This window comes from Streptomyces malaysiensis subsp. samsunensis, assembly GCF_024519315.1.
Classification (GTDB): Bacteria; Actinomycetota; Actinomycetes; order Streptomycetales; family Streptomycetaceae; genus Streptomyces; species Streptomyces malaysiensis.
The window spans coordinates 1-55,889 of the sequence record NZ_JANIIC010000063.1 but is presented as its reverse complement, the minus strand read 5'-3'; the positions used below and the strand labels follow the sequence as shown (position 1 = coordinate 55,889).

At 71.0% G+C, this 55,889-nt stretch carries 52 protein-coding genes and 2 pseudogenes (1 of these 54 running past the window's edge); 23 read left to right on the top strand and 31 right to left on the bottom strand.

From position 1 onward, the window contains the following. Positions 1-625, top strand: the 3' portion of a protein-coding gene (locus NQU54_RS38650) for an ABC transporter ATP-binding protein (RefSeq protein ID WP_257635064.1). It extends 503 nt beyond the left edge of the window; only the last 625 of its 1,128 coding nucleotides appear in the window; the start codon falls outside the window, past its left edge; it ends in the stop codon at positions 623-625. 55 nt (positions 626-680) lie between these two features. Here the strand turns inward: NQU54_RS38650 and NQU54_RS38645 are convergent, their stop codons facing one another. After that, positions 681-1,463, bottom strand: coding sequence for a GNAT family N-acetyltransferase (locus NQU54_RS38645; RefSeq protein WP_257635063.1), 783 nt, complete (start codon positions 1,461-1,463; stop codon positions 681-683). A 180-nt stretch (positions 1,464-1,643) separates the two neighbouring features. Between NQU54_RS38645 and NQU54_RS38640 the strand changes: the two genes are divergently transcribed. Beyond that, positions 1,644-1,973: a hypothetical protein gene (locus tag NQU54_RS38640; protein WP_257635062.1), complete on the top strand. Its 330-nt coding sequence runs from the start codon at positions 1,644-1,646 to the stop codon at positions 1,971-1,973. Here the strand turns inward: NQU54_RS38640 and NQU54_RS38635 are convergent. Continuing rightward, on the bottom strand, positions 1,948-2,145 hold the full coding sequence (locus NQU54_RS38635; protein ID WP_257635061.1) for a hypothetical protein: 198 nt from the start codon (positions 2,143-2,145) through the stop codon (positions 1,948-1,950). The genes NQU54_RS38640 and NQU54_RS38635 overlap by 26 nt on opposite strands. Positions 2,146-2,244: 99 nt before the next feature. After that, a complete protein-coding gene (locus tag NQU54_RS38630) occupies positions 2,245-3,369 on the bottom strand; it encodes an epoxide hydrolase family protein (RefSeq protein ID WP_257635060.1) in 1,125 nt (374 codons plus the stop codon). 540 nt (positions 3,370-3,909) lie between these two features. Here NQU54_RS38630 and NQU54_RS38625 point away from each other — a divergent pair. The 5 genes from NQU54_RS38625 to NQU54_RS38605 all read left to right on the top strand — a co-directional run bounded on the left by NQU54_RS38625 (position 3,910) and on the right by NQU54_RS38605 (position 9,844). Continuing rightward, positions 3,910-5,511, top strand: a complete 1,602-nt coding sequence (locus NQU54_RS38625) for a peptide ABC transporter substrate-binding protein (protein WP_372506237.1) — start codon at positions 3,910-3,912, stop codon at positions 5,509-5,511. A 3-nt stretch (positions 5,512-5,514) separates the two neighbouring features. Next, on the top strand, positions 5,515-6,438 hold the full coding sequence (locus NQU54_RS38620; RefSeq protein ID WP_069864373.1) for an ABC transporter permease: 924 nt from the start codon (positions 5,515-5,517) through the stop codon (positions 6,436-6,438). Then, positions 6,431-7,462: an ABC transporter permease gene (locus NQU54_RS38615; RefSeq protein WP_099014879.1), complete on the top strand. Its 1,032-nt coding sequence runs from the start codon at positions 6,431-6,433 to the stop codon at positions 7,460-7,462. The genes NQU54_RS38620 and NQU54_RS38615 overlap by 8 nt, the downstream gene beginning before the upstream one ends. A 203-nt stretch (positions 7,463-7,665) precedes the next feature. Next, entirely contained in the window at positions 7,666-8,802 is a 1,137-nt protein-coding gene (locus NQU54_RS38610) for an ABC transporter ATP-binding protein (RefSeq protein WP_257635059.1), read from the top strand. Further along, complete coding sequence (locus NQU54_RS38605) at positions 8,795-9,844, top strand: ABC transporter ATP-binding protein (protein ID WP_306279489.1); 1,050 nt, start codon at positions 8,795-8,797, stop codon at positions 9,842-9,844. The genes NQU54_RS38610 and NQU54_RS38605 overlap by 8 nt, the downstream gene beginning before the upstream one ends. 3 nt (positions 9,845-9,847) lie before the next feature. Here NQU54_RS38605 and NQU54_RS38600 read toward each other — a convergent pair whose 3' ends face one another. The 3 genes from NQU54_RS38600 to NQU54_RS38590 all read right to left on the bottom strand — a co-directional run bounded on the left by NQU54_RS38600 (position 9,848) and on the right by NQU54_RS38590 (position 11,746). Next, positions 9,848-10,369, bottom strand: coding sequence for a hypothetical protein (locus NQU54_RS38600; protein WP_257635058.1), 522 nt, complete (start codon positions 10,367-10,369; stop codon positions 9,848-9,850). A 273-nt stretch (positions 10,370-10,642) separates the two neighbouring features. Continuing rightward, entirely contained in the window at positions 10,643-10,843 is a 201-nt protein-coding gene (locus NQU54_RS38595) for a DUF397 domain-containing protein (RefSeq protein ID WP_257635057.1), read from the bottom strand. A 12-nt stretch (positions 10,844-10,855) separates the two neighbouring features. Beyond that, a complete protein-coding gene (locus tag NQU54_RS38590; protein ID WP_257635056.1) occupies positions 10,856-11,746 on the bottom strand; it encodes a helix-turn-helix domain-containing protein in 891 nt (296 codons plus the stop codon). Positions 11,747-11,902: 156 nt separating this feature from the next. On the opposite strand from NQU54_RS38590, the gene NQU54_RS38585 reads away from it, so the two are divergent. Then, positions 11,903-12,328 (top strand): ATP-binding protein, encoded by a 426-nt coding sequence (locus NQU54_RS38585; RefSeq protein WP_257635055.1) that lies wholly within the window; start codon positions 11,903-11,905, stop codon positions 12,326-12,328. Between the two features lie 78 nt (positions 12,329-12,406). On the opposite strand, the gene NQU54_RS38580 is transcribed toward NQU54_RS38585, so the two are convergent. From NQU54_RS38580 to NQU54_RS38550, 7 genes are all read right to left on the bottom strand, one after another. After that, the gene (locus NQU54_RS38580; protein WP_257635054.1) at positions 12,407-13,564 is read right to left on the bottom strand and encodes an ABC transporter ATP-binding protein; all 1,158 of its coding nucleotides are present in this window, start codon (positions 13,562-13,564) and stop codon (positions 12,407-12,409) included. Then, positions 13,557-14,615 (bottom strand): ABC transporter ATP-binding protein, encoded by a 1,059-nt coding sequence (locus tag NQU54_RS38575; protein ID WP_257635053.1) that lies wholly within the window; start codon positions 14,613-14,615, stop codon positions 13,557-13,559. The genes NQU54_RS38580 and NQU54_RS38575 overlap by 8 nt, the downstream gene beginning before the upstream one ends. An 11-nt stretch (positions 14,616-14,626) precedes the next feature. Next, positions 14,627-15,607 carry an ABC transporter permease gene (locus NQU54_RS38570; protein ID WP_257635052.1) on the bottom strand — a complete coding sequence of 327 codons (981 nt, stop codon included), beginning with the start codon at positions 15,605-15,607 and terminating at the stop codon, positions 14,627-14,629. After that, entirely contained in the window at positions 15,600-16,526 is a 927-nt protein-coding gene (locus NQU54_RS38565) for an ABC transporter permease (RefSeq protein WP_069864399.1), read from the bottom strand. Before NQU54_RS38565 ends, NQU54_RS38570 begins: the two co-directional genes overlap by 8 nt. A 149-nt stretch (positions 16,527-16,675) precedes the next feature. Next, a complete protein-coding gene (locus NQU54_RS38560; RefSeq protein ID WP_257635051.1) occupies positions 16,676-18,319 on the bottom strand; it encodes a peptide ABC transporter substrate-binding protein in 1,644 nt (547 codons plus the stop codon). Positions 18,320-18,860: 541 nt separating this feature from the next. Next, a complete protein-coding gene (typA, locus tag NQU54_RS38555; RefSeq protein ID WP_257635050.1) occupies positions 18,861-20,756 on the bottom strand; it encodes a translational GTPase TypA in 1,896 nt (631 codons plus the stop codon). 883 nt (positions 20,757-21,639) lie between these two features. Beyond that, a complete protein-coding gene (locus NQU54_RS38550) occupies positions 21,640-23,775 on the bottom strand; it encodes an ABC transporter family substrate-binding protein (protein ID WP_257635049.1) in 2,136 nt (711 codons plus the stop codon). A gap of 307 nt (positions 23,776-24,082) precedes the next feature. Between NQU54_RS38550 and NQU54_RS38545 the strand changes: the two genes are divergently transcribed. The 4 genes from NQU54_RS38545 to NQU54_RS38530 all read left to right on the top strand — a co-directional run bounded on the left by NQU54_RS38545 (position 24,083) and on the right by NQU54_RS38530 (position 28,033). Beyond that, a complete protein-coding gene (locus NQU54_RS38545; RefSeq protein WP_069864407.1) occupies positions 24,083-24,367 on the top strand; it encodes an Rv0250c family protein in 285 nt (94 codons plus the stop codon). Positions 24,368-24,443: 76 nt separating this feature from the next. Next, positions 24,444-25,295 (top strand): succinate dehydrogenase subunit SdhC, encoded by an 852-nt coding sequence (sdhC, locus tag NQU54_RS38540; RefSeq protein WP_069864409.1) that lies wholly within the window; start codon positions 24,444-24,446, stop codon positions 25,293-25,295. A 15-nt stretch (positions 25,296-25,310) separates the two neighbouring features. Further along, positions 25,311-27,266, top strand: a complete 1,956-nt coding sequence (locus tag NQU54_RS38535) for a fumarate reductase/succinate dehydrogenase flavoprotein subunit (protein ID WP_257635048.1) — start codon at positions 25,311-25,313, stop codon at positions 27,264-27,266. After that, positions 27,263-28,033 (top strand): succinate dehydrogenase/fumarate reductase iron-sulfur subunit, encoded by a 771-nt coding sequence (locus NQU54_RS38530; protein WP_257635047.1) that lies wholly within the window; start codon positions 27,263-27,265, stop codon positions 28,031-28,033. The genes NQU54_RS38535 and NQU54_RS38530 overlap by 4 nt, the downstream gene beginning before the upstream one ends. Positions 28,034-28,285: 252 nt before the next feature. On the opposite strand, the gene NQU54_RS38525 is transcribed toward NQU54_RS38530, so the two are convergent. From NQU54_RS38525 to NQU54_RS38500, 6 genes are all read right to left on the bottom strand, one after another. Beyond that, the gene (locus NQU54_RS38525; protein ID WP_257635046.1) at positions 28,286-30,895 is read right to left on the bottom strand and encodes a SpoIIE family protein phosphatase; all 2,610 of its coding nucleotides are present in this window, start codon (positions 30,893-30,895) and stop codon (positions 28,286-28,288) included. A gap of 336 nt (positions 30,896-31,231) precedes the next feature. Continuing rightward, complete coding sequence (locus NQU54_RS38520; RefSeq protein WP_257635045.1) at positions 31,232-31,666, bottom strand: (deoxy)nucleoside triphosphate pyrophosphohydrolase; 435 nt, start codon at positions 31,664-31,666, stop codon at positions 31,232-31,234. Between the two features lie 94 nt (positions 31,667-31,760). Next, positions 31,761-31,946, bottom strand: a complete 186-nt coding sequence (locus NQU54_RS38515; protein WP_069864418.1) for an SPOR domain-containing protein — start codon at positions 31,944-31,946, stop codon at positions 31,761-31,763. A gap of 167 nt (positions 31,947-32,113) precedes the next feature. After that, entirely contained in the window at positions 32,114-33,835 is a 1,722-nt protein-coding gene (locus NQU54_RS38510; RefSeq protein WP_257635044.1) for a purine-cytosine permease family protein, read from the bottom strand. Between the two features lie 176 nt (positions 33,836-34,011). Beyond that, positions 34,012-34,764 carry a GntR family transcriptional regulator gene (locus tag NQU54_RS38505; protein WP_069864422.1) on the bottom strand — a complete coding sequence of 251 codons (753 nt, stop codon included), beginning with the start codon at positions 34,762-34,764 and terminating at the stop codon, positions 34,012-34,014. Between the two features lie 132 nt (positions 34,765-34,896). Then, positions 34,897-35,925, bottom strand: a complete 1,029-nt coding sequence (locus NQU54_RS38500; protein WP_257635043.1) for a phosphotransferase — start codon at positions 35,923-35,925, stop codon at positions 34,897-34,899. Between the two features lie 204 nt (positions 35,926-36,129). On the opposite strand from NQU54_RS38500, the gene NQU54_RS38495 reads away from it, so the two are divergent. The 3 genes from NQU54_RS38495 (at position 36,130) to NQU54_RS38485 (ending at position 38,400) form a co-directional block, all read left to right on the top strand. Then, on the top strand, positions 36,130-36,246 hold the full coding sequence (locus NQU54_RS38495; protein WP_306279488.1) for a DUF6087 family protein: 117 nt from the start codon (positions 36,130-36,132) through the stop codon (positions 36,244-36,246). After that, complete coding sequence (locus NQU54_RS38490) at positions 36,243-37,673, top strand: M1 family metallopeptidase (RefSeq protein ID WP_257635042.1); 1,431 nt, start codon at positions 36,243-36,245, stop codon at positions 37,671-37,673. The genes NQU54_RS38495 and NQU54_RS38490 overlap by 4 nt, the downstream gene beginning before the upstream one ends. A 145-nt stretch (positions 37,674-37,818) precedes the next feature. Then, a complete protein-coding gene (locus NQU54_RS38485; protein ID WP_257635041.1) occupies positions 37,819-38,400 on the top strand; it encodes a Uma2 family endonuclease in 582 nt (193 codons plus the stop codon). Between the two features lie 33 nt (positions 38,401-38,433). Here NQU54_RS38485 and NQU54_RS38480 read toward each other — a convergent pair whose 3' ends face one another. The 5 genes from NQU54_RS38480 to NQU54_RS38460 all read right to left on the bottom strand — a co-directional run bounded on the left by NQU54_RS38480 (position 38,434) and on the right by NQU54_RS38460 (position 44,348). Further along, the gene (locus tag NQU54_RS38480; RefSeq protein ID WP_257635040.1) at positions 38,434-39,756 is read right to left on the bottom strand and encodes an MFS transporter; all 1,323 of its coding nucleotides are present in this window, start codon (positions 39,754-39,756) and stop codon (positions 38,434-38,436) included. 95 nt (positions 39,757-39,851) lie between these two features. Continuing rightward, positions 39,852-40,943 (bottom strand): ROK family protein, encoded by a 1,092-nt coding sequence (locus NQU54_RS38475; protein WP_306279487.1) that lies wholly within the window; start codon positions 40,941-40,943, stop codon positions 39,852-39,854. A 413-nt stretch (positions 40,944-41,356) separates the two neighbouring features. After that, complete coding sequence (locus NQU54_RS38470) at positions 41,357-42,214, bottom strand: glycosyltransferase family 2 protein (protein WP_257635039.1); 858 nt, start codon at positions 42,212-42,214, stop codon at positions 41,357-41,359. Positions 42,215-42,480: 266 nt separating this feature from the next. Further along, positions 42,481-43,215 (bottom strand): HAD hydrolase-like protein, encoded by a 735-nt coding sequence (locus NQU54_RS38465; RefSeq protein ID WP_257635038.1) that lies wholly within the window; start codon positions 43,213-43,215, stop codon positions 42,481-42,483. Between the two features lie 293 nt (positions 43,216-43,508). Then, positions 43,509-44,348: a PfkB family carbohydrate kinase gene (locus NQU54_RS38460; RefSeq protein ID WP_257635037.1), complete on the bottom strand. Its 840-nt coding sequence runs from the start codon at positions 44,346-44,348 to the stop codon at positions 43,509-43,511. A gap of 270 nt (positions 44,349-44,618) precedes the next feature. Here NQU54_RS38460 and NQU54_RS38455 point away from each other — a divergent pair, with 270 nt between their 5' ends. From NQU54_RS38455 to NQU54_RS38445, 3 genes are read left to right on the top strand one after another with little or no spacing between them, the layout of a single operon-like run. Beyond that, positions 44,619-44,846, top strand: a complete 228-nt coding sequence (locus NQU54_RS38455; RefSeq protein WP_257635036.1) for an HAD family hydrolase — start codon at positions 44,619-44,621, stop codon at positions 44,844-44,846. Further along, entirely contained in the window at positions 44,843-45,541 is a 699-nt protein-coding gene (locus NQU54_RS38450; protein ID WP_257635035.1) for an inositol monophosphatase family protein, read from the top strand. The genes NQU54_RS38455 and NQU54_RS38450 overlap by 4 nt, the downstream gene beginning before the upstream one ends. A gap of 35 nt (positions 45,542-45,576) precedes the next feature. Next, the gene (locus NQU54_RS38445) at positions 45,577-46,929 is read left to right on the top strand and encodes an aminoglycoside phosphotransferase family protein (protein ID WP_257635034.1); all 1,353 of its coding nucleotides are present in this window, start codon (positions 45,577-45,579) and stop codon (positions 46,927-46,929) included. A 64-nt stretch (positions 46,930-46,993) separates the two neighbouring features. On the opposite strand, the gene NQU54_RS38440 is transcribed toward NQU54_RS38445, so the two are convergent. Together NQU54_RS38440 and NQU54_RS38435 are read right to left on the bottom strand one after the other, a co-directional pair. Further along, a complete protein-coding gene (locus NQU54_RS38440) occupies positions 46,994-47,182 on the bottom strand; it encodes a hypothetical protein (protein ID WP_257635033.1) in 189 nt (62 codons plus the stop codon). Next, positions 47,124-47,795, bottom strand: coding sequence for a sugar nucleotide-binding protein (locus tag NQU54_RS38435; RefSeq protein ID WP_257635032.1), 672 nt, complete (start codon positions 47,793-47,795; stop codon positions 47,124-47,126). The genes NQU54_RS38440 and NQU54_RS38435 overlap by 59 nt, the downstream gene beginning before the upstream one ends. 214 nt (positions 47,796-48,009) lie before the next feature. On the opposite strand from NQU54_RS38435, the gene NQU54_RS38430 reads away from it, so the two are divergent. Together NQU54_RS38430 and NQU54_RS38425 are read left to right on the top strand one after the other, a co-directional pair. Beyond that, the gene (locus NQU54_RS38430) at positions 48,010-49,104 is read left to right on the top strand and encodes a zinc-dependent alcohol dehydrogenase (RefSeq protein WP_257635031.1); all 1,095 of its coding nucleotides are present in this window, start codon (positions 48,010-48,012) and stop codon (positions 49,102-49,104) included. Further along, on the top strand, positions 49,101-49,763 hold the full coding sequence (locus NQU54_RS38425; RefSeq protein WP_257635030.1) for an HAD family hydrolase: 663 nt from the start codon (positions 49,101-49,103) through the stop codon (positions 49,761-49,763). Before NQU54_RS38430 ends, NQU54_RS38425 begins: the two co-directional genes overlap by 4 nt. Positions 49,764-49,830: 67 nt before the next feature. On the opposite strand, the gene NQU54_RS38420 is transcribed toward NQU54_RS38425, so the two are convergent. The 4 genes from NQU54_RS38420 to NQU54_RS38405 form a co-directional block, all read right to left on the bottom strand. Further along, the gene (locus tag NQU54_RS38420; RefSeq protein WP_306279485.1) at positions 49,831-49,962 is read right to left on the bottom strand and encodes a hypothetical protein; all 132 of its coding nucleotides are present in this window, start codon (positions 49,960-49,962) and stop codon (positions 49,831-49,833) included. Positions 49,963-50,218: 256 nt separating this feature from the next. After that, positions 50,219-50,473 carry a Txe/YoeB family addiction module toxin gene (locus NQU54_RS38415; protein ID WP_257635029.1) on the bottom strand — a complete coding sequence of 85 codons (255 nt, stop codon included), beginning with the start codon at positions 50,471-50,473 and terminating at the stop codon, positions 50,219-50,221. After that, positions 50,470-50,754: a type II toxin-antitoxin system Phd/YefM family antitoxin gene (locus NQU54_RS38410; RefSeq protein ID WP_257635028.1), complete on the bottom strand. Its 285-nt coding sequence runs from the start codon at positions 50,752-50,754 to the stop codon at positions 50,470-50,472. Before NQU54_RS38410 ends, NQU54_RS38415 begins: the two co-directional genes overlap by 4 nt. A 233-nt stretch (positions 50,755-50,987) precedes the next feature. Then, positions 50,988-51,773: a hypothetical protein gene (locus NQU54_RS38405; protein ID WP_257635027.1), complete on the bottom strand. Its 786-nt coding sequence runs from the start codon at positions 51,771-51,773 to the stop codon at positions 50,988-50,990. A gap of 348 nt (positions 51,774-52,121) precedes the next feature. Between NQU54_RS38405 and NQU54_RS38400 the strand changes: the two genes are divergently transcribed. Together NQU54_RS38400 and NQU54_RS49515 are read left to right on the top strand one after the other, a co-directional pair. Beyond that, on the top strand, positions 52,122-53,465 hold the full coding sequence (locus NQU54_RS38400) for an endonuclease domain-containing protein (RefSeq protein ID WP_257635026.1): 1,344 nt from the start codon (positions 52,122-52,124) through the stop codon (positions 53,463-53,465). Between the two features lie 88 nt (positions 53,466-53,553). After that, positions 53,554-54,207, top strand: coding sequence for a winged helix-turn-helix domain-containing protein (locus tag NQU54_RS49515; protein WP_306279484.1), 654 nt, complete (start codon positions 53,554-53,556; stop codon positions 54,205-54,207). Here the strand turns inward: NQU54_RS49515 and NQU54_RS38390 are convergent. Beyond that, positions 54,143-54,508: pseudogene (locus tag NQU54_RS38390) on the bottom strand (ATP-binding cassette domain-containing protein); the annotation flags it as partial. The gene NQU54_RS49515 and the pseudogene NQU54_RS38390 sit on opposite strands and share 65 nt — an antisense overlap. A gap of 2 nt (positions 54,509-54,510) precedes the next feature. On the opposite strand from NQU54_RS38390, the pseudogene NQU54_RS38385 reads away from it, so the two are divergent. Continuing rightward, positions 54,511-55,167, top strand: a pseudogene (locus NQU54_RS38385) (ABC transporter permease); the annotation flags it as partial. Positions 55,168-55,889: the final 722 nt, after the last annotated feature.

Here is a 55,889-nt window from a genome sequence, read left to right as displayed (position 1 = left end):
CCAGCGCATCGGCGTGGCCCGCGCGCTCGCCCTCGAACCCAAGCTGATCGTCGCCGACGAGCCGGTCTCGGCGCTGGACGTCTCCATCCAGGCGCAGGTCGTCAACCTGCTCCAGAAACTCCAGCGGGAGCTGGGCATCGCCTTCCTCTTCATCGCCCATGACCTCGCCGTCGTACGCCACTTCTCGCAGCGCGTGGCCGTGATGTACCTGGGCAAGGTCGTCGAGGTGGGCGACCGCGACGCCATCTACCGCCGCCCCCGCCACCCGTACACCCACGCCCTGCTGTCCGCCGTGCCGGACGCGGCGGTGGTGATGGCCGAGGACACCGAGGACGACCCGGACTCCCTCCGCCGCGAACGCATCCGGCTCGCCGGGGACGTCCCCTCCCCCATCAACCCGCCCTCCGGCTGCCGCTTCCGCACCCGCTGCTGGAAGGCCCAGGACAAGTGCGCGCGGGAGGAGCCGCCGCTGATCCGCCTGGACGGCAACGGCGAGGGCCACCTCGCCGCCTGCCACTTCCCCGAGGACCCGACCCTCGAGGCCCGCGAGGAGGACGTCGTCCTGGACCCGGCGCTGATCGCGGCGGAGTCGGGTACGGAGGCGCCTCCGCGCAAGGAGCCGTAAGGGGCCGTAACGGACCGGGCCGGGGCCTCAGAACTCGGAGCCCAGAACCCAGAACTCAGAACCGCGAGAAGGAATGCGCACGCCCGACGGCGGTGAACCCGCGGCGGCCGTACCAGCGCAGCGGCCAGTCGTCCTGGTCGGCGACGAGGAACCGCAGCGCGCACCCCGCGGCGGCCGCGCGGCGCAGCGCGGCGGTCAGGGCCGCGTCGGCGTAGCCGCGGCGCAGATACGGCTCGGCGGTCGCCACCTCCTCGATCTGGGCGATCCCGGCGGCGGGCTCCAGATACAGATCGGCCCAGGAGGCGATCTCGCCGCTGTCGTCGTGGGCGGCGAGGAAGAGCACCTCCTCGGCCCCGGCCCGCCGGGCCGTGCGCCGCTCCACGAGGTCGTGCACGGTCCGCTCGTCCGCGTCCGGCATCCACCGCCGCTGCTGCGCCGTCAGAGCCCGCCGCAGCGGCCCGTACGGATCCGGCCCCAGGTCCCGCTCCACCACATCGGCCGCGGCGGCCTCCGGCACCGGCCCGGTGTGGACCATCAGCACCTCGGTGACATGGCTGTACCCGGCCCGTTCGAGCGCGGGCGCACAGAGCGGCCCCAGGGTCTCGTCGTGGACCGTGATCCGACGGTGCGGCAGGAAGGCCATGGCCTCATCGGCGAGCGCGGGCAGCCCCTCGGGGTCGGCGGGCCCGACGATATGCAGCTGATTGTGCTCATGCGACCGCGCGTACTCCCGGTGCAGCACCAGAAATCCCCCCGGCACCTCCCGCACCTCACCGGCCTGCCGCCGGGCGAAGGAGAGCCGGAAGTCCCGGGCACGCTGAAGGTCGTTCCGCGGCATTTCGCGATCATAAGCGAACCCACACCGCCGCCGTCGAGGCGGCCCCGCGGGCCTGGGCGGCCTCGGCGGCCGGGGTTCGCGCGCGCCAGTGGGCCACCCACAATCTGTCCATCCCCACGTTCGGATGAACCACCCTCAGAGGGCAGCTGGAACGGGCAGTGCGCCTGCATGATCGCCGTTATGAGCCTCGAACGTGTCACGATCACGATCCCGGGTGAGACCCCCCTGAGCGCCGCCGAGGAAGCGGCGAATCGCGAGGGCATGAGCGTCTCGGCCTGGCTCTCGCGCGCGGCAGAGCGCGCTGCCAAGATCGAGGCAGGGCTGATCGCGGCGGAAGAGGTGCTGACGGAGACCGGTCCGCCCACCGCCGAGGCGCGGGCGTGGGTGGACGCGTTCATGGACACGGTCACGAGGCCGGTCGAGGACGACGGCCGCGGCACCGGCGATCACGTGGCGGGTCCGGGCCCGGCGTCGACCCCCCTCACTACCCTCCCCACACCATGTTGCTGAAGGCCACGAACAGTACGAGGCCCATCCCCACACCCTGCACGGTCTTGCCCCAGCCGGGCATGGACTCGCCCCTCTTGGACGCGGAGCGCTGCGCGGAGAAGGCGAACGCGAAGGCGATGAGGGCGAGGGGGCCGAACACGATGGACAGCCAGTCGACTTGCACAGGGGTCATGGCGGAACTTCCTTGCTTTCACCTCGGCTACGGGCGGCCCATCATGCGCCGTACCGTCCGGGACCCCTCCCGGCGAGGGCTCGCCGGTACCGGCCCCGGTCAGCGCAGGTCGCGGAAGAACGTCCGTACGTCGTCCACCAGCAGATCCGGGACTTCCATCGCCGCGAAGTGGCCGCCCGTCTCGAACTCCGACCAGTGGGTGATCGCATGCCAGGGTTCGGCGAGGCGGCGGATCGCGGTGTCGCCCCGGAAGACCGCGACGCCGGTGGGGACGCCGGAGCGCTCGGGGGGTGTGCCCCAGACCGAGGCGGCCTCCTTGTAGAGGCGGGCGGAGGTGCCCGCCGTATTGGTGAACCAGTACAGGGAGACGTTGGTCAGGACCGCGTCGCGGTCGAGGGCCCCGGGTTTGTCGCCGTGGGCGGCGAACCAGTCCACGTTCCAGGCCAGTTGGCCCACGGGCGAGTCGGCGAGGCCGTAGGAGAGGGTCTGCGGGCGGGTGCCCTGGATGACGGCGTAGCCGGACAGCTCGCGGTGCCAGCGTTGGCTCCCGGCCAGCCGGGAGCGCTCCGCCGGGGTCAGGTCCGCCGGCCCGGCCGGGTCGGCCGAGCCGACGGTCACCAGCGCGTTGACGTGCACGCCGACGACCCGGGACGGTGCCACCCGGGCCACCTCGGGGGAGATCAGCGAGCCGAAGTCGCCGCCCTGTGTGCCGTAGCGCTCGTATCCCAGGCGCCGCATCAGCTCCGTCCACGCGGTGGCGATACGGCTGATGCCCCAGCCGGGCTCGCGGGGCGGGGCGGAGAAGGCGAAGCCGGGGAGGGACGGGATGACGACGTGGAAGGCGTCGGCCGGGTCGCCGCCGTGGCCGCGCGGATCGGTCAGCGGTCCGATGACCTCGGTGAACTCCGCGAACGAACCGGGCCAGCCATGGGTGATCAGCAGCGGCAGGGCAGCCGGCTCGGGCGAGCGGACATGGAGGAAGTGCGTCCGCTGCCCGTCGATCTCCGTCGTGAACTGGGGAAACGCGTTCAGCCGCGCCTCCCGCGCCCGCCAGTCGAACCCGGTGGCCCAGTACGCGGCCAGCTCGCGGACGTGATCGAGCGATGCCCCGTCGGACCAGCCGGCGCCCGGGAGCCGCTCCGGCCAGCGGGTGCGTTCCAGGCGTTGCCGCAGATCGTCGAGGTCGGGCTGGGGGACGTCGATACGGAAGGGATGGATCTCCATGGCCCGCACGGTAGGGGAGGTCGCGGACGGGGAGCGTCCGCGACCCGCGGCGACCGCGTGGCGCGCCGCGTGGCACTCCTCGTGGCGCGCCGCGTGGCACTCCTCGTGGCGCGCCACGCGGGAAACGCCCTGCGTGCCCTTGTGCGGCGGGTGGCCCCGGAGGCTGGTGTGAATGGATTGAATACTCGGTAACGGGGGCTTGAATCAGGTCTGTTGATACGGGAGAGTGCTCCAGAAAGCGCTTGCCGAGCGAGGGACGCACCGCTCGGCTCGCGCTTCACCAACCTCCCTCGCCTCCGGCCCCGCCGCCACGGACAGCGGCCATCGACGTGCGCCGCCGCCCCGGCGGATGTCAGATGGGCCTTAGGCGGATCTTGAACCGGATCCTCGGGAGGCGCCGTGCGTCGCGAAGCCCCGTATCCCCAGCGTGCCCGGCGCACGCCCTCCCCCGTCGCCCTGCCCAGGACGGCCCCGACCAGGACCGCCCTGGCCGGAACGGCCTTGACCAGGACGGTCTTGACCAGGGCGGCCCTGAGAGCCGTGACAGCCGCGACAGCCCTCGTGGCCGTGACGGCCTTGACGGCCTGCGGCGGCGGGGACGGCGGTGCCGACGCCGGTGTCATCCGCTCCTCCTGGGGCGACCCGCCCAACCCGCTGGAGCCTGCCAACACCAACGACGTCCAGGGCGGCAAGGTCCTCGACATGATCTTCCGCGGGCTCAAGCGCTACGACCCGAAGACCGGCGAGGCCAAGAACGCGCTTGCGGAGCGGATCGAAAGCCCCGATCAGCGGAACTACACCGTCACCCTCAAGAAGGGCTGGCGGTTCGCCAACGGGGAGAAGGTCACCGCGGCGTCCTTCGTGAACGCCTGGAACTACGGCGCCCGGATCGACCACCAGCAGCGCAACGCCTACTTCTTCGAGTACATCGAGGGCTACGACAAGGTCCACCCCGCCACCGGCGGCGCCCCCACCGCCAAAACCCTCTCCGGGCTGCGGGTCAAGGACGATCGGACCTTCACCGTCCGGCTCACCCAGAAGTTCTCCACCTGGCCCAAGACCCTCGGCTACAACGCCTATGTGCCGCTGCCCCGGGCATTCTTCGAGGACCACGCCGGCTGGCTGCGCAAGCCCATCGGCAACGGCCCGTACCAGGTGCGGTCGTACACCAGGGGCTCGGTGATGAAGCTGCGCGCCTGGGGCGGCTACCCGGGCCCGGACAAGGCCCGTAACAAGGGCGTCGATCTGCGCGTCTACACCGACAGCAACACCGCCTACACCGATCTCCAGGCGGGCAATCTCGATCTGGTCGACGATGTCCCGGCGCAGCAGCTGAAGTTCGTCCGCTCCGACCTCGGCGACCGCTACATCAACCAGCCCGCCGGGATCATCCAGACCCTCACCTTCCCGATGTACGACCGCGCCTGGAGCGGCCCGGCCAAGGCCAGACTCCGCCGGGGCATCTCGATGGCGATCAACCGTGCGCAGATCACCGAGCGGATCTTCCACGGCACCCGCACCCCCGCGACCGACTGGACCTCCCCGGTCCTGCGCCACCAGGGCGGCTATCAGCAGGGGCTCTGCGGGGACGCCTGCCGCTACGACCCGGTCCGGGCCCGCAAGCTGATCAAGGCGGGCGGCGGGCTGCCCGGCGGCCGGATGACGATCACGTACAACGCGGACACCGGCTCCCACAAGGAGTGGGTGGACGCGGTCTGCAACAGCGTCAACACCGTGCTGCGCAACGACCGGGCCTGTGTCGGCAAACCGGTCGGCACCTTCGCCGACTACCGCAACAAGGTGGCGGGCAAGAAGATGACCGGGCCGTTCCGGGCCGGCTGGCAGATGGACTATCCGCTGATCCAGAACTTCCTCCAGCCGATGTACTACACCGGCGCCTCCTCCAACGACGGCCACTTCAGCGACACCGGCTTCGACCGGCTGGTGAATCAGGCCAACGCCGCCTCCGCCGACGGCCGGGCCATCGCCGGTTTCCGGGACGCGGAGAAGATCCTCGCCCAGCAGATGCCCGCCATTCCGCTGTGGTATCAGAACGGCAGCGCGGGCTATTCACAGCGGCTCAGCGAGGTGGCGCTCAATCAGTTCAGCGTGCCGGTCTACGCACGGATCAGGGTCGGCTGAGCCATGGGCCGCTACGCACTGCGACGCCTCGCGCAGATGATCCCGGTGTTCATCGGCTCCACCTTCCTGATCTTCTTCATGGTGTACGCGCTCGGCGACCCGGTCGCCGCGCTCTTCGGCGACAAGGCCCCCGACCCCGCCACCGCCGCCCGCATCCGCAAGGAGCTCTACCTGGATGAGCCGCTGTGGCGGCAGTACCTGCACTACATGGGGCAGATCTTCAGCGGGCACTTCGGTACGGCCTTCAACGGGCAGCCGGTGACCGAGCTCATGGCGAGCGCGTTCCCCGTGACCCTCCGGCTGACCGTGGTGGCGGTCGTCTTCGAGATGGCGCTGGGCATCACCCTGGGCGTCCTCAGCGGGCTGCGCCGCGGCCGCGGACTGGACACCTCGGTGCTGCTGCTCACCCTGGTCGTGGTCTCCGTCCCGACGTTCGTCAGCGGCACGGTGCTCCAGTATCTGTTCGGGGTGAGCTGGGGCTGGGCCAGACCTTCGGTCTCCCCGGAGGCGCCGCTGAACGAACTGCTGCTGCCCGGGGTGGTGCTGGGGCTGGTGTCGCTCGCGTTCACCACCCGCCTCACCCGTACCTCCATCGTGGAGAACGCCCGCGCCGACTACGTCCGCACCGCCGTCGCCAAGGGGCTGCCACGGCACCGGATCGTCACCCGCCATCTGCTGCGCAACTCGCTGATCCCGGTGGTGACGTTCATCGGCACGGACATCGGGGCGCTCATGGGCGGGGCGATCGTCACCGAGCGGATCTTCAACATCCATGGCGTGGGCTACCAGCTCTACCAGGGCATCCTGCGCCAGAACTCGCCGACCGTCGTCGGCTTCGTGACCATCCTGGTGATCGTCTTCCTGCTCGCCAATCTGCTCGTCGACCTCCTCTACGCCGTGCTCGACCCGAGGATCCGGTATGCCTGAGCCCTTTGACACGCGCTACGACATGACCGAGGCGATCGCACCGGCCGGCGGAGGTGGTGGCGGCGGTGCGGTGGACCCCGCCGCCTCCGGCCCGCAGGGCCTGAAGGACAGGCCACGGCGCCTCACCCTCCCCTGGCGCAAGGAGCCCGGCCGCCGCCTCGGCGGACCGGCCGCGCCCACCGGGCGGGGGCTGTGGTCGGACGCCTGGCACGACCTGCGCCGCAACCCCGTCTTCATCGTCTCCGCGCTGATCATTCTCTTCCTCGTCGTCATCGCGATCTGGCCACAGCTGATCGCGAGCGGCAACCCGTACCACGGCGATCTCGCCAGGGCGCAGGACGGCCCGGCCCCCGGCCACCCCTTCGGCTACGACCTCCAGGGCCGCGATGTCTACACCCGTACGGTCTACGGCGCCCGCGCCTCCATCACCGTCGGCATCTGCGCCACCCTCGGCGCGGCGCTGCTCGGCAGTGCGCTGGGCGGGCTCGCCGGGTACTTCGGCGGCTGGTGGGACGCGCTGCTCTCGCGGATCGCCGATGTCTTCTTCGGCATCCCGATCCTGCTGGGCGGGCTGGTCTTCCTGTCGGTGGTCACCAGCGGTTCGGTCTGGCCGGTGGTGGGCTTCATCGTGCTGCTTGGCTGGCCGCAGATCTCCCGGATCGCCCGCGGCTCGGTGGTGACCGTCAAGGAGCACGACTATGTGCAGGCGGCGCGGGCGCTCGGCGCGAGCAGCGGCCGGACGCTGCTGCGCCATATCGCGCCCAACGCGGTGGCCCCCGTGATCGTCGTCGCCACCATCGCGCTGGGCACCTACATCTCGCTGGAGGCCACGCTGTCGTTCCTGGGCGTGGGGCTCAAACCGCCCACCGTCTCCTGGGGGATCGACATCTCGTCCGCCGCCACCCAGATCCGCAACGCCCCGCACATGCTGCTGTGGCCCGCGGGGGCGCTGTCCATCACGGTGCTCGCGTTCATCATGCTCGGGGACGCGGTGCGGGACGCGCTCGACCCCAAGCTGCGATGACCCGGCCCGGAGCTGGGATGACCCGGCCCGGAGCTGGGATGACCCGGCCCGGAGCTGGGATGACCCGGCCCCGAGCCGCGATGGCTTGCCGCCGAGCCGCGATGACTCGGTCCCGAGCCGCGATGGCTGGACCCCCGGCCGCGAGGACTCGACCCCAAGCCGCGATGGCTCGACCCCAAGCCGCTATGAGGAGCTGACCTGCCGTGACGCGCCTGCTGGAGGTACGCGACCTGCGCGTGCAATTCCGCACCCGGGACGGGATCGCCGAGGCCGTCGGCGGGGTGAGCTACGGCGTGGACGCGGGCCGCACCCTCGCCGTACTGGGCGAGTCGGGGTCCGGCAAGTCGGTGACCGCGCAGGCGGTCATGGGCATCCTCGACTCCCCGCCCGGCCGGATCACCGGCGGTGAGGTGCTGTTCCGGGGGCGGGACCTGCTGACGATGCGTGCGGAGCAGCGCCGCCGGATCCGGGGCGCCGCGATGGCGATGATCTTCCAGGACGCGCTCTCCGCCCTCAACCCGGTGATCACCGTGGGCGCTCAGCTCGCCGAGATGTACGAGGTGCACCGGGGGATGTCGCGCGGGGACGCCCAGCGGCGGGCGGTCGAGCTGATGGACCGGGTCCGCATCCCGGCGGCGGGGCAGCGGGCCGGGGACTATCCGCACCAGTTCTCCGGCGGGATGCGTCAGCGCATCATGATCGCCATGGCGATGGCGCTGGAGCCGGACCTGATCATCGCCGACGAGCCGACCACGGCCCTGGACGTCACGGTCCAGGCGCAGGTCATGGACCTGCTCGCGGAGTTGCGCAGGGAGTACGCGATGGGGCTCGTCCTGATCACCCATGACCTGGGCGTGGTCGCGGACGTGGCCGACACCATCGCCGTGATGTACGCGGGCCGGATCGTGGAGACCGCGCCGGTGCGCGACCTCTACCGCCGACCCGCCCACCCCTACACCCGCGGGCTGCTGGACTCCGTACCGCGCGTGGACCACGGGGGCGGGCAAGCCCGCCGGGGTCACGCGGATCATGGGCGTCACGGGGGTCACGAGAGTCACGGGGTCCACGGAGCTCACCGTGGCGGGAAGCTCTACGCGATCAGGGGAGCGCCGCCCAGCCCCCTCACCATGCCCTCCGGCTGCCCCTTCCACCCTCGCTGCCCGCGCGCCCAGGAGGTCTGCCGCGTCGAACGGCCGCCGCTGTACGAGGTGACGACGGATGCCGGGACGGACGCCGTGGCGAACACCGGAGCGGATACCGAGTCGGGCATCGGGTCGGGCATCGGGTCCGACGGGCGGACCAGCGCCTGCCACTTCTGGAAGGAGGAGCTGCATGCCTGACCGCATGCCCGACCCCGACGGGCCGGTCCTGGAGGTGCGCGACCTGGCCAAGCTCTACCCCCTGACGCAGGGCGTGGTGTTCAAGCGCCGGACCGGCGCGGTCCGGGCGGTCGACACGGTCTCCTTCGCCCTGCGGCGCGGGGAGACGCTCGGCATCGTCGGCGAGTCCGGCTGCGGCAAGTCCACGGTCGCCAGACTGCTGGTCAGCCTGGAGCGGCCGACCGCCGGGACGATCCACTACCGGGGCGAGGACATCACCCGGCTGTCGGGCCGGGCACTGCGCGCGGTCCGCCGCAACATCCAGATGGTGTTCCAGGACCCGTACACCTCGCTCAACCCCCGTATGACCGTGGGCGACATCGTCGCCGAACCCTTCGAGATCCACCCGGAGGCGACCCCGAATGGCAACCGGCGACGGGCGGTCCAGGACCTCCTGGACGTCGTGGGCCTCAACCCCGAGCACATCAACCGCTACCCCCACCAGTTCTCCGGCGGCCAGCGCCAGCGCATCGGCATCGCCCGCGGCCTGGCGCTGCGGCCGGAGGTCATCGTCGCGGACGAACCGGTTTCGGCGCTGGACGTCTCGGTCCAGGCACAGGTCATCAACCTGATGGAGAGCCTTCAGGACGAGTTCAACCTGTCCTACATCTTCATCGCCCACGACCTGTCGGTGGTGCGGCACATCTCCAACCGGGTGGCGGTGATGTACCTGGGCCGTATCGCCGAAACGGGCACCGGCCCCGAGATCTACGACCACCCGACGCACCCCTACACCCAGGCGCTGCTGTCGGCCGTCCCGGTCCCGGACCCGGATCCGGAGCCGGAGTCGCGCGAGCCCCGCACACGCATCCTGCTCACCGGCGACGTCCCCTCCCCGGCCAACCCGCCCTCGGGCTGCCGCTTCCGCACCCGCTGCTGGAAGGCCCAGGACCGCTGCGCGGTGGAGGTGCCGGTGCTGGCGGTGCCGACGGGCCTGGCGGGCCCGGGTGCTCATGCGTCCGCATGCCACTTCGCGGAGGAGCGCGCGGAGGTCAGGGAATGACGTTCAGGGCAAGATGTCGAAAATGCTCCCGCCGGAGTCGTTCCCCAGCCTCGTGCCCGGCCCCTGGGGCACCACCTTGTGCACCGGGTGGACACGCAACTGGACTTGGGGCGCGAACGCCTGCATGGCGGTGGCGAGCAGGGCGTGATCCACCTTCCACAAGGCGATGAACCGGCTGTTCCTGACCACCTCGTGCTCGATATGCGGTGCGATACCCGCGCTGAGCTGCGGGGTGAGCCCATGGTTGGGGCCGGGAGGGTCCGGCACGCCCTGCCGCAGCTTCAGACCTATCCGCCGTATCGGCCTCTCCATGGTCTTTTTCGTGGACCACAGAACGACGGCTTCGATGTCCCGCCACGGCACGACGGCCGTGAACCGCCGGTAGCGCGTCACGGGGCCGCCCAGGGTGACGCCCGACTCATCGGCCCGGAAGGCCACCAGCCGCTTCCAGCCGACGCCCGAGAAGAGCTGCCAAGGCATACGGGTGTAGTACGCCTGATAGACCGGTGAGTAAGGGGCAGTCATACCACGACCCTACGAGGTACGGCGCGGCGCCGTCTCGCGCCTTCGGCGCATTTGAGCATGGGTCGGGGGGGTGGGGGCGGAGCGCCGTCGCCGGGCGCCGGGCCGCCGGAAGTGGGCGCCGGTGGCGGCGCCCGTGCTCGGGGCCAAGACCGTTGCCGGACTGCCGGATCGCCTCCGGATTGCCGGGGGGTGGGGTACCCCTCTGGAAAACGTTTGACAAATTAGTTGCGTGAGATCAAGCACTTTCGGAAGGGGTACCGGGAGGGGCGCGGCTCACTCTTCGAGCCGGTCGAACTCCCCCACCTTCGCGGCCCGCAGGAACGCGCGGAGCGCGGCGGGGGCCGGGGATATGACGACCTCCGGGTCGTCGCTCTCGCGGAGGTGGGGGGTGCCGACGGAGTCGGCGGCGAGTTCGACGCAGTTGGGGGCGTCGCCCGTGCTGAAGCTGGACTTCCGCCACGGAAGCGAGGACATACAGCTCTCTCCTTAGAGAAGCGGGTAGAGGATGTGCTGGATGAGCCCGAGGGAATCCTTCGCTGTACGAGCCTCCGGCGCAGACTCAGCATCGACCGGAGGCAGGGCCAGTTCACTCAACCGCTCGAACGACTCCCCATACTCGGCCAGCGTTTGGCGCTCGTCGAGGAACTGCGCCTTGCCCACCTGGTCGACGAGCACCGTGCCCAATTCCACCACGCCTGGGTCAATCACCATGAACGGGTGACTGAAGGCCGCGCTTCCCTCGTTGTCAATGGGCACGATCTGGATGGTGACGTTCGGCAGTCGTGACACCTCGATCAACCGCAAGAGCTGATCGCGCATCACCGCACGCCCTCCGTAGAGAACGCGCAACGCGGCCTCGTGGATGATCGCGTGGAAACGAACAGGCCGATCGCCCGACAGGACCTTCTGACGCCGCATCCTGAATTCCACAGCCGAGTCGCGCACTTCGCTTACGGTCGGCGAAAAACCACCGCTGTGCACAGCGGTCGCGTAGTCGCAGGTCTGGAGCAGCCCCGGAATGAACAGCAACTCGTAGTTGCGCAGGGCAACGGCTCCGGCCTCCAGCTCTGCCAAGTCGAGGTGAGTTACACCGAGGGTCGTGCGGTAGTCGCTCCACCATCCCTTCCCGGATTCCCGCCCCAGGGCCTGCAAGGCGTCAACAGGGTAGGTATATGTACCGCTGAGCTCCTGAGTGAGCTTCTGGAGGCGTTCGGCCGACAGGCCCGTGCGCCCCGCTTCGACGTTGCTGAAGTGCGGCTGACGCATACCCACCACCTCAGCCGCCTCACCGACCGTCAGCCCCGCCGCCTCCCGCACCCTACGCACCTCGATACCGAATCGGCGCTGCCGATACGTGGGATCGCCCCTGAGCCCCATGCGGTTCCCCTCTCTCGTGCGGCGAGTGTTGCGCGGCGCACGCGCACGCGTCCACTCCGTAACCTCACCACGCCCAACGGGTTGAATATATACGCGCCACATCGCTACCTTACGTATGGCGCCAGTCACAATAGGCACTCAACCGGAGGCTGCCCCATGCGCACGCCCGAAGAGCCCTGGTCCTACGGCCTGTTCATCCCCCACGACCCACGCGCCGTGGGCGTCGTACGGGCCACCGTCCGTCACATCCTCAGGGCGGCGCGGCTCGACTGCATCGTGGACACGGCCGAACTGCTCGTGTCGGAGTTGGTCACCAACGCGTACCGGAACACCACCACCGATGCGTACGTCAGCATGGACTGGGAGCCGAAGCCACCCGACTTCCGGGTCACCGTGTGGGACTCGGGCTGCGGGCTGCCGCAACCGGTGACAGCGAACGTCGAGGACGAGAGCGGGCGCGGGCTCACGCTCATCGAGTCGTGCTCCGACACCTGGGGGGTGCACGACTACACCGACAAGGACGCGGGCGTCACCGGCAAGGCCGTATGGTTCACGCTGAACCCGCCGCCCGCCGCCTCCTGAACGACGACGAGGGCCGCCCGGCCGTGGTGATCACGGCCGGGCGGCCCTCGTCGTTCGGCTGCGGCTCGCGCGGGAGTGTCAGGCGTGGACCACGTCCTTTTCCTCCGCGAAGTGACACGCCGACTCATGCGCCGCAGGCGAGTCCGTGCCGGCGAAGCGCTGTGGGATGGCCAGGAGGGGGACCTCCTTGGCGCATTTGTCCTCGGCCTTCCAGCAGCGGGTGCGGAAGCGGCAGCCGGAGGGCGGGTTGGCCGGGGAGGGGACGTCGCCGGTGAGGATGATGCGTTCGCGGCCCTCGCGCGACTCCGGGTCCGGGACCGGGACGGCCGACAGCAGCGCCTGGGTGTAGGGGTGCGTCGGGTGGTCGTAGATCTCGGTGTCGGAGCCGATCTCGGCCATCTTGCCCAGGTACATCACGCCGACCCGGTCGGAGATGTGCCGGACGATGGACAGGTCGTGGGCGATGAAGATGTAGGACAGGTTGAACTCGTCCTGGAGGCCCTCCATCAGATTGATGACCTGAGCCTGGACGGAGACGTCGAGCGCGGAGACCGGCTCGTCGCAGATGATGATCTCCGGGTTGAGGGCGAGGCCGCGGGCGATGCCGATGCGCTGGCGCTGACCGCCGGAGAACTGGTGGGGGTAGCGGTTGATGTACTCGGGGTTGAGGCCCACCACGTCCAGGAGGTCCTGGACCTTGCGGCGGCGGTCGCCCTTCGGGGCCACCTCGGGGTGGATCTCGAAGGGCTCCCCGATGATGTCGCCCACGGTCATACGGGGGTTGAGCGAGGTGTAGGGATCCTGGAACACCATCTGGATGTTGCGGCGGACGGCCCGCAGCGCGCGGCCCGACAGCCGGGTGATGTCCTGGCCCTTGTAGAAGACCTCGCCCGCGGTGGCGGTCTCCAGGGTCATCAGCAGCTTGGCGACGGTGGACTTGCCACAGCCGGACTCGCCGACGATGCCGAGCGTCTCGCCCTGGTAGAGGTCGAAGGAGATGCCGTCGACCGCCTTGACCGCGCCGATCTGCCGCTTGAAGAGGATGCCCTGGGTCAGCGGGAAGTGCTTGACCAGGTTGCGCACCTGGAGGATCGGCTCGCCCCGGTCGACCTTCGCCTCGATCGCGGCGACGGCCTCGTCCTCGGTGGCCGCTTCGACCGTCTCCACCTCCGTGACGTTGGGGGTGGTGTCCGCGGCCGGTTCCATGGCCTTGTCGTTCTTCTCGGTGTCAGCCATGGATGGTCTCCTTCCAGAAGTGGCAGGCGCTGCCGCGGCCCGGCAGCTCCGTGCCGTCCTGCTCGGTGACCGGCACCAGGGCGGGGACCTCCGTACGGCAGATGTCCTCGGCCCTGGGGCAGCGCGGGTTGAAGGCGCAGCCCGTGGGGATCTTGAGCAGATTGGGCGGCAGCCCCTTGATCGCGTAGAGCTCCTGCCCCTTGCGGTCCAGGCGCGGGATGGACTCCAGCAGACCCTGGGTGTAGGGGTGGGCCGGGCGCTTGTAGAGCTCGTGCACGGGGGCGGTCTCGACGATCCGGCCCGCGTACATCACGGCGATCTTGTCGGCGACGTCCGCCACCACACCCAGGTCATGGGTGATCAGGATCAGACCCATGTGGTACTCGCGCTGGAGCTCCGCGAGCAGGTCCATCACCTGGGCCTGGACGGTCACGTCAAGGGCCGTGGTGGGCTCGTCGGCGATGATCAGGTCCGGCTCCAGCGCCATCGCCATGGCGATCATGATGCGCTGGCGCATACCGCCGGAGAACTGGTGCGGGTAGTCGCTCACCCGCTCCTTGGCCGCCGGGATGCGGACCCGGTCCATCAGCTCGATGGCCTTGGCCTTGGCGTCCTTCTTGGACAGGCCCTGGTGGACCCGGAACATCTCGCCGAGCTGATAGCCCACGGAGAGCACCGGGTTCAGCGCCGAGAGCGCGTCCTGGAAGATCATGGCGATCTTCCGGCCGCGGATCTTCCGGCGGTCCTCGGCCGACATGGTGAGCATGTCCTCGCCCCGGAACAGGATCTGCCCCTGGGGGATCCTCCCGGGCGGCATGTCCAGGATGCCCATGATCGCCTGGGCGGTCACCGACTTGCCGGAGCCGGACTCGCCGAGGACGGCGAGCGTCTCACCGGCGTGGACGTTGTAGTTGACGCCGTTGACGGCCTTGGCGACACCGTCCCGGGTGTGGAACTCCACATGCAGATCACGGACTTCCAGCAGCGGGGTGCCGCCGTCGCCCGCGCCCTCGCGGACGGCGTCGTCCGCGGTCTTCTCGATGGTGGTCACGTACGCCCTCCTCAGCGCAGCTTGGGGTCGAGGGCGTCGCGCACCGCGTCGCCGAGCGTGATGAATGCGAACACGGTGAGGCTCAGCATTCCGGCCGGGAACAACATCACATGCGGGTTGTCCCGGATGGCGTCCTTGGCGTCGGAGATGTCGATGCCCCACGAGATGGTGGGGTCGGCGAGGCCGAGGCCGAGGAAGGACAGCGTGGCCTCGGCGGAGATGTACGCGCCGAGGGAGATGGTGGCCACCACGATGGTGGGTGCCAGAGCGTTCGGCAGGACGTGCCGGAAGAGGATCCGGCCGGTGCCCGCGCCGAGCGCACGCGCCGCGGTGACGTAGTCCGCCTGCTTGGCGGTGATCACCGAACTGCGCATCACCCGGGCGATGGTAGTCCAGCCGAGGAAGGCGAGCGCCGCGATCACGACGTACACCTTGCGCTCGGTGAAGGCGTTCAGGACGACCATCGAGCCGAGCAGGAACGGCAGGCCGAAGAAGATGTCGACGAGCCGGGAGATGATCGAGTCGATCCAGCCGCCGAAGTACCCGGCCACCATGCCCAGCAGACCGCCGACGAGGGTCACCACCGCGGTCACGCCGACGCCGACCATGATCGAGGCGCGGGTGCCGTAGATGACCCGGGCGTAGATGGAGCGGCCCTGGCCGTCGTAGCCGAACCAGTCGGCCTGGAAGAAGTGGGTCAGCTCGGGCTTGGTCAGGAAGTGGTTGGTCAGATCGCCGTTGCGCGGCTCGGCGCTGGTGAACAGGCCGGGGAACGCCGCGATGGCCAGCAGCAGCACCAGCAGCACCGCCGAGATCCAGAACAGCGGACGGTGGCGCAGCTCGAACCAGGCGTCGCCCCACAGCGAGCGCGGCTTGCCCTGGGGGGCGGGGCCGGCGGCGGGAGCGGCGGTGGTGGCGGCGTCCGCCTCGACTGGCGGGGCCACGGCGTCGACCGCCGCGCCGCCGGACTGGGATTTGGTCACGTCAGGCATACCGGATCCTCGGGTCCAGGACCGCGTACAGCAGGTCGACGAGCAGATTGATCAGCAGGATGACGAGGACGAAGATCGTCACGACACCGACGATGGTGGTGCCCTCCCGCTGTCCCAGCGCCTTGAAGAGCAGATTGCCGACGCCCTGGACGTTGAAGATGCCCTCGGTGACCACCGCGCCGCCGACCAGCGCGCCGACGTCGGTGCCGAGGAAGGTCACCACGGGGATGAGCGAGTTGCGCAGCAGGTGGACGCCGACGATCCGGCGGCGCGGCAGCCCCTTGGCGAGCGCGGTGCGCATGTAGTCCGCGCGCAGGTTCTCCGCGAAGGTGGTGCGGGTCAGCCGGGCCACATACGCCATGGAGAGCATCGCGAGAACGAAGCCGGGCAGCAGCAGCTGCTGGACGTCCATCGAGTCCTGCACGTTCGGTGGCAGCCAGCCGAGCTCGTCGGCGAAGATGAACCGGGCCAGGTAGCCGAGGACGAAGACCGGCATCGAGATGACGATCAGGGTGAAGATCAGCACGCCGGTGTCGACGGCACGGCCCGCCTTGAGGCCGGCCCAGGCGCCGAGCCCGATGCCGACGATGATTTCGATGGTGAGGGCCACCGCCGCGAGGCGGAGGGTCACCGGGAAGGCCATCCCCATTTCCTCGGAGACCGGCCGGCCGCCGAAGGTCTGGCCGAAGTCGCCCTTGAAGAGGTCGACCATGTAGTCGATGTACTGCTTCCACAGGGGCTGGTCGAGCCCGAACTCATGGCGGAGCGACGCGACCTGCGCGGGGTCCGCGGCCTTGTCGCCCCACATCGCCCGGATGGGGTCGCCGGGAAGGACGTGGACCATGAGGAAAATAATCAGTGTGGTCCCGATGAAGACCGGGATCATCTGGAGCAGTCGCCTGGCGACGTAGCGCCCCATTATGCCTCCATGCCGTTGGGGGGCGGCGGAGGCCACGTCTCGTCTGCGCCACGCGGGTGGGGGGATGAGCTGCGGGCCTCACGCCTGCGGGCCGGTGCCGCCGCTCCCCGGTGGGGAGAAGCGGCGGCACCGGCCGGCGGTCCCGATGATTACTTCTTCTTCACCTGGACGTTGGTGAAGATGGGGTCGCCGTCCTGGCCGTAGGGGATCTTCCCGAGGACCTTGCTGGACTGGCCGCTGTTGACCTTGTAGAACCACAGCGGGATCGCCGGCATGTCCTTCGCGAGGATCTGCTCCGCCTGCTGGTAGAGCTTCACGGTCTCGTCGAGGGTGGGGGCCTTGTCGGCCTTGTTGGCGAGCGCGTCGAACTCCTTGTTGGCGTAACCGCTGGTGTTACCGGCCGCCTTGGAGCCGTACAGGTCCCTCATGAAGTTCGAGTTGACCGGGTAGTCGAGCACCCAGCCACCGCGGTACATGGACTTGACCTGGTGCTTGTCACGCGCGTTCAGGTCGGCCTGGAAGTCGGGCTTGGAGTCGCCGGTGCAGTCGACGCCGGTGGCCTTGCGGATGCTGTTGCAGACCGCGTCCACCCAGGGCTTGTGGTCCTGGTCGGCGTTGTACTGGATCGAGATCTTGTTGCCCGGGACCCCGCCGCCCTCCTTGATGAGGGCCTTGGCCTTGGCCGGGTCGTAGGTGACCTGCTCCTTGAGCGCGCCGGCCTTGTAGCCGATCACGCCGCGGGCGACATAGCTGTCGGCCGGGGTGCGGGAGCCGTGCAGCACGGTCTTGGTGATCGTGTCACGGTCGATCGCCATGGACAGACCCTGGATGACCTTGGGGTCGATGTCCTTGAACTGGTCGGTGTAGAAGGCCGGGACGACCGACTGGACCGCCGAGTACTCCTCGTCGATCGCGCGCTTGCCGAGGTCCGACTTGTAGTTGGTCAGCGCGGTGGTCGGGACCTGCTCGATCCAGTCGAGGTTGTTGGAGCGCAGGTCCGAGTAGGCGGCGTCGGCGGTGGTGTAGTTCTTGAAGTCGATGCCGCCGTTCTTGGCCTTGTTCGGGCCCTGGTAGTCCGCGTACTTACGGACCTTGATCATCTTCTTGTGGTCCCAGGAGACGAACTTGTAGGGACCGTTCCCGACCGGCTTCTCACCGTAGCCCTTGGGGTCCTTGAAGAAGCCGCTGGGCAGCGGGGTCCACACGTCGTAGCCCAGCTTGTAGGCGAAGTACGAGACCGAGCTGTTGAGCTCGATCTTGAACTCGTTGTCGTTGACGACCTTCAGGCCGGACATCTTGTCGGCCTTGGGCTTGCCCTTCTCCGGGTGGACGTCCTCGTAGCCCTTGATGTCCTGGAACCAGCTGGAGTTGGTCTGGTTGTTCGCGACGTTGGCGGACCAGTTCCAGGAGTCCACATAGGACTTGGCGGTCACGGCCTCGCCGTTGTGGAACTTCCAGCCCGGCTTGAGCTTGACGGTCCAGACGGAGGAGTCCTTGTTGGGGGTGACGGACTCGGCGTTGACGTACACCAGCTTGCCGGTGCCAGGCTCGTAGTCCACCAGGCCCGCGAAGATCGTGCGGAGCACCCGGCTGCCCTGGCTCTCCTTGGCGTTCGCCGGCTGCAGCGGGTTCTGCGGCTCGCTCAGCTGGGCGGTGAGTATCCCGTTCGGGTCCGCCGTGCCCTTGTTCATGTCATTGCTGCCGCTGTCGCTGTCGTTGCCACCACAGGCGGTCGCGGCGAGTGCCACAACTGCTGCCAACGCGACCCACTTGGCGCTCTGCGCACCGCGCATGGGTTTGCCTCCTCAGGAGTCCACTGTCACTACGAGAGGGGGCGCCCGGAGACACGCTGACACCCCTGACAGCGAAAGGGACCGGAACCCCCCAGATGCGCTCGTAGGTCCGCGCTCCCCACAGCGTGTGACCCATTGACCCGAGCTCAATGGACCCCATGATTGAGCACGTCCGGCCCTTAAACCACACCTTATGGGTCTCGCTTTGGTCACAGCATCTACGCGCGGAGCTTTGAAATCCGGACAAAACTGTCCCAGACAGACACACGCGAAACGGACTGTTAACACATCATGCGGAGCCCGGACGCCGATATCCGGACGCCCGGATCCGGATAACCGCTTGACTGGCACGTTGCTGACATGGCAAGAGCCCGGACCCCCGCCGTGGAAGCGGTGGGTCCGGGCCATGGACGGCTCACCGAGGCGCGGTGGGGCGCCTACGCTCCGTGATCGGCGCCGGTGTGCGCGGCGGCGCCGGGCGCGAGCCTCGGCGCGTCGTACCCAGGCGCGAGCGTCGGCGCTTGGCGCCCGGGGGCGAGCGTCAGCGCTTGGCGCGGGCGGCCGAGCGGGCGCGCTCCTTCTGGTCCAGCACCACCTTGCGGATCCGCACCGTCTCCGGCGTCACCTCGACGCATTCGTCGTCGCGGCAGAACTCCAGGGACTGCTCGAGCGAGAGCATCCGCGGCGGGACCAGGGACTCGGTCACATCCGCGGTGGAGGACCGCATGTTGGTGAGCTTCTTCTCCTTGGTGATGTTGACGTCCATGTCGTCGGAGCGGGAGTTCTCGCCGACGATCATGCCCTCATACACCTCGGTGCCCGGCGAGACGAACAGCACACCGCGCTCCTGGAGGTTGGTCATCGCGAAGGCGGTCACCGCGCCCGAGCGGTCGGCCACCAGTGAGCCGTTGTTACGCGTCTTCAGCTCGCCGAACCACGGCTCGTGGCCCTCGTGGATGGAGTGGGCGATACCGGTGCCGCGCGTCGCGGTCAGGAACTCGGTACGGAAGCCGATCAGACCGCGGGAGGGAACGATGAACTCCATGCGGACCCAGCCGGAGCCGTGGTTGGACATGTTGTCCATCCGGCCCTTGCGGGTGCCCATGAGCTGGGTGACCGCGCCCATGTGCTCCTCGGGCACATCGATGGTGATGCGCTCGATCGGCTCGTGGACCTTGCCCTCGATCTCCCGGGTGACCACCTGCGGCTTGCCGACGGTCAGCTCGAAGCCCTCCCGGCGCATGGTCTCCACCAGGATCGCCAGCGCCAACTCGCCCCGGCCCTGCACCTCCCAGGCGTCCGGGCGGTCGGTGGGCAGCACGCGCAGCGAGACGTTACCGATCAGCTCGCGCTCGAGCCGGTCCTTGACCAGCCGCGCGGTGACCTTGCGGTCCTTCACGGCCGACTTGTCGGCGCCCTTGCCGCCGGGGCCGCGGCCGACCAGCGGGGAGGTGTTGGTGCCGATGGTCATCGAGATCGCGGGCTCGTCGACGGTGATCAGCGGCAGCGCGACCGGGTTCTCCGGGTCGGCCAGGGTCTCGCCGATCATGATGTCCGGGATGCCGGCTACGGCGCAGATGTCACCGGGGCCCGCCACCTCGGCGGGCTTGCGGGTGAGCGCCTCGGTCATCATCAGCTCGGTGATCCGGACGTTGGAGATGGTGCCGTCGCGCTTGATCCACGCGACCGTCTGCCCCTTCTTCAGCTCGCCCTGCTCGACCCGGAGCAGCGCGATACGGCCGAGGAAGTTGTCCGCGTCCAGGTTGGTGACATGGGCCTGGAGCGGCGCGGCCGCGTCGTACTCCGGCGCCGGGACGGTGTCCAGGAGGGCGGAGAAGAACGGCTGGAGGCTGTCGCTGTCGGCCGGGACGGTGCCGTCCTCCGGCTTGGTCAGCGAGGCCACACCGTCGCGGGCGCAGGCGTAGACGATCGGGAATTCGATCTGCTCCTCGGTCGCGTCCAGGTCCAGGAAGAGGTCGTACGCCTCGTTGACGACCTCGTCGATCCGGGAGTCCGGTCGGTCGGTCTTGTTGATGCACAGGATCACCGGCAGCTTGGCCTGGAGCGCCTTGCGCAGTACGAAGCGGGTCTGCGGCAGCGGCCCCTCGGAGGCGTCCACCAGCAGGACCACCGCGTCGACCATGGACAGCCCGCGCTCGACCTCACCGCCGAAGTCGGCGTGGCCGGGGGTGTCGATGATGTTGATGGTGACGGGGTCGCCGCCGTCCGCCGGGTGGTACTTCACGGCGGTGTTCTTCGCGAGAATGGTGATGCCCTTCTCGCGCTCCAGGTCGTTGGAGTCCATGACCCGGTCGTCCACCTGCTGGTGGGCGGCGAACGCGCCCGCCTGCTTGAGCATGGCGTCGACGAGGGTCGTCTTGCCGTGGTCGACGTGGGCGACGATGGCAACGTTACGAATGTCGTGGCGCGTGGGCATGAAAGCGCGCTTCTCCCGGTTGTTGGGTGGCGGCGCGCTCCTGGTGCGGCGCGCCTTCCGCCGGGCTGATCACGCCTCGGCCTCACCCCCATGGTACGGGGACGGCGCGGGGACGGATGCCGCAGCCCGCCCCCGCGCCGGTCGCCTCACCCGTGGACTCCGCCGGTGGCCGGTGCGGCCGCGGTGTGTCCGGCGGGTCCCGGCGGGTCTTTCCCCTCCCCGCCCCTCCCACTACCAGGGGCTCCGCCCCTGGACCCCGGCGTCCGGGCCGGCCCCCGACCAGGCGGCGGAGCCGCAAATCGATGCCGCGGGAAGGGGCTGCTGGAAGGGCCGAGAGCCCCGGACCGGAGGCAGAGGCAGAACCCCGGCCCGGGGTCTGGGGGCTCGGAACCCCGGTTCCAGGGTCTGGGGGCTCGGAACCCCGGTCCGGGGTCTGGGGGCTCGGAACCCCGGTCCGGGGTCTGGGGGCTCGGAACCCCGGTCCGGGGTCTGGGGGCTGGGTCGAAGCCCCGCAACGCGGCGGAGCCGCATGCCGATGCTTTCCCCTACCCGCCCCTTCCCGCTACCAAGGGCTCCGCCCCTGGACCCCGAGGCCCGGGGGCGAAGCCCGACCACGCGGCGCAGCTGCAAATCGACGCCACGGGAAGGGCCAGAACCCCGGCCAGGAGGCCGAGGCGGAGCCCCGCCACACGGTGGAGCCGCATACCGATGCTGCGGCAAGGGGGCGAGAGCCCCGGACCGAAAGGCTAAGGCGAGAACCCCGGTCCGGGGTCTCGGGCGGAGCCCCGGTTGTGGGGCCTGGGGCGAAGCCCCGGTTGCGGGGGCTGGGGCGAAGCCCCGGTTGCGGGGAGGGGCGGGGAGGGGAAAGGTCCGCCGGGTACCCCTAGCGGCGGAAGCCGATGTCCTGGTAGCGGGGCGTGGCGAAGCCGAAGGCGCCCGCGTTGACCAGGCCCTTACGCATCGCGATCAGCTGGGGGCGCTGATAGAGCGGAATCGATCCGGCCGCCGCCCAGATCCGGGCGTCCGCACGGCTGACCAGGGAGCGGGAGGCCCCGCCGTCCAGCTCGGAGAGCGCCTGGTCGAAGAGCTGGTCGATCTGGTCGGTGCCCACCCGGGTGTAGTTCTGCTCGACGACCAGGGAACCGTCGGCGGCGGGCCGCGGCTTGGCGTAGATGGGGCGGGCGTCGGTGGCCGGGTAGGCGGACGCGGGCCAGGAGTAGAGGGCCAGGTCGTAGTCGCCGGTGGCGATGTGGTCCCGGAAGTAGCTCTCACCCGAGACCTTGGTGATCTCGGTCCGGACGCCGATCTTCTCCAGCATCCGCGCGATGCGCCGGCCGACCGTGCTCAGCTGGGCGCCGGCCTGGTCGTCGGGGAGGACGAAGCGCAGCACCAGCGGCCGTCCCTTCTTCCGTACGACGGCCGCCTCGCCGAGCCGCCCGGAGCGCCCGGCGTCACCGGCCGCGGGGGCGGCGCCGGCGGACCGCTCGGAGGACGCGGTGCCGGACGCGGCGCCGGCGGACCGCTCCGAGGACGCGGTGCCGGAGGCGCTCCGGGACGCGGGCTCGGAGGCGCCCTCGGACGCCGTTCCGGAGGCGCCCTCGGTGGCGGTGTCCGTGGCGTTGTCCGTGGCGGTGTCCGTTTCCGTGGCCGTCGGGGCGCTGTGCGGTCGGCCCCGGTCATCCGTCTTGCCGTCGAGCGCCTTCTGCCGGCTCCCGGTGCCCCCCGCCCGCCAGCCCGCGTCGGCGAGCAGCGACTGCGCGGCGTTCTTGTCCGGGTCGCCGAGGGCGCCGCTGTGGTCCTTGTAGCCCGGCTGGCCCACCATCAGCAGATGGTTGCCGAGCGGCTCGGACGGCAGCCCCATCGGCTTCAGCACCGCCTTGGCCAGGGCCTTCCGGTCGACCGCGCGGGCCACCGCGCGGCGCACCCGCTCATCGGCGAGCGGGCCCTTGGTGCCGTTGAGGGCGAGTTGGGTGTAGGCGGGGTCCAGGGCCTTGCGCAGGGTGAACCTGCTCAGCGCCCGGGTCCGCGACCGGTTCTTGTCGGTGTCGCCCGTCGCCCCGCCCTGGGCCCCCGCCGTCTGGCGGCCGCCGGTGGACGGCTCCGGCGCGCCCGCCTTGCCCGGTGCCGAGGAGCCCTGGTCGGCGCCCGCGGCCTGTTTGCCCGGGGCGGTGGCCCGGATGCGCCGGGCGGTGGCCGGGTCCACCTCGGCCAGGTCCAGCTGCCCGGCGATCAGGGCCTGGGCCCGCTTTTCGGCCGGCACCGCCTGGAAGACCATCCGGCTCAGCCGCGCCCGGTCGCCCCACCAGCGCGGGTTGCGGACGAGGGTGACGGAGTTGTCCGAGACCTGGCGGACCATGAAGGGCCCGGCGCCGACCGCGAGTCCCTTACTCGCCGCCGCGGAGAACACCGCCGGGTTGCCCATCACGCTCTTCGGATAGAGCGGGGTGAACAGCGAGCGCCAGTCGGTGTACGGCTTGGCGAAGGTGACCTTCACCTCGTGCGCCTTGTCCCCGGGTTCGACCTTGGCGATCCGGTCGTAGCCGGCGTTGCGCGCCGTCCCGTACTTGTCGTCGGTGCCGCGCAGCGCCCTCCACTGGGCCTGGAAGTCCTCCACGCCGAGCGGGCGCCCGTCGCTCCACACCGCCTTGGGGTTGAGCTTGTAGACCACGACCTGCTTGGGGTCGCTCGAGGTGACGTCGGCGGAGGCCAGATAGTCGCCGTTGCGCTGGGGGCGGCCCCGGGCGTCCAGGGTGTAGAGGGAGGGCAGCACGGCGCCCGCGATTCGCTCGGTGCCCGTGTCCGCCGTCTTCGAGAAGGCGTTGAGAGTGGTGGGCGTCGCGTCCACGGCCCAGCGCAGGGTGCCGGTGCCGGTGGTCCCGGCGCGGGGCGCGGCGGCGATGTCCCAGGCCGCGGGCGGCGGCGGACCGTCGTCGTCCGAGCTGCATCCGGTCAGTACGGGCAGCGGCAGCATCACCCCCGCGGCGAGCAGCATGGCGCGGCGGCCTTTGGTGATGGGCATGGCTCGTACCTCCGCAGGGTGACGGATATATGCGCATTTGGCATAGTGTGACGCTGATCGCATATACTCCTCACTCAAAGCGACGGTTCATGGGACAGCACGCCGAGAGGGCCACGGAGACGGCCATGAGGGGAAAGGATCACCCGACCGGATCAGCGCGGCGGGCGCGCACTCCGGCGCGCGGCGGCGGAATCCCGCCGGTGGCTCCGCCAATCACGACAGATCCCTTCACAACCACGACCGCGGCGCGTAACACTCGCTGTCGCATGAGCGTCGCCAACCGCAACCGCGGAAGTGAGGGCAAGTCATGTCCTTGAACGACGACTTGACGGCCGTCCAACGCTGTCTCGATGACCTGGTGCGTTCGGTCTCCCGACTGGAGCAGCGAGTGGGCGCCGGCGGGTTGGAGATACGCAGAGTCCGCACCGACGCGGACCACTTGCGGGAGAGCCTCGCCCTCCTGCGCGAGACGGCTCCCGAGGAGCGACCACGCCCCGAGATGGTTCCGGTCCCCGACGCCCCGTACAACAGTGCGCTGTGGTCGGACGTCGACGACGAGGGCCTCGGCGCGCGAGATCGCCACGCGCCCTAGGGATGCCCGCGCGCCTTCCGTCATCGGGGCGCGCACCACCGTCGTCCCCCGATACCACTCCACCGCGGAGTTCCTCTTGGCCACAGGCACCGACCCCCAAGCCACCACCCCCGCGCCCGCAGGCCGCGGGACGGCCCCGCACGGCGTGAACGGCGCCTCGCGCGCCGCCATCCCCGCCCGCCATCTGCGCAGCGACCGCTGGTGGCTCTCCCCCGCGATCACCGCGGCCGGGCTGTTCGCGTTCGTCGTCTACTCCACCTGGCGGGCCTTCGCCGGGGACGACTACTACGCCGAGCCGTATGTCTCCCCCTTCTACTCGCCCTGCGTCGCCCAGAACTGCGTGCCGATGAAGGGCGGCGCCAACTGGGAGATCTTCGGCGCGTGGTGGGGCCTGTCCCCCGCGCTGCTGATCCTGATCTTCCCGCTGGGGTTCCGGCTCACCTGCTACTACTACCGCAAGGCGTATTACCGGGGCTTCTGGGCCTCACCGCCCGCCTGCGCGGTCGCCGAACCGCGCGCCAAGTACACCGGCGAGACGCGCTTCCCGCTGATCCTCCAGAACATCCACCGCTACTTCTTCTACTTCGCGGTGATCGTCGCGGGGATCCTCACCTATGACACCGTGCTCGCCTTCCGGGACGAGCACGGCCGCTGGGGCCATATGGGCCTGGGCACCCTGGTGCTGCTCGCCAACATCGCGCTGATCTGGGCGTACACCCTCTCCTGCCACTCCTGCCGCCATATCGTCGGCGGCCGGCTGAAGCACTTCTCCCAGCACCCGGTGCGCTATCGGTTCTGGGGCTGGGTGAGCGGGCTCAACGCACGCCATATGCAGCTGGCCTGGGCCTCTCTCATCAGCGTCGCCGTCGCGGACTTCTACGTCTATCTGGTGGCGAGCGGTGCCTTCGACGATCCCCGCTTTTTCTAGGAGAGGTGCTCATCGATGACGCAAGTCGAGCGGCAGGCGTGGGACGTGGTCGTGATCGGCGCGGGCGGCGCCGGGCTGCGTGCCGCGATCGAGGCCCGCGAGCAGGGCATGCGCTGCGCCGTCATCTGCAAGTCACTGTTCGGCAAGGCCCATACGGTGATGGCCGAGGGCGGCATCGCCGCCAGCATGGGCAATGTCAACGAGCGCGACAACTGGCAGGTGCACTTCCGCGACACCATGCGCGGGGGCAAATTCCTCAACCACTGGCGGATGGCCGAGCTGCACGCCCAGGAGGCCCCGGACCGGGTCTGGGAGCTGGAGACCTGGGGCGCGCTCTTCGACCGCACCCCCGAGGGCAAGATCTCCCAGCGGAACTTCGGCGGCCATGAGTACCCCCGCCTCGCCCATGTCGGGGACCGCACCGGCCTGGAGTTGATCCGCACCCTCCAGCAGAAGATCGTCTCCCTTCAGCAGGAGGACAAGGCCGAGACCGGGGACTACGAGTCCCGGCTGAAGGTCTTCCAGGAGTGCACGGTCACCCGCATCGTCAAGGACGGCGACCGGGTCGCCGGCGTCTTCGGCTACGAGCGCGAGTCCGGCCGTTTCTTCGCGCTGGAGGCCCCGGCCGTGGTGCTGGCCACCGGCGGCATCGGCAAGTCCTTCAAGGTGACCTCCAACTCCTGGGAGTACACCGGCGACGGCCACTCGCTCGCGCTGCTCGCGGGCGCCCCGCTGATCAACATGGAGTTCGTGCAGTTCCATCCGACCGGTATGGTCTGGCCGCCCTCGGTGAAGGGGATCCTGGTCACCGAGTCGGTGCGCGGCGACGGCGGGGTGCTGCGCAACAGCGAGGGCAAGCGGTTCATGTTCGACTACATCCCGGACGTCTTCAAGGAGAAGTACGCCCAGTCCGAGGACGAGGCCGACCGCTGGTACGAGGACCCGGACCACAACCGCCGCCCGCCCGAGCTGCTCCCCCGCGACGAGGTGGCCCGCGCCATCAACGCCGAGGTGAAGGCGGGCCGGGGCTCCACGCACGGCGGGGTCTTCCTCGATGTGTCCACCCGGATGTCCCCCGAGGTCATCAAGCGGCGGCTGCCCTCCATGCACCACCAGTTCAAGGAGCTCGCGGACGTCGACATCACCGCCGAGCCCATGGAGGTGGGCCCGACCTGTCACTACGTGATGGGCGGGGTGGACGTCGATCCGGACACCGCGGCCGCCGCCGGAGTTCCCGGGCTGTTCGCCGCGGGCGAGGTCGCGGGCGGGATGCACGGCTCCAACCGGCTCGGCGGCAACTCCCTCTCCGATCTGCTGGTCTTCGGGCGCCGCGCCGGGCTGTACGCGGCCCGCTACGCCCAGGAGATCGCGGACTCGGGCACCCGTCCGGTGCCGGACGAGGCACAGCTGGACCTGGCGGCGGCCGAGGCGCTGCGCCCGTTCAGCGCCGAGGCCGGGGAGCCGGACGAGACCGCGGGCCCGGCCGGGCCGCCGGAGAACCCGTACACCCTCCACCAGGAGCTCCAGCAGTCGATGAACGACCTGGTGGGGATCATCCGGAAGGCCGAGGAGATGGAGGAGGCGCTGCACCGGCTGGCCAGTCTGCGGGTGCGGGCGCGCCGCGCCGGGGTCGAGGGCCACCGGCAGTTCAACCCCGGCTGGCACCTGGCCATCGATCTGCGCAACATGCTGCTGGTCAGCGAGTGCGTGGCCCGTGCCGCGCTGGAGCGGACCGAGAGCCGCGGCGGGCACACCCGCGACGACTGCCCGGAGATGGACCGTCAGTGGCGGCGGATCAATCTGGTCTGCCGGCTCTCCGACCCCTCGGGCGGTCTGGCGGCACCCGACACCGGACACGGCCAGATCCGGCTCGAGCGGCGTGAGATGCCGCCCATCCGGCCCGATCTGCTGAATCTGTTCGAGAAGGACGAGCTGGTGAAGTACCTGACGGACGAGGAGCTGACCCAGTGAGTGCGTACGAGGCCCACTTCCGGGTGTGGCGGGGCGACCAGGACGGCGGCGGTCTGAAGGACTTCCACGTCGAGGTCAACGAGGGCGAGGTCGTCCTCGACATCGTCCACCGGCTCCAGGCGACCCAGGCCCCCGATCTGGCGGTCCGCTGGAACTGCAAGGCGGGCAAATGCGGTTCGTGCAGCGCGGAGGTCAACGGACGGCCCCGGCTGCTGTGCATGACCCGGATGTCGGTGTTCGACCAGGACGAGACGATCACCATCACCCCGCTGCGGGCCTTCCCCGTGGTACGGGACCTGGTGACCGATGTGTCGTTCAACTACACCAAGGCCCGTGAGGTGCCGTCCTTCGTGCCCCCGGAGGGGCTGGGGCCCGGCGAGTACCGGATGTGGCAGGAGGACGTGGGGCGCTCGCAGGAGTTCCGCAAGTGCATCGAATGCTTCCTGTGCCAGGACACCTGCCATGTGGTGCGGGACTTCGAGGAGAACAAGGAGGCGTTCGCGGGGCCGCGCTTCCTGATGCGGGTCGCGGAGCTGGACATGCATCCGCTGGACGCGGCGGGCGACACCGGCCTCGACCGCAAGCGCACCGCCCAGGAGGAGCACGGACTGGGCTACTGCAACATCACCAAGTGCTGTACGGAGGTCTGCCCCGAGCAGATCAAGATCACCGACAATGCGCTGATCCCGCTCAAGGAGCGGGCGGTGGACCGTAAGTACGATCCGCTGGTCTGGCTGGGCAACAAGATCCGGCGGCGGGGGCAGTAGCTCCGCCGGGGGCGCTGGTGGGTGTCCGACGGATCTGACGCCTGCGGCGGGCTGCTCCCCTCCCCGCCCCTTCCCGATACCAGGGGCTCCGCCCCTGGACCCCGGGGTCCGGGGGGAAGCCCCGCCACGCGGCGGAGCCGCATATCGATACCGCGGGAAGGGGCGGGGAGGGGAAAGACCGCTCGGGCCGGTGTTCGCCCCCGCTTCGTATCGCGGGCCGGCCGGCGTGCCGGGCCGTGGGCCGTCACCACGTCACCACAGGCTGAGCAGCGCCTCCACCGAATCCGGACCCGAGGACCGGCCGTCCGGGAGGGCCAGCTCGAACCAGACGGTCTTGCCGAGCGGGGTCCGGCGGCTCCCCCAGCCCGCGCTGAGCAGCCCGACCAGCTGAAGCCCGCGCCCGCCCTCGTCGGTGTCCCGGGCGCGCCGCCGCCGGGGCTGGACCAGACCGCCGTCCCAGACCTCGCACACCAGCGTGCGGTCCAGCAGCAGCCGCAGCCTGATCTCGCCCTCGCCGTACCGCAGGGCGTTCGTCACCAGCTCGCTGACCAGCAGTTCGGTGGTGTCCACCAGATCGTCCAGGCCCCAGGACTCCAGCTGCTCCCGGGCCAGTTCGCGGGCCCGGCCCACCGACTGCGGGGCGCTGGGCAGATGCCAATCGCCGACCGACTCGGCCGACAGGCCCTGCACCCGGGCCATCAGCAGGGCGATGTCGTCCTCGCCGTGGTGGGTGTCGAGGGTGCTCAGCACGTGATCGCAGACGTCTTCGAGGGAGCCGGCCGCGGCGTTTCCGCCATCGGCGCCGTCGGAGGTGTTGAGGGCGTCGCGCAGCGCCTGGAGCCCCTCGTCGAGGGTGTGGTCGCGGGACTCGACCAGGCCGTCCGTATAGAGGGCCAGCAGTGCGCCGTCGGGGAGCTCGACCTCGATCTCCTCGAACGGTTCGCCGCCGACGCCGAGCGGCATCCCGGGCGGGACCTCCATCAGCAGGGCGTTCTCACCCGGTTCCACGAGGACAGGGGGCGGATGTCCGGCGTTGGCGAATGTGCAGCGCCGGGTGACCGGGTCGTAGACGGCGTAGACACAGGTGGCGAGGTAGACCTCGGTCAGATCGGAGGAGTCGGCGGCGGCTCTGCCACGTGCGAGGGCGCGCGAGCCCGGCCGCGCGCCGGTGTGCGAGCCGCCCGAAGTGCCGAGGCCGCTGGCGATCTCGTCGAGCGCGGAGAGCACCTCGGCGGGCTCCAGGTCGAGCAGGGCGAGGGTGCGTACGGCGGTGCGGAGTTCGCCCATGGCCACGGCGGCGCGCAGCCCCCGCCCCATGACATCGCCGACCACCAGCGCGGTGCGGTGCCCGGGCAGCTCGATCACATCGAACCAGTCGCCGCCCACCTCGGTCGCAGCGTTCCCCGGCAGATAGCGGCAGGCGATATCGAGCCCGGCGGCCTCAGGGTCGCCGGGCGGGAGCAGACTGCGCTGGAGTATCAACGCGCGTTCATGTTCTCTGCGATACAGCCGGGCGTTGTCGATACTGACGGCCGCGCGGGCGGCCAGCTCGACGGCGAGCGCGCGGTCCCGCTCACCGAAGGGCTCGCTGCCCTTGGTACGGGAGAACTGGGCGAGGCCGACCACGGTGTCGCGCGCGACCATCGGCACCACCAGCGTGGACTGCAACATGGCGCCGAGCTCCAGGCTCTCGCTGCCGTCCCGGCCGGGGACGACCCGCACCTGGGCGGTGCGCAGGGCGTGGGCGCACAGGGAGTTGAAGGGGTAGCGGTGTACCTCGCCGACCTGGATGGGTTTGGGGTCCTCGACGGTGTTGACGCGGCAGATGTCGCCGAAGGGGACCGGGCCGTCGGAGACCGCGCTGGCGAAGGCGACGCGGCGCAACTCGGCGCTGCCGTCGGCGAGTCCGGGCGGGGTCTCGTCGCCGGAGAGCAGCCCCTGGTAGAGGTCGACGGAGGCCAGGTCGCAGAACTGCGGCACGGCCACGTCCAGCAACTCGCGGGCGGTGGTCTCCAGATCCAGCGAGGTGCCTATCCGGGCCCCGGCCTCGTTCAGCAGGGCCAGATTGCGCCGTACGCCCGCGGCCTCCTGCTCGGCGCGGCGGCGGCCGGTGACATCCGTGGCGAGCCCGGCGACGCCGATGGGGCGGCCGGAGCCGCTGTGCAGCCGGTAGAGCGACACCGACCAGCGGCGACGGTCGGGGCTGCCCGGCGTCTGGCCCACGATCGGCATATCGGTCAGCGTCTGCCCGGAGTCCAGGACCTGGCGCAGGGCGGCGGCCAGCCGGTCGGCCTCGCCGCGCGGCAGCAGATCGTGCGGGGTCGTACCGCGGTACTCCTCGACGGGGCGGCCGAAAACCTTGGCGAAACGCTCATTGACGCGGAGGATCCGCAGGTCGGTCCCGAAGAGGAAGAAGCCGAGCGGAGATTGACCGAAAACGGCCTGTGAAGAAGCAAGATCGGTTTCCAGCCCGCGCAACGCACTGACGTCGACCGCGATACAGAGCGCGGCCCGCTTCCCGTGCTCATCCTGGCCCGGCATCACATAAAGCTCGGCGATGCCATGTCCGCTCGGCGCCTGGGCGTTACGGTAGGGAACCAGCCCGGTCCACTCCCGGCCATCCAGGATGTTGGCCACCGCGCGCTGACCGGTCTCCTGGAACTCGGGCGGAACGAACGCCTCCACCGGATCCCTGCCGATCGCCTGGTCCGCCGTCAGGCCCAGCAGCTCCGAGGCGCGTTCACTCCACTGCGAGATCCGGCCGTCGGACCCCAGCGCGAAGGAGGCCACACGGATGTAGTCATAGATCGAGCCGGGCGGGCTGCTCTGCCACACCGCCGACATCGAGGACATGAGCGACATGTCGGGCACTGAGGATCCCTGTGACTTCGGCGACACCTGCGAACCAACCGTCTCCTCGGGCATCTCAGCCCTCGCTGGCTTCTCGCTCATGCGCCCGTCCCCTCCGGCTCAGGTGCTCCGACCGGCCTCAGATAGCCGAGTATCCAGCACTTCGGCCATCCCGAGTACGGTCTTCACGATCACAGCACTATCTCAGCCCGCCATCAGTTTCCGTCCCGGCTTTTGGTGAAGCGCTCATGATCGGCGCTCCCCCTCACTCCTAACCGGGCGGAGGCGGCTCGAACCCCATGGATTTTCCCGTGTCGGGCACCGAAAAGCCCCCATCCGGGACGATTCTCAAGGGGTGCGCGGACGGGTCTCCCCGGCGTCCCCGGTCGCGGCCGCGCGCAGCCTGCGCATCGCCTCCGCCACCGCGGGGCGGTCCTCGTCCAGCCAGTCCACCTCGTCCACCCGGTCCGGGGAGAGCCAGCGCAGCTCGTCGTGGTCCTCCAGCGGGCGCGGTTCACCGGAGCGCAGGGCCGCGGTCCACACCCGCAGCACATAGCCGGGCTTCAGCGCCCACTCCCCCGGCAGCGGTTCGAGCGGCTCGACCTCGACCCCGAGCTCCTCGCGCAGTTCACGGACGAGCGTCTCCCGCGGTGTCTCCCCGGGCTCGGCCTTGCCGCCGGGAAGCTCCCAGCGGCCGGCGAGCTCGGGTGGGGCGCTGCGCCGCGCGGCCAGCAGCCGCCCCCGGTAGAACACCGCTCCGCCCACCACCACGCGCACGCCCATGGGCCGCACCCTAGCCCCCTGGCCTGCGCCGAAGCACACCAGGGCCCCGGGGCGAGTGCCCCGGGACCCTGGACGTCATACGTCGTGCCGCGGGCTAGCCGGACTGACGGGATGCGGCGGTCCGCTCGACCACGTACAGCTGTTCCTGGCCCTCGCCCTCAAGTCGGTCGGCCACCTCCTGGGCCTCCGTCCTGGTGGCGTAGCGCCCGACGCGGTAGCGGTTGCCGTTGGCGTCCTGGCGGATCACGAGCCAGGGCAGCACAGCGTTCCCGTCACTCATCTCCCCGACCCCTCCGCTGTGGCGCGCCCGGACGCACGATCCCGCGACACCGTTAAGGAAATCCCGATCCGCATATGCCCGAGCCTACGCCCTACCTTCACGCAGCGGATACGTGTTCTTACAACGAGGCACTCATCCGGCCATGTCCCAAACGTCCGCCCCGGCCTTCACCGAGTCGCGGTCACCGTCGGCAGCGGCATCAGCACCGGCTCGCCCGTGGGCGCCTTGCGGCAGACGTCCCCGCATTCGGCGTCCAGCGAGCAGCACAGCGAACAGACGGCTCCCGCCCGCACCGGGCAGTCGGCGATGTCCGGCAGTTCGTACGCCGTCTCGCACGAGGCACACAGATGGGTGGCGGTGAGGTCCGGGACCTCGGCACCGGGCCCGTTCACCGTGTTCTCCCGCGCCAGGTAGTAGCGGCCCTTGGTGAGCCAGGCCAGCAACGGGCAGAGCACCAGGGCCAGACCGCAGGCGATGAAGGTCGAGAACGCCTCCGCCACCTCCCCGAAGCCCCCGAAGAAGGCGACGATCGAGACCGTCGAGGCGATCACCATCGCACCGAATCCGGCGGGGTTCACCGGGTGCAGATACGCCCGCTTGAACTCGATGTACTTCGGGCTCAGCCCGAGCGGCTTGTTGACGACCAGATCGGCGGCGACGGCGGCTATCCAGGCGATGCCGACGTTGGAGTAGAAGCCCAGCAGCTTGTTGAGCGCCGCGAACATGTTCATCTCCATCAGCGCCAGCGCGATGGCGAGGTTGAGGAAGATGTACCAGACCCGGCCGGGGTGGCGGTGGGTGACGCGGGAGAAGAAGTTGGACCAGGACAGCGAACCGCTGTAGGCGTTGGTCACATTGATCTTGATCTGGGAGATCACCACGAAGACCGCGGCGGCGGGCAGCGCGACCGAGCCCAGCCAGGGCTTCAGCGCCTCGATCTGCGGGGCGATGGGCTCCAGCGCATGGGTCCCGCCGACCGCGTCGAGCGCCACGAACGCGAGGAAGGCGCCGCCGATCTGCTTGGCCGCCCCGATGACCACCCAGCCGGGGCCTGCGGCCAGGACCGCCAGATTCCAGCGCCGCCGGTTCTCCTCCGTCTTCGCGGGCATGAACCGCAGATAGTCGGCCTGCTCCCCGATCTGCGCGATCAGCGAGAGCGCGACACCCGTGCCCAGGCCGTATCCGATCCAGTCGAAGCCGGAGCCCGCGCCCTCGGTCCCGCCGAAGGAGGTGAACGCGCCCCAGGAGTCCGGCGCTTCGAAGGCCAGCGCCACGAACGGCAGGACGAGCCCGATCAGCCAGACCGGCTGGGTCCACGCCTGCACCTTGGCGAGCGCGCCCATACCGCGGAAGACGATCGGGATCACGATGAGGGTGGTCAGCAGATAGCCGACCGGCAGCGGGATATGGACGGCCTGGTGCATGGCCTGCGCCATGATCGAGCCCTCCAGCGCGAAGAAGATGAAGGTGAAGCTGGCGTAGATCAGCGAGGTCAGCGTCGAGCCGAAGTAGCCGAATCCGGCACCGCGGGTGACCAGGTCCATGTCCAGGCCGTAGGTCGCACAGGCGCGGGCGATGGGGATTCCGGTCAGGAAGATGATCGTCGCCGCGGTGAGGATCGAGGCGACACCGCTGGTGAAGCCGTAGCTGAAGACGATGGACGCGCCGATGGCGAAGTCCGCGAGATAGGCGATCCCGCCGAGCGCCGTCGAGGCGACCATGGGCGGCGACCAGCGGCGGTAGGAGTGGGGCGCGTAGCGCAGCGAGTAGTCCTCGCGGCTCTCGTCGGCCGCCAGCCGGGCGTAACTGCGCCGCGAGGCCCTGTGGGCCGCCGCTCCCGCCGCGGACGGCCCCGCCTCGGGCGCGACCGCGTCGACCGAATCCGTCATACCGGCGTCCCCTGTCACTCGGGCCTTTCCCTCACGCCCGATGACGGTAGGAGCCGCGGGTGACGGACGGCCGCGAGGCGGCATTGCCGGGCCGTTACGGCGGCGGGGCGGCGGTTAAGTCGCGGTAAGACGCCCCGGAACGGGCCGCCCGACTATCGGAGAGCCCCGGCGGGGGCTCACTTCACCGGCAGCCGATAGGCGATCCGATAGCGCTCGGCCAGCACCACCACATCGGCGGTCTCCACCGGGCGGCCGCCCGCGAAATACGTACGCGAGGTGACCATCACCCAGTGGCCCGGCACCCCGCCCAGCGCCAGCACCTCCTCGGCCCGGCCGGGGCGCGCGCCGACCTCCTCCGCCACGTTGTCCACCACCAGGTCGAGGGCGGCCATCCGGTCGACGACCCCGCGCCCGGCCAACGGCCCCTCCTCGGGCAGTATCACGGGCGTACGGCCGGTCAGCGCGAGCGGCTCCCATGAGGTGGAGAGCATCACCACCTCCCCCAGCGACCGGAACACATAGCGGGTGCGCATCACCCGCTCCCCCACCTCGATCCCCAGCCGCCCGGCGATCTCCCGCCCGGCCCGCTCCTGCTCGCTGTCGGCGTCCCAGGTGCCGGTGATCCGGTCGTCGGCCTGCTCCTGCCGGAACGGCGTGGTCTCACCGGCGGTATGGAAGCCCCCGCGCACCACCCGCCGCGGCACCGGCTGCGCCCGCACATACGTACCGGACCCGGACCGCCCCTCGACCAGCCCCTCGGCCATCAGCACCTTGCGCGCCTCCAGCGCGACGGTGTCCGAAACCCCGTACTCCTCCCGGATCCTGGCCTGGGACGGGAGACGCGCATGCGGCGGCAGCTCACCCGCGGCGATCTTCTTCCGCAGATCGTCGGCGACCCGGAGGTATGCGGGCTGGTCACCAAAGGCCACGTGCACTCCCTGGGTTGACAGTCAGCAACAGCTTGGCAACCCAGTGTTGTCAATTGCAACACAAGGCCAGAGCTTCACTAGAAGTGGTGAACGGCAGCTCAGGGACGTTTAACCCGCCGGGTGGCGGGGCCGTCAGGGCCGCCGCGAGGGGAGTGGCTGAAGCGCGGGCCAACGGGAGAGTATGGCGCCGCGCATGGCCATCGCGAGCTGTCCCAGATTCCCGAGCTCGCCGCCGCTGACGGTCATCCGGCCGATGATCCCAAGACGGTGGACGAGCCGCTGCCGGGCGGTGGCGGTGCCCCACCGCCAGTCCCCGTCGGGGACCTTGGACAGATGGTCGGCGGTCCCCCGGTACGCCCGCTCGACCAGCGCATCGCCGCGAAGCAGCCAGCCCGCGCAGGCGTCGGTGAGATCGTCCCGGACCTCGGCGCCCGTCGCATGGCGCCACGCGGTGCGATAGGCGGCCTCCGCCGCGTCCAGCAGCGGCTGGGCCGGGGCCGTGACGCACCAGCAGGTCGGGAAGCCGATGCGAAGGTAGGCGAGTTCCACGAGCCCATGGCCGAGCGCGGCCTGTTCGAAGTCGATGAACCTGGTTCCGCTGCTGGTGTGCATGTCATTACCCGGGCAGGGATCGCCGTGCAGCAGGGCATGCCCGGACGCGTGGGTCAGACGGTTCACGAGGTCGTCCAGCTCGGTCCACACCGCGGACGGCACCGTACAGCCGAGCGTCCGCGCGAGCGCGAGGAAGGAGCCGATGTCATCGCGGGTGGGGCCGGACCAGGCCGGGAGAAGGCCCACGTCGTCAGCGCTGGTGGCCGCGTGGAGCCGGGCCAGCGCCTCGGCGTAGCCGACCACCCAGTCGTCGGCCGGCGATTGCTCGTCCAGGTACTCCAGGACCAGCACCCGCTCGCCGGGGTCGGCCCCGAGGAGCCCCGGTACGACGGGCGGATCGACCCGGGACGCGAGCCGCAGCGCGGCCACCTCGCGGGCGTATCGCTCGGCGGCCTCCGGCCCCTCGATGAGCTGCTTGACCACCACCGGAGTGCCGGACAGCTCGGCCCGCCACACCCGCGACCGCGGACTGCTGCCCAGCCTGCGAGCCCGACGGGGCGAACCCAGCTCGGCCCGCAGTCTGTCCCCGAACGGCGGCTGTGCCCACATGGCCCCATGCTCCCACGCACGCGAAAACTGCTGCCGATGGACGCGGGCCGCGAGAAAGCCGGGCGCGGGTCGTCGCCGTACCGGAGCCAGGGCATGACGGAACGCTGATCGTGCGGGCGGCGCGGGGCCGGTCCTGCTGTCCGCCGGGCGGGCCCGGCGGCCGCTAGGCTCCTGAGAAGCCACCCTCGACACAAGGAAACCGAGATGGACGACGAACCGCGGTCGCAGTGGGCGGAGCGCCATGACGCGCGGATCGGACGGCTGCGTGCGGTGCCCCTCGTCCCCGGCGAATCCCCGGCACCCGAGCCGGAGCGGGGATGAGCGGGGCACGGGCGGGGCGCCACCTGTCACGCGTTCTTCCCGGCGTACTGCTGCTCGCGCTGTGCGCGGGCTGCACCGGTGGGGCCGGGGCGCAGGACGCGGCCGGGGTGTCCGGTGCCGGTGCGGGGTCCGCCGGGGTCGGTGACGCGCTCTTTCCGCGGCTGGGCAACGGCGGCTACGACGTACGGGGCTACCGTCTCGCCCTCGACTACACGCCCGGCTCCCGCCATCTGAACGGCACCGCCCGGATCACCGCCCGCGCCACCCGCGCCCTGAGCTCCTTCCATCTCGACCTCGCCGGGCTGCGGGTGCGGAAGGCCACGGTGAACGGGCGCCCCGCCAAGGCCGCCCGCAGCGGCAGCGAGCTGATCCTCACCCCCGCCTCGGCGCTCCCCGAGGGCCGCGATTTCACGGCCACCGTCGTCTACGGCGGCAGGCCGAAGACCTTCAGCGGCGAGGACAGCGGGAAGGAGGGATGGCTCCGCACCGACGACGGCGCCGTGGCCCTCGGCGAGCCGACCGGGTCCATGACCTGGTTCCCCGGCAATCACCACCCTTCCGACAAGGCCGCCTACGACATCGCCGTCACCGTGCCCGAGGGCTACACCGCCGTCTCCAACGGAGAGCTGAAGGGCCAGGAGACCCGGGGGCGCCGCACCACATTCCGTTGGCGCGCCGGCGAGCCCATGGCGAGCTATCTGGCCACGGTCGCCATCGGCCGCTTCGGCGTCCGCACCACGACCACCGGCGAGGGCCTGCCCTCGTACGTGGCCGTCGACCCCACCGAGGCCCGCGGCGCCAAGGACATCGCCGACCAGGTCGACGACGTCATCACCTGGGAGAGCCGCGTCTTCGGGCCGTACCCCTTCTCCTCCACCGGCGCGGTCGTGGGCCACCTCCCCGGCCTCGGCTACGCCCTGGAGACCCAGACCAAGCCGTTCTTCGACGCGGCCCCGGACAAGACGCTCGTCGTGCACGAACTCGCCCACCAGTGGTTCGGCGACTCGGTCACCCCCCGGGTCTGGAAGGACATGTGGCTCAACGAGGGCTTCGCGACCTACGCCGAGTGGCTGTGGGAGGAGGACCACGACGGCCGCACCGCCCAGCAGGTCTTCGACGACTTCTACGACGGCACCGACGACGAGAGCGAGGGCATCTGGGACTTCCCGCCCGCCGACCCCCCGAACGTCGCCAGCGTCTCCGACCCGCCGGTCTACGGCCGCGGCGCGATGGTGGTGCATCAGGTGCGCCGGGCCGTCGGCGACAAGACCTTCTTCTCCATCCTCCGCACCTGGCTCAAGGACCACCGGCACGGCAACGCGGACACGAAGCAGTTCATCGAGCTGTGCGAGAAGAAGTCCGGCAAGGATCTGACCCGCCTCTTCGACACCTGGCTCTACGGCGAGGGCAAGCCGAAGAAGCCGTAGCGGACCGGCCCGCGTCAGGCCCGGCCTGGGGCAACGGCCGGACTTCCTGGCCGACTGTCGTCTCCTCAGCCCTGTTCCCGTACTCCTCCGTGCCGGTGGAGGGCGTCGCGTTCCCGGGGCGAACGCTCACCGCTACGGTTGACTCATGACCGCCCTCCCCGATTGGATGCGCCCGCCCCGCCCCGAGGGCTGGTTCGCGGATGATCTGGACCACCTGCCGGAAGCACCCCGCCACACCGAGCTCATCGACGGAGCACTCGTTTTCATGATGTCTCCGCAGAGGTGGTGGCATGGCCACCTCGTCACGATGCTCACCATCGCGCTCATGGAGCAGGTACCCGCCGAGACGAGGGTCGGTCGCGAGATGACGATCAAGCTCGATCAACGCAATCGGCCCGAACCGGATTTGCTGGTGACAACGGCCGACTTCGACAGTGACCGCACCTGGTTCGCGCCGGAGGAAGTCCAACTCGTCATCGAGGTCGTCTCCCCCGAATCCGCCCACCGGGACCGAACGGTCAAGCTCCGCAAGTACGCCGAGGCCGGGATTCCCCACTACTGGCGCATCGAGGACGAGGGTGGGATGCCCGTCGTCCACGTCTACGAGCTCGACGAACCGACCGGGGCCTACGCCCCGGCCGGAATCTTCCGCCACAGCCTCCAGCGGACGGTTCCCTTCAAGATCGACATCAATCTGAACGACCTCGCCCCCGATACAAACAGGTGAGAGACGGGGCCGGACTCCGAGAGTCCGGCCCCGTCACCGCGATGCTTCGGACATGCTCCGGTCGGCGGGGGCGAAGACCTTCGCGAGGGCCAGGATGAGCAGCCCGGCGACGACGATCATCGCCACGCCGACCCGCAGGCTGATCCGGTCGCCGATGAGCCCGACCAGGGGTGGCGCCGCGAGGAAGCCCACCCTGGCCAGCCAGGAGACCACGGCGACCCCGTCGGAACTGCGGATGCCCGGAATGCTGGCGGCCGCGTGCATGGCGGAGGGGAAGAGGGTGGCGGCGCCCAGGCCCGCGCAGGCGAACGCGGCGATCACCGCCGGGGTCGAGTGGGTGAGCAGGGCGAGGGACAGGGGCACCGCGATGAGCAGCCCTCCCACCCGGGCGACCGGCACCCGGCCGTACCGGTCCACGACCCGGTCCCCGGTGAACCGTGCGATGGTCATGGCGGTCTGGAACGCGACGTAGGCGAAACCGGCCAGCCATGCGGAGGCCCCGTAGTCGTCCTGGAGCAGGGCCGATCCCCATGACGCGGGCGTGTCCTCGACCACGGACGACATCGCCAGCAGCAGCCCGAGGAGCAGCAGCGGCAGCAGGGCCGCCTTCAGTCCGGCGCGGGCCGCCGTCGCGGCCGGGGAGGACTCGGGTGTGGCCGGAGCCGTCTCGGTCTGCCGAGCCTCCGCCGATGTCGGTGCCTCGTCCTCGTCGCGGCCGGGGAGCAGCAGGGGCCACACCGCCACGCCCAGCACGGCGAGGAGCGCCCCGATGCCGAGGAGGTGCCAGCGCAGCGGTACGCCCGCACCGGCCAGCGTGGTGGAGAGCAGGCCGCCGACGACCGCGCCCACGCTCCACAGCCCGTGGAAGCTGCTCAGGATGGACCGTCCGTAGCCCCGCTGGACGCGCAGGCCATGGGTGTTCATCGCGGCGTCCATGATCGCGTCGAGCACGCCGAGCAGGAACAGGCAGCAGGCGAGCATGGCCCACACCGAGGCGAAGGACACCAGGGGAACGGCGGCCGCGAAGCCGAACGCGCAGAGCGCGGCGAGGCGGCCGCTGCCGATACGGGCGCCCATCGCACCCGCGAACAGCCCGGCGACCAGGGCCCCGACCGGCATGGCGGCGATGGCCGTGCCGAGCGCGGTGTTCGACAGCCCGATGCTGTCCCGGATCTCGGGCAGCCTGGGCACGATATTGGCGTAGGCGATGGCGTTGATGAAGAAGAGCAGGAAGACCTCGGCGCGGGCCCGGCGCAGCAGTGCGGAGGGCGGCGGCGGTCCCCCTTCACGTGGGCGGCTCGTGTCAGGGCGGCCGTCCGGTGCCGGGGAGTGGGCGGGCGGTGCGGACTCGGTCACGGGCTCTCCTCGAAATGAGTCGGGGATGGGGTCGGGGATGGGGTCGGGGATGGGTGGGGGACGGTTCGGGGATGGGTGGGGAGGTCAGTGAAGGGTCAGACCGCCGTGCGGTCGCCCTCGGCGGCGTCGTGGCGCTCGGCACTGTCACGCTCGGGGGCGTAGCGCTCGGGAGCGTGGCGCTCGGCGCCGTAGCGCTCGGGGGCGTGCAGTGGTGCGGCCGCGCCGACCAGTCCCGAGTCGGCGCCGAGCGCGGCGCGCCGGACCACCGCGCGCCGCACGAATGGCAGTCCGGCGAACTCGCGCATACCGGCGTCGATCGCGTCGAAGAGCGGCGGGCCCGCCTGCGCCACCCCGCCGCCCACCACGATCAGGTCGAGGTCACAGACGGCGCACACCGAGGTGAAGGCCGCCGCGAGGGCCCGTCCCGCCTCCGCGAAGACACGGCGGGCCACCGGGTCGCCGGATCGCGCCGCCTCGGCCAGGTCGGCGGTGGTCGCACCGGCGCCGCCGCGGTTCCCCTCCGGCCCGGTCCAGCCGGCGGCGAGCGCGCGGGTCAGCAGCGCGGTACCGCTGGCGGTCAGTTCCAGACAGCCGCGGCTTCCGCAGGGGCAGGCAGGGCCGTCCGGGTCGGTGACGATATGCCCGATGTGACCGGCGTTGGCGGACGGTCCTGGCCAGGGCCGACCGCCCAGGATCAGACCGCCGCCGACCCCCGTCGACACCGTGCAGCCCAGCATGGCGTTGGCGCCCCGCCCGGCACCGGCCCAGTGCTCGCCGACGGCGGCGCAGATGCCGTCCCCGACGAGGGTCACCGGGACTCCGGGGGCCCACGCGGATGCCCAGGCGACGACCGGCGCGTCACACCACACGGGGATCATCACCGGGGCGATGGTCCCGGCGGCCGGATCGACCGGACCGGCGGACCCGATGCCGATGCCGCGCACCCCGCCGAGCGCCGCGGCGCGGGCGAGGGGAGCGGCCGCTGCCGCCGTCACCACGGCCCACGCCTCCTCGGGCGCGCCCGCCACGGGGGTGGGTACGACGACCCGTTCGGAGACGGCGGCGTCCGGGCCGACCAGGGCCACCGCGGTCTTCGTACCGCCGATGTCGACGGCGAGGACCGGGCGGGGGTCGGCGGGCTCATGCGGGGAAGGCGGCGGCGGGGTGGGGATGGGCATGGGGTTCATGGCGGCTCCGTGGGAGTGGGATGACCCGGAGGGTTGGTCGCGGCTGAGGACGGCTTACCCGGCGCGGCCGCCGCCGGGCATCCGGCCGGGGCTTCCGGCAGGAGGTGTCCGGGGGCGCCTCCGGCTTCCGGCTTCCGGCTTCCGGCTTCCGGCTTCCGGCTTCCGGCTTCCGGCTTCCGGCTTCCGGCTTCCGGCTTCCGGGAGGACGCTTTCGGCTGCGGACGGACAGCCGCAACCGGACTGCCACGGGCAGATGGCCGCAGACGGACAGCCGCGGACAGACGGCCGCGGACGGCGGCGGACAGCTCACCCAGACGGCTCACCGACAGCGACTCACCTCGGCGGCTCACCGATATCGATTCACAGAGGCAGGTCACAATCAACGACTCACAGACGCGGCTCGCGGAGGCGGTTCACAGATAGCGGACGCGGTGGCGCAGGCTGCCCGCTATCCGGCCGGTCCGCAGCGCCGCCCGGACCAGCCAACGGGCGCGGGCCGTGCCGGAGCGCAGCAGATCGCCCGCGTGGAGCAGCGGACGCCCCCACTCGCGGCACGCCCCGGCCGTCGACGAGCGGGGCATTCCGGCGGCGGCGAAGCGGCGGTAGAGCATCGGGTGCGAGCGCCCGTAGCGGAAGTACTGGCGGGCCATGTCCGAAGGGCGGTCCCGCAACTGGTAGTTCACCACGGCCGCAGAGGCGAAGACGAGTGCGGCGCCGGACAACTGCGCCCGCCAGAAGAACTCCACATCGTCCGAGCCATAGGTGTACGCGGGGTCGAATCCGTCCAGCCGCTCCCATACCTCCCTGCGCACGGCGCAGTTGGCGCCCCAGGGGTACGGCAGGAAGCCGAACGAGTCGGCGAGGCCGGGCACCGCAGCCGGGGGGCGGGCGGCGAGCGCTGCCGCGCTGTTCAGGGAACGGCGCTCCAGGGCGCCGCCCGCGGCGGGCGCCGTCTCCAGCGCCCGGACCAGGGCGGACATCCAGCCCGGGGTCACGAGGTCGTCGGCGTCGCAGAACAGCAGCAGGCGCCCGCGGCTGTGCCGGCACCCGACGTTGCGCGCCCGGTTGACACCGCCGCTGCCCGCTTCCCGTATCACGCGCAGGGCGGGCAGCGCGGACCGGCGGCTCTCGGCCACCTCGGCGGTGGCGTCGGACGACCCGTCGTCCACCACGACCACCTCCCAGGGCCCGGTGTGGTCCTGTGCGGCGAGCGCGTCCAGCTGCCGTCCGAGCGTGGCGGCGGCGTCACGCGCGGGAACGATCACCGACACGAGGTCCTCCTCCGTGCCGTGGACGGCGGCCTGTGACGACGAGGACCCCGGCTCGAGCCGTACGGCGGGCTGTGCGGCTGAGGGTACGGCGGGAGGTACGGCGGGCCGTATGGCGGATTCGGGTGGCGGAACACCGCCCGCCCGAGCGCCCTCGGCGGGCCCCGCGCCGCCCACCGCCCCGTTCCCGTCACCCTTCACAGAACGGTTCCCGTCACCCGTCACAGGACGGTCCCCGTGGTCCGTCGCTGGACGGTTCTCCCGGACCATCACGGTGCGTTGCGCGGGTGGAGCTGCCGCGGGACCGCCCGCCCCGGTCTGGCCACGCCGAAGACGCAGGTCAGGACCCGTTCGATGGAGCACAGGTCGGGCAGGACGGCATCGGCGCCCGCGGCGAGCAGGTCCGTCTCGGTGTACTGACCGGTCGCGACGGCGACCACCCGGGCGCCGCCCTCGACACCGGCGGCCACGTCCCGCACGGTGTCGCCGAGCAGCACCGTGTTCGTACGGTCGAAGCGGACGCCGTACCGCTCACCGGCCCGGCGTTGCGCCAGCGGCACCAGACGGGCCCGTACCGGGTCGTCGGAACCGTAGGCGCCCGCCTCGAAGTCGACCAGCTCCTCCAGTCCGAAGGCGGCGAGTTTGCGGTGCGCGTTGGGCCGCAGATTGCCGGTGAGCAGCGACTGCACCGCGCGCGGATCGTCGCGCAGGGCGGCCAGCGTCACCAGTGCGCCGGGTAACCGCCGCCCCTTGGCGCGCAGTTCTTCGTCGGCCTCGCGCAGAGCGTCGGTCATCGCGGCGGCGTCCTCGGCCGAGATGCCGGTCACCCCGTGGCGGGCGAGCAGTTCGGCCATGATCTCCGGTTCGGTACGGCCTTCAGTGGGCACCACGCACTCCGGCTGGGCGCCCGTCAGCGCGGTGAACGCCCGCGGGTAGACGGAGCGGCCGGCCGGTCCGCTGACCAGCAGGGTGTAGTCGATGTCCCATAGCACCAGGGTGAGCATGCGTTCCTTCGCTTCGCGGGGGCTTTCGCTGCGCGGCGGTTTCCGATGCGCCGTTCGTCGCGCCGTTCGTCGCGCCGTTCGTCGCGCCGCGGCTTTCGCCTCGTGGCGGTTTTCACTGTGCCGCGGTTTTCGCTGCGCGGGGGGCTTTCGGTTCGTGGCGGCTTCGCTCCATGGCGGCTTTCGCTTCGTGGCGCCTTCGCTCCGTGGCGGCTTTCGGTTCGCGGGGCCCATGGTGTTCCGGGCCCGGTCCGCCTCGGCGGCCGCCGACCGCCCGGGGTCCGTGCCGCCCGCGGTCAGGGCAGGTGGTAGGGGCCGCGGGTGGCGGCGCACCGGGCGGCGTGTCCGGCCGCCGCGGCCAGGGCCTGGGCCGGGAGGTCGGTACGGCCGAGGGCGTGGGCGAGGGCGGCGGCGAAGGTGTCGCCCATGCCGTAGCTGTCCACTTCCGGGCCGGGCGCGGGCGCCGCCCGGTAGCGGCCCGCCGCGCCGCCGGCCTCCAGGTATGTGCCGCCCTGCCGCCCCTCGGTGCGGACGACCAGGCCGGGTGCGGTGTCGAGCAGCGCCGGATCGTAGCGCTCGGCCGGGTCGGCGGCGCTCCCGGCGAGGGCGTCCACCCGTATCCCCGAGGCGGCGACGGCGGCCAGCTCTCTCAGCGTCGCGGTCAGCACACGCGCCTGCCGGGCCTGTTTGAGCACCTCGGGCGCCCCGGCGACGAAGTGCACCACATCGCAGTGCGCCAGGTCGGACCAGGGCAGCGCGTCGTCCAGGGACGGCTGGAGGCGGGGTCCGAGCGTCGTCGTGGTCCGCTCACCGGTGTCGTCGACCAGGCTGACGGCCCCTCGGGTGGCCTCCGTACGGGTCGCGGCCACGACCCGTACGCCCAGCCGGCCGAGGATGTCCTCGGTCCGCCGGGCGGCGGCGTCGTTCCCGAGGGCCGTGAAGAACGTGGTGCGCCCGGCGAGCGCGGCCATCTGCACGGCGGCCACGGCACCGCCGCCGGCCGGGCCCTCCCAGACGACGTCGGCGACCACCTCGCCGCGCTCGGGCACTCGAGCGACACGGGCGATGCTCGTCCACTCGACATGCCCGACGACCGCCGTCCGGATCGCCGACCCGGCGTCCCGTGCTCGCCCCATGCCGTTCCCCTTGCGCCGACAACCTGTCACATTCATGCTGACGAGAAGTCACATTCAAAGTCAACAACCACGTCGGGGGGAGAGTTTCACACGGCGGACGCGGTGACGGGGGTCACCATCGAATTCTCGCGGGTCCCCAACCGGCGCCGGTGACACGGGGGTTGTCAGCGCACGAGGAATGACAGATCATCGTCCGCAACCAAAACGGAACGCAGGAAATGCGGCGCACCTCGCGTCCGCCTCTGAAGATCTCCGGAGTGGTTCTGAGCAATGTTGTCCCTGCTACCCCCCTCGACCCGGCGACGGACTCCACCGGTACGCGCCGTCCTGTTCGACCTCGACGGCACCCTGTGGGACCCGGAGCCGCACGTGTTCCGGATCTACTCCGAGATCTTCCGCGAGCACGGACAGGAACTGACCCGCCGCCAGTGGGCCGGCGTCCTGGGCACCATCGGATTCGACCTGTGGAGCGTGCTCGAGGAGCGCGTCTCCGGGTGATCGGCGACGACCCCCGGTACGTCCTGGTCATCGACCCCATCGACGGAACCCGGGGCGCCGCGGCCGACCTGGAGATGGCGTGCGTGTCCATCGCCGCCGCCCGCTACGGACCCGCGCCGTCCATAGCCGACATCGAGTACGCCATGCTCAAGGAGATCAAGACCGGCAACTGGATGTACGCCGACGTCCACTCCGACGGCATCGAGAGCGGCGGCTACCCCGACCCCGTCCCCAGCGTCGGCAAGACCGACGACCTGGAGCGGATGTTCTGGTCGCTGGAGTTCAACGGCCATCCGGCCCGGCTGATGCTCGACGCCTACGGCCACCTCGTGGACGCCTCCGCCAACCGCGGCGGGGTCTACGTCTTCAACAGCGCCTCGTTCTCCATCTCCCGCATCATCACCGGGCAGATGGACGCCTACGTCGACATCGGCAACCGGCTGCTGCGCGACCGCCCCGAGACGGAGGCCGACTTCCGCCGGGTCGGCCACGGCAGCATCCTGCACCTCTTCCCGTACGACATCGCCGCCTCGGTCTTCCTCGCCGAGCGCGCGGGCGTCGTCATCACCGACGCCTACGGCGCGCCGCTCGGCGACACGCTGCTGCTGGAGATCGACCCGGGCAACCAGCGCTCCTGCATCGCCGCCTGCACCCCACGGCTGCACGAGGCCCTGATCTCGGAGATCCGCTGGTGAGGGCGGCCGAGCCCGATCCGCAGGGAGGACACCCCATGGCCACCGCAGAACCCCCGTCCCGCACCGCCCCGGACGGCGACACCGCTCCGGATGGCGGCGGCGCGTCCGGACACAGCGGCGCGACCGGACACGGCAGCGCGGCCGAGTACGACGACACGACCGAACACGGCGGCGCGTCCGCCGCGGAACGGGCCGCCGTCGCCGCGGCCGCCGACCGCCTGGGTCTGACCGTGGGCGAGGAGATCTGGGAAGGCGGTTCTCCCGCCCGCGTCCACCGCGCCCGCGCGGCCGACGGCGGCGAGGTCGTCCTGAAGGTGCTGGCCGCCCATCCCGGCGCGGTGGACGGCCATGACCTCGGCTCCTTCCGCGGCAAACTCCACCAGATCCGGCACATCACCGACCACGCCCCGAAACTCGCCGCGCGCTATCTGACCGTCCTGGACACCATCGAGGGCGACGGCTGGGCCGCCACCACCACCCCCTATCTGCCCTCCGAGGACCTGGGCGCCTGCCTGCGCCGGGGCGACGGCGACGAGGAGCTGTTCCTCGCCCGTAACGCGGACGCCCTGCGCGCCCTCCTCACCGACGGCTACGGCTCCGCCGCCCACCCCACACCGCCCGGCCACCTCGACGATGTGCACATCGGCCGGTTCCTGCGCCGGCTGCCGGTGCTGGAGGAGCACCTGCCGGAGGTCGCGGGCAAACGCGAACTCGTCGTCGAGGGGCGTCGCCTGGAAGCTCCCGCGCCACTGCTGCGCCGGCTGCTGGAGACGGAGCGGGACCGTCTGGACGCCCTGGCACCGGCCCGGCTGGGGTTCCCCGCCCACGGCGACACCAACATCCGCAATCTGCTCTTCGCCACGGAGGGCGACGCGAACACCGATGTACGCATCATCGACCCGCGCGGCTCCACCGGCCCATGGGATCCGGTCTACGACATGGCGAAGATCCTCTTCAGCCTCACCGTATGGGACCCGATGCTCCGGCTCGGTATCCGGATCCGGCGCGACGGACCGGACGGCGGCTGGCACACGGGCTTCCGCCGCCCGGTGTACCCCGGCTACCGGTCGGCCGCCCACCACTATCTCGACCGGCTGGACGCGACCGGCGCCCCGGCCCTGTTCGAGGGCGACCCGCACTGGAAACAGCGGCTGCTGCTCACCCACGCCCTGCACGTACTCGCGGAGGCGCCCTGCCGGCTGTCGGACCGCAAGCCCAAGCCCGACGTCGGCGGACGCCACTCGCCGCCCGAGGAACTCGCCCTCGGCCACTACCTGCTGGGGACGCTGCTCCTCAACGACCTCGCCGCGCAGTGGTCGGAGGGCGCCGCGGACCTCGACACCGACCGGCACCTGGCGGTGGTCACGGGCGGGCCGCCCCCGCCGTAACTGCCCATGGGCCCGTGGTCCGCGGGGCGCGGGGCGCGTGGTCCGCGGGGCGCGGGGCCGCACCTCACGGGCGCCCCGCGGGTCCGCCGCGGACCATGTCGCCCAGTGCGTCGTCCAGCCCGGGGCCGAGCAGCCCGTGGTGCACGCTGCGCAGCACCAGCCGTGCGGGCCTGCGCGGCGCGGGGAGCGGGTCGTCACCGCTGACCGGGACCACCTCGGTCGGCAGCGCGAGCGCGTCCCGGATCCGCGTCATCAGCTCGTAGCGGGTCACCACCTGCGCACCACCCAGGTGCAGCAGGCCGGACCGGTCCCACAGCTCCTCCAGGGCACCGGGCAGCCAGGGCAGGTACACCGGGGCGCACACCATCGGTACGGGCCGGGGTCCGCGGGCCGTCGAACCTGGCCATGAACCGGTCCGCGATGGGGCTGCGCCCGTACACCAGGGGAATGCGCACCACGAGATGGCCGCCCGCGAGACGGCCGTCCGCACCGGCGAGGGTGTCCGCACCGGCGAAGGCGTCCTCTCCGACGAGGGCATCCGCGCCGATGAGGGCGTCCTCCGCGGCGCGTTTCGAGCGGCCGTAGGCGTTCACCGGGGCCCGCTCGTCGCCTTCGGTGTAGGTGTCCGCGGTGCCGTCGAAGACGTTGTCCGTGGACATCAGCAGGATGCGGGTGCCGGTGCCGCGGACCGCGTCCCGCAGCGTCGCCACGGAGGCGGCGTTGAGCTGCCGCGCCAGTTCGGGCTGCCGCTCGGCGTCGGAGAGATCGACGAGGCCGGCGGCGTGCACGACCAGGTCGAACCCCTGGTCCGGCAGTCTCCGCAGCGCCTCCGGGTCGCGCAGATCAAGGGGGACCAGACCGGGCACGGGACGGGACGCGCAGGTCCCGACCACGGTGTGCCGGGCCGACCACTCGGACTACAGGGCTCCGCCGACGTAGCCGGACGCCCCCAACAGCAAGATCCTCATTCGTCCTCTCCCGCGATCGCGGCCGCCCGCCGGGGCGGCTCGGTCGGGACACCCTAGGCGGTCCGGGAAGGACACCCAACCGACAGCCGAACCGATAGGAGTCATCCCGCCGATGAGGGAGATTCAGGCCCTGGTCCTGGAGTCCGGGAAGCCCGTTCTGCGGACCCGTTCGGCGCCTCGCGCCCACCACCCGGACGACGTCGTCGTACGGGTGGCCGCCACCGGGATCTGCGGCACCGACCGCGGCATCGTGCTCGGCGAGTTCCCCGCTCTGGAGGGGGTGGTGCTCGGGCACGAGGCGGTGGGGGTCGTGGAGACCGTCGGATCCGCCGTGACCCGGCTGCGCCCGGGCGACCGTGTCGTGGTCAACCCCACGTACCACTGCGGCCGGTGCCGCCCCTGCCGGCGCGGGATGGCGGCCCACTGCACCGCCAAGGACGGCCGGGAGATCGGGGTGGACCGGGACGGCACGATGGCCGGCGCGGTCGTCGTACCCAAGGGCTTCGCCCTCCCGCTCCCCGACTCCATGAGCTTCCGCCGGGCCGCCGTCGTGGAGCCCCTGGCCTGCGTCCTCACCAATGTCGAGGCGGCGGCGCCGCGCCCCGACGACCGGGTGCTGGTGATCGGCGCCGGCCCGATCGGCACCCTGTGCGCCCTGGTCTTCGCGCACCGCGGTGCCCGTACGGTCCTGCTGGAGCGCGACACGACCCGCGCCGCGCTGGCCCGCGACATCCTCCCGGACGGCGTCGAGGTGGTCGGCGGCCCCGGTCCCGGCTCCGGCCCCGGTCCGGGCCACGGCCCCGGCCTCGCGCTGCCCGCCGGTGTGCTGCCGCACGGCCCTGACGTGGTGGTGGACACCACGGGGGTCCTGCTGGAGCAGGCGCTGGAGATCGTCGCGTCCGGCGGCACGGTCGTGGTCATGGGAGAGCGCGAGCACGCCCGCGCGTCCGTACCGCTGCGCCCGCTCGTCACCCGCGGGGTGCGCGTCATCGGGGCGGGCCCCTATCCGCCCCGCCTCTTCGAGGCCGCCCTCGACCTGGCGGCCGACCTCCCCATCGACCGGATCGTCACCCACACCTTCCCGCTCGCCGCCTACCGGGACGCCTTCGCCGCGCTCGCCGCCCCGCTGGAGCCCGCCACCGCGCCCGCGGCGTACGCGGCGATGAAGGTCCTGCTGGTCTCCGACCCCGACCTGGCCGCCCGGTGAGCGCCCCCGCCGCCACGGCCGCCACGGACGCGCCCCGGCCCGAACACCCATGGGTGGTGTTCGACTACGGCGAGGTCCTCAGCCTCCACCACGATGTCCGCCCCGACCTCGCCGAACTGATACGGGCACCCCTGGCCACCTTCTGCGAGGCATGGGCCGCCGAACGATCCGCCTACGACCGGGGAGCCACGGACCTCATCTACTGGCAGGCGGTCGGCGACCGACTCGGCATACGGGTGGACGAGCCCCTCGCCACCCGCCTCACCGCCCTCGACCTCTCCGCCTGGTCACGCACCCGCCCCGACGCGGTGGCCCTGCTCACCGACCTCGCCGCACACGGAGTCCCCCTGGCCCTCCTCTCCAACGCCCCCCGCTCCCACGCCCAAGCCTTCCGCGCCCAGCCGTGGGCCGCCCACTTCCGCCACCTGCTCTTCTCCGGCGAGCTCGGCATAGCCAAGCCGGACCCGGAGATCTGGAACATCCTGACGACGCGGCTGGACGCCAAACCCGGGGACTGCCTCTTCCTGGACGACCGCCAGGACAACGTGGACAGCGCCCGCCTCGCCGGCCTCCAGACCGAACACTGGACCGACACCACCACGGGCCGCGCCCACCTCACGGCACGGGGCCTGACGGCGGGACGGCGGGCCGGGCCTTGAAGGGCCCGACTCGCCGTCCGCTTCGGGCCCGTACGCCGGATTCCGGCCGTGCCCTCGGGCCCCGCGGCTAGCGGGGCCGCCACGCCCGTACGAGGTCCTCCGGACCCCAGTGCGCGGTCAGCGGCAGATCGTCGGCCACCCCGCAGCGGGAGACCGCGACCAGCGGGGTGTCCGGGGCGGTACCGGGAACGGCGAGCATGTCGCGTACCAGGGCGTCGTAGTCATGACGGCCGAAGGGCTGGGCAGCTCAAGATCTTCGGCCCGACCTTGGAACTCCACGACACACTTCAGAGGAAACTAACGTAGATAGGTTCTTACGTAGATTGAGTCGTACTTCACGAGCCTCGACACTTCAGCCGACCCCAGCACCCACACAAAAAGGCTCACCTCCACAGGCGAGCCCGTCGGTTTTCGCTCCGCACCTGCCGACAGCACGGCAGGAGGAAGGCTGGAGGTCAGTAGTGATAGCGAGCCGCGAGGATCACTATCTCCTTGTCCGTGACCAAGTAGACAAGGCGGTGCTCGTCATCGATCCGCCTCGACCACGCTCCGGGCAAGTGGTACTTCAGCGGCTCAGGCTTGCCGATCCCCGTGAAAGGGTCGCGCTTGAGATCCTCGATGAGCTTATTGATCCGGGCCAGCATCTTGCGATCGTTCTTGAGCCAGGACGTGTAGTCCTCCCAGCCCTGATCCTCGAAGAGGAGCCTCACGCAGCACCCTCACCGGCCGCATCCGGCGAGTCGGGGTCGATCAGCTCTCGCTCTGACACGTCGATGTTGGCCAGGGCGTTCTCGTACGCCTTGAGCAGTCGGCGAGCGTTCGCCGGAGAGCGCAGCAGGTACGAGCCTTCGCGCAATGCCGCATAGTCCTCGGCCGAGACGAGCACGGCATTGCCATGCTTCGAGACGATCTCGATGGCCTCGTGATCGTCGTTGACCTTCTTGATCAGCGGAAAGAGAGCCTTGCGGGCTTCGCTCGCAGTTATGGACATGGTCTCACCCTTTCCAGCAGTGGTACGACATAACGTACCACTTTTGTGACTCACGGGCAGAGCAGATGCCCGACGAAGGATCAATGATCCCAGCGCCGTCCCCGCACGGGCAAAGACCAGTGGCACGACTCCGAAGAGCCGGGCCACTGGTCTGCGTCTCCGCCAGGACACCACCGCGGTGTGACTTCATCCGGCCAGACGTTGAAGCGGAACACGGGGTGCCGGACTCCTGTTCAGCCGCACCGCAGCAGCACCCCGTACCGGGTCCGAAGCCGATGGATCTCCCACCACGCGATGGCCGACACCACGGCCGGGCCGCCGATGAGCATCGTGTACGCGATCGGCGGCGGCCCGGCGGGCAGTCCGCCGATGGCCGCGAGCTCCCAGACCAGGACGCTGGTCAGCAGGGCAGGGAGCGCCGGGTGGACCGCGGCCACGCCGAAGCCCGTCCGTGCGACCGCGGCCGACGAGAACAGGAACAGGAACACCGACCAGGCACCTGCCGCCACGCAAGCGAGGCCCAGCCACGTACCGAGGGAGCCGCCCACTCGGGACGGGTTCGTCAGGACCATGACGGTGATGAGGGCGGGCGCGAAGACCAGCGTGCCGATGAAACAAGCGAGCTTGCGCAGCGGAACGCGCAGGGCGGTCCGCATCGCACGGCGTCTGTGCCGCGGCGCGCACAGGATGAGGAGCGTGATCACGACCGGTGCGGTGGCGATGAGCAGCCAGGGCGTGACGAGAAGTGTGGTCCAGCCGTCCGACACCAACTCGGCCGCGTCCCACGCAGTGCCGAAAACCGCGGCAACCGCGACCGACACCCCGATCGCCACCCACATCCGGAACAGCTTCACGCGGTCCAAAGTCCCATCGCGCACGGGGACGGGAGCGATGGGGTCGTCATGGAAGATGCGCACGGCGACGAGGCGGGCGGTGCGGAGAAGGGTGTACAGCACCAGCAGCGGGGAGAAGATCACCAGCAGCGGGGTCAGCAGCAACAGCGGGCTGTCCGGCGACATGCGGCGGAACAGCCTCTGGCACAACCTCCACAACGTAGGCCACTCCCGGACTCCCGCAGGCCAGTTGGGTGGGGCCGGTGGGGGCGGCCCATTCGGTGGGTGCGGTGGCCGCGGCGCGTTCCGCCAGTTCCGTGGGTACACCTCTCCACACCTCCCGTTCTGGTCACCCCCGCTGGGGTTCTGCGCGCCACCCCGCGGAGCTGCCACTACTCACAACCACGGGGAACGGGCCTGTGCGGTTCCCGCGGTTCCCTGTAACGGAGAAGCCGGATCGACGGGCGGCGACGGCGGTTCCGGCCGCCGGCCGCGGAGACCGCTTCCGTCCGACGCTGCCGTTAGCCTGTCGGTATGTCAGAGCGTGTCATGCCCGGTCGCACGGACGGCCTGATCGCCCTGGGTGCCGCGGACGCTCTGTGGGTCGATTTGACGGCCGACAGTGCTGTGCCGACGGCTTCTGGGGCATTCACCCGCTCTCCTGCCCATCCCCGGGTGGGGTACGTCCTGCTCGGCGGCCATGTGGTGGCGACGGTGAGAGCCAGCAGCGGTCAGTGGCGTGTTCCGGAGGCCGAGGTGCGCCGGGCGGCCGTGGAACTGAACGCGGTGCGGATGGATCGGCAGGACCTGGTCCGCATCGGTCCGTTTCGTGCGGCGCCCGAGCAGGAGAACAGCGAGGACACGCCCCTGCGTTGGCGGCGGCGCATCACGGGGGAACTGCGGGAGCCGGGCGGCCCCGAGCGGGCGGCACGGCGTGAAGTCGGCCCGCCGTACCACCTGGCGGGGATCGACTGGCGACGGCTACTCGTGGCGCAGACCCGCGACGGGGCGCAGCGGACGTGGTGGCTGCCGCGCGCCGTGGTCAGGCTGCTCGACGCGGCCGAGCACGCCGAAACGCGGTGGGTGCAGGCCGCGCGGACCCGCCGGTCGAGCGCGGCCGTCACCGAGCCGCCCTCCCACCCCCGGCAGGCCCGGGACGCCGACGGTCGGCGGACGACGAGCCCCGAGGGCCCCACCGCCCCACCGCGCCCGTACAACGGAGAGCTGGAAGGCCGGCTGTACTCGGTGCTCAGCAGGAAGCCCGGTTCCGCCAGCAGGGTGGCCGGGTGGGCGTGCGCCGTCTGCCGCACCGCGCCCGCCGCCGTCCTCGACCACTGCCATGAACACGGCTACGTCCGCGCCCCCGTATGCCAGTCCTGCAACACACAGGAACGCCCCGACCACCTGTACAGCAACGACATCCGCGTGGCGAACCGCTACACACGCCTCTTCCACACCGACACCGACGACTGGCTTCGCCACTGGCACCGCTGCCCCGGCTGCCGCGCACGCACCACCCTGCCCCTGCCGCACCTCGCCGCATGGACCGCCCAGATAGCCTGCCGATCGCTGCGCCCGACCCATCCCGCCCCCCGTGGGCGCAAGCCCTGCGGTGTCCTGCGCGTGTCCTGGACGGGCAGTCAGAACGCGCCCCGTTCCTGCCTGCTCACTGTCGCGGTCGATTTCTGCCCCTCCGGCGAGCACCGTGTGCTGGCGCGAGTCCCCTACCGCGAAGCCGTCGAGCAGTTTGGTGTCTGGCTGGCCGAGACGAGCCCTGCCGTGGCCGCCGCGGCTGGTCCTGACCGCTTGGACGGACTCCCCGCCCAGTCCCGGCCGGTCATCGCGGACACCAGCGGCGAGGGCCTGGCACTGTTCTGAGCGAGCGCCGGGAGACCGTGAACCAAACGGGCCGAAGTGGCCGGTATTGCGTCCAGTCCGGCCGGGACGCGAGCGAAACAGCGACGAAATGCCCTCGGCCGGTACACAGGCGACCATGCGTGTACTGATCGTGGACGACATGAGGGACGACGGCGCGGACGATCCCGTGGGCGATCCCGTGGGCGATCCCGCGGACGATCCCGTGGGCGGCGTCGTACGGCGCGGGGAATCGGCGGCCGAGCGGCTGGCCGGTGAACTGCGGCGCGCCGGGCACACCGTGGAGGTCATCGGGGGCGACGGCTCCGCACCGGGCCCGCCGCGCCCGTCCGTTCTGGAGTGCGCCGGACTCGTGCTGGACGTGCCGGGCCGCCGGGTCAGCCGCGACGGATGGCCGGTGGCGTTGACGGGCCGGGAGTTCGACGTACTCGAAGTGCTGATGCGGGCCGACGGGGCGGTGGTCAGCGGCGAGGAGCTGCTGGCGCGGGTGTGGGGCGGGGAGGTGGGCGCCCGGAGCAACGCCGTACGGATCGCGGTCAGCAGGCTGCGGGCCAAGCTGGGGCGGCCGGCGGTGGTGGAGACGGTGCCGCGGTGGGGGTACCGCCTGCGGCACGCGGACCGTTCGGCGGAGGGCCGCTCGTTGGCCGCCCGCTCGTCGGAGGGCCGTTCCTTGGCCGCCCCCCGCTCGTCGGAGGAGCGGTCCCCGGGGCGAGATGGGTGTCGTAACCGTCGAGGAGCGCGTTGACGAAGTCGTGCGCGGCGGCGTCCCGGGCGGCACGGAAGATCTCGTCGTCGGTCGCGCCCGGCCGTCCGCACGCGATGTTCTCGCGGATGGTGCCGTGCAGGACGAGCATCTCCTGGGGGAGCAGGGTGACGCGCTCGCGCAAGAACTCCAGCGGGAGGGCGTCGAGCGGGATCCCGTCGAGCCGGATGTCGCCCGCGCCCGGATCGTAGAAGCGCGGCAGGAGCTTGGCGACGGTGGACTTGCCGGCGCCGCTGGGGCCGGTGATCAGGACCAGCTCCCCGGGGCGGGCGGTGAAGGAGACGGCTGGGCGACCGGTACTTCACGGTCGTCGGCATCCTCGACCCGCTGCCCCTGGCCCCGGAGATCGAACGGTCCGCCCTCGTCGGCTGGGACGTCGCCGAGGACCTGCTCGGCTTCGACGGCCATCCGACATCGGTGTACGAGCGCTCCACGAACGACACGGTGAGCGACGTACGCGACCTGCTGCCCGCCACGATCGACCCGGAGAACCCGCAGGACATCGAGGTCACCGACCCGTCCGCGAAGCTCAAGGCGCGGGCGGCGACGGAGGGGGCGTTCAACAGCCTCCTGCTGGGGCTCGGCGGCATCGCGCTCCTGGTGGGCGGCGTCGGCGTCGCCAACACCATGATCATCTCGGTGCTGGAGAGACGGTACGAGATCGGGCTGCGGCGCTCGTTGGGCGCGGCACGGGGCCAGATCCGCGTCCAGTTCGTCACGGAGTCGCTGCTGCTGTCGGGGCTCGGCGGCGCGGCCGGGGTCGTGCTGGGGGCGGCGGCCACGGCGGTGTTCGCGCACCTGGACGGCCTGCCGTGGGTCGTTCCCCTGTGGTCGGTGGCGGGCGGTTTCGGCGCCACGCTGGTCATCGGCACGCTCGCCGGCCTCTACCCAGCGGTCCGCGCGGCCCGCCTCTCCCCGACGCTGGCCCTGCACGCGGCATAGGGCCGCGGGGAGTCAGGACCCCGCAGACCCGCGTGAGACCGGCGCGGTGTGCGCCCCAGGGGGGTTGGACGCACACCGCGCCACACACACGGACAGCCCTACGCCCGTCAGCGGTCAGCGGTGGTCAGGCGAAGAGCGCGGAGTAACCCGCGCCGGGAACACCGCCACACCCCGCTGACGGTTCCTCAGCCCATCCAGCGCGGATCCGGCAATGGGTACGGCGGCGGGGTCGGCTCCGCTGGGGGCCGACCCCGCTTGACCTGAGCATTTGGCAGATCGTCACACCGACGCTACGGCGGCCGCTACACCTTGAAGCGGAACGTTGAAGGCAGCGCTCCCACTTGTGAAAACGTCCCTTCGAGTGATCGTATCCAGCACCCGTCCAGCACCGTCGGGATTGATCCAGCACATCCAGCACGTCAAGCCACGGAGACAGACTCCTATCCCACGCCTCGGGGACAAGGTGACCGTAGATGTCCACGGTGGTCTCGATCCAGTCGGAGGACGGGACATCCACGTCCCGCCCGTCGTCGCCAGCCAGGCATGGCGGGACTCCCGCCGCCAGGTGAGACTCGGTAAGACAAGCCGTTCACAGCGCCGAAGGCTCGGCTGTCGGGTCCGTGTGTCATCAGCCGAGGGATCGCGGTAGCCGACGGTGTCTTCGCCCCGGGCCGGAGCCCTGAACCACCCCGCCAGGGCTCACAGGCACTCCCGATCGGGGT

What these genes read in the sequence shown, in the direction of transcription:
- NQU54_RS38535 (WP_257635048.1), top strand. Translation starts at nt 25,311, where the DNA reads ATGACGCAAGTCGAGCGGCAGGCGTGGGACGTGGTCGTGATCGGCGCG.
- NQU54_RS38460 (WP_257635037.1), bottom strand. Translation starts at nt 44,348, where the DNA reads ATGGGGCGAGCACGGGACGCCGGGTCGGCGATCCGGACGGCGGTCGTC.
- NQU54_RS38515 (WP_069864418.1), bottom strand. Translation starts at nt 31,946, where the DNA reads ATGAGTGACGGGAACGCTGTGCTGCCCTGGCTCGTGATCCGCCAGGAC.
- NQU54_RS38545 (WP_069864407.1), top strand. Translation starts at nt 24,083, where the DNA reads ATGTCCTTGAACGACGACTTGACGGCCGTCCAACGCTGTCTCGATGAC.
- NQU54_RS38490 (WP_257635042.1), top strand. Translation starts at nt 36,243, where the DNA reads ATGAGCGGGGCACGGGCGGGGCGCCACCTGTCACGCGTTCTTCCCGGC.
- NQU54_RS38600 (WP_257635058.1), bottom strand. Translation starts at nt 10,369, where the DNA reads ATGACTGCCCCTTACTCACCGGTCTATCAGGCGTACTACACCCGTATG.
- NQU54_RS38550 (WP_257635049.1), bottom strand. Translation starts at nt 23,775, where the DNA reads ATGCCCATCACCAAAGGCCGCCGCGCCATGCTGCTCGCCGCGGGGGTG.
- NQU54_RS38495 (WP_306279488.1), top strand. Translation starts at nt 36,130, where the DNA reads ATGGACGACGAACCGCGGTCGCAGTGGGCGGAGCGCCATGACGCGCGG.
- NQU54_RS38440 (WP_257635033.1), bottom strand. Translation starts at nt 47,182, where the DNA reads ATGACGCGGATCCGGGACGCGCTCGCGCTGCCGACCGAGGTGGTCCCG.
- NQU54_RS38620 (WP_069864373.1), top strand. Translation starts at nt 5,515, where the DNA reads ATGGGCCGCTACGCACTGCGACGCCTCGCGCAGATGATCCCGGTGTTC.
- NQU54_RS38445 (WP_257635034.1), top strand. Translation starts at nt 45,577, where the DNA reads ATGGCCACCGCAGAACCCCCGTCCCGCACCGCCCCGGACGGCGACACC.
- NQU54_RS49515 (WP_306279484.1), top strand. Translation starts at nt 53,554, where the DNA reads ATGCCCTCGGCCGGTACACAGGCGACCATGCGTGTACTGATCGTGGAC.
- NQU54_RS38630 (WP_257635060.1), bottom strand. Translation starts at nt 3,369, where the DNA reads ATGGAGATCCATCCCTTCCGTATCGACGTCCCCCAGCCCGACCTCGAC.
- NQU54_RS38405 (WP_257635027.1), bottom strand. Translation starts at nt 51,773, where the DNA reads ATGTCGCCGGACAGCCCGCTGTTGCTGCTGACCCCGCTGCTGGTGATC.
- NQU54_RS38465 (WP_257635038.1), bottom strand. Translation starts at nt 43,215, where the DNA reads ATGCTCACCCTGGTGCTATGGGACATCGACTACACCCTGCTGGTCAGC.
- NQU54_RS38635 (WP_257635061.1), bottom strand. Translation starts at nt 2,145, where the DNA reads ATGACCCCTGTGCAAGTCGACTGGCTGTCCATCGTGTTCGGCCCCCTC.
- NQU54_RS38485 (WP_257635041.1), top strand. Translation starts at nt 37,819, where the DNA reads ATGACCGCCCTCCCCGATTGGATGCGCCCGCCCCGCCCCGAGGGCTGG.
- NQU54_RS38615 (WP_099014879.1), top strand. Translation starts at nt 6,431, where the DNA reads ATGCCTGAGCCCTTTGACACGCGCTACGACATGACCGAGGCGATCGCA.
- NQU54_RS38475 (WP_306279487.1), bottom strand. Translation starts at nt 40,943, where the DNA reads ATGAACCCCATGCCCATCCCCACCCCGCCGCCGCCTTCCCCGCATGAG.
- NQU54_RS38400 (WP_257635026.1), top strand. Translation starts at nt 52,122, where the DNA reads ATGTCAGAGCGTGTCATGCCCGGTCGCACGGACGGCCTGATCGCCCTG.
- typA (WP_257635050.1), bottom strand. Translation starts at nt 20,756, where the DNA reads ATGCCCACGCGCCACGACATTCGTAACGTTGCCATCGTCGCCCACGTC.
- NQU54_RS38500 (WP_257635043.1), bottom strand. Translation starts at nt 35,925, where the DNA reads ATGTGGGCACAGCCGCCGTTCGGGGACAGACTGCGGGCCGAGCTGGGT.
- NQU54_RS38645 (WP_257635063.1), bottom strand. Translation starts at nt 1,463, where the DNA reads ATGCCGCGGAACGACCTTCAGCGTGCCCGGGACTTCCGGCTCTCCTTC.
- NQU54_RS38580 (WP_257635054.1), bottom strand. Translation starts at nt 13,564, where the DNA reads ATGGCTGACACCGAGAAGAACGACAAGGCCATGGAACCGGCCGCGGAC.
- NQU54_RS38410 (WP_257635028.1), bottom strand. Translation starts at nt 50,754, where the DNA reads ATGTCCATAACTGCGAGCGAAGCCCGCAAGGCTCTCTTTCCGCTGATC.
- NQU54_RS38585 (WP_257635055.1), top strand. Translation starts at nt 11,903, where the DNA reads ATGCGCACGCCCGAAGAGCCCTGGTCCTACGGCCTGTTCATCCCCCAC.
- NQU54_RS38590 (WP_257635056.1), bottom strand. Translation starts at nt 11,746, where the DNA reads ATGGGGCTCAGGGGCGATCCCACGTATCGGCAGCGCCGATTCGGTATC.
- NQU54_RS38420 (WP_306279485.1), bottom strand. Translation starts at nt 49,962, where the DNA reads ATGCTCGCCGTTCCCGGTACCGCCCCGGACACCCCGCTGGTCGCGGTC.
- NQU54_RS38525 (WP_257635046.1), bottom strand. Translation starts at nt 30,895, where the DNA reads ATGTCGCTCATGTCCTCGATGTCGGCGGTGTGGCAGAGCAGCCCGCCC.
- NQU54_RS38520 (WP_257635045.1), bottom strand. Translation starts at nt 31,666, where the DNA reads ATGGGCGTGCGCGTGGTGGTGGGCGGAGCGGTGTTCTACCGGGGGCGG.
- NQU54_RS38560 (WP_257635051.1), bottom strand. Translation starts at nt 18,319, where the DNA reads ATGCGCGGTGCGCAGAGCGCCAAGTGGGTCGCGTTGGCAGCAGTTGTG.
- NQU54_RS38640 (WP_257635062.1), top strand. Translation starts at nt 1,644, where the DNA reads ATGAGCCTCGAACGTGTCACGATCACGATCCCGGGTGAGACCCCCCTG.
- NQU54_RS38565 (WP_069864399.1), bottom strand. Translation starts at nt 16,526, where the DNA reads ATGGGGCGCTACGTCGCCAGGCGACTGCTCCAGATGATCCCGGTCTTC.
- NQU54_RS38510 (WP_257635044.1), bottom strand. Translation starts at nt 33,835, where the DNA reads ATGACGGATTCGGTCGACGCGGTCGCGCCCGAGGCGGGGCCGTCCGCG.
- NQU54_RS38430 (WP_257635031.1), top strand. Translation starts at nt 48,010, where the DNA reads ATGAGGGAGATTCAGGCCCTGGTCCTGGAGTCCGGGAAGCCCGTTCTG.
- NQU54_RS38605 (WP_306279489.1), top strand. Translation starts at nt 8,795, where the DNA reads ATGCCTGACCGCATGCCCGACCCCGACGGGCCGGTCCTGGAGGTGCGC.
- NQU54_RS38570 (WP_257635052.1), bottom strand. Translation starts at nt 15,607, where the DNA reads ATGCCTGACGTGACCAAATCCCAGTCCGGCGGCGCGGCGGTCGACGCC.
- NQU54_RS38595 (WP_257635057.1), bottom strand. Translation starts at nt 10,843, where the DNA reads ATGTCCTCGCTTCCGTGGCGGAAGTCCAGCTTCAGCACGGGCGACGCC.
- NQU54_RS38455 (WP_257635036.1), top strand. Translation starts at nt 44,619, where the DNA reads ATGTTGTCCCTGCTACCCCCCTCGACCCGGCGACGGACTCCACCGGTA.